Here is a 57671-nt window from a genome sequence, read left to right on the forward strand (position 1 = left end):
CTGGCGACGGCAGAGGGTCGGGCAGCGCTCGAGGCGGCGGTTCGGGAGTCCCACCTGCGCTCCGAGCGGATCGTCGTGGTGGTCAGCACGCGGCAGGACGAGCCACCGGCGCAGCGTGCCGAGGTGGAGCAGGCGCTCGCGGCAGTCGACCGCCAGCTGGAGTCTGACGGCGTGGACCACGAGATCAGGTTGCTGGACGGTGGCGACGTCGCGGACGACCTGATCGGCACGGCGGAGGAGACCGGCGCGCACCTGGTGGTGATCGGCCTGCGTCGCCGGAGCCCGGTAGGCAAGCTGATCCTCGGCGCCAACGCGCAGCGTGTGCTGTTCGACGCGCCGTGCCCCGTCCTGACCGTGAAGCCCGACCCCGCGTAGCCGCCACCCGATCCTCGGCCGTGGCGATCGGGTGGTTCCGGCGGGAATCCTCGGCGGGCTCCGGTCGTTGGAGTCGGAGGCCGCAGGTTCGCCGCCGTCGATCACCGCCATCAGCGCGGTCACCGGGCCGTGCCCGACGACGGTGGTCGGTACAATATCCATCTGTCTCCACGGATCCGTGACTCGCGGCGCTGCCGCTGAAGTCGCCGAAAGGTCGTTCGTGTCGCCCCAGACCCCGCATCCCGCGCTCCCTCGCGAGTTCGAGCACCCTGCCCTGCAGCAGCTGGTGCGTAACGGCCGTACCCATGGAGCCGTGGACGCCGTCGAGCTGCGCACCGCCTGCGAGCAGGCGGACGTGCAGGACGCACGGCGCCTGAAGGTGGTGGTCCGCGCGCTCGGCACCGTCGGCATCGAGGTTCGCCACGAGCCTCCCGCTGCTGCTCGGCGTGCCGTGGCAGCCACGAGCGCCAAGACCCGTCCTGCCACGACCGCGACCGTCGATGCCGACGCACCGAAGCCGGCCCGCTCCCGGGCGGCGGCGACGGCGGGGAAGAAGCCGGCGGCGGCCAAGGCCGCTCGGCCGGTCGCGCCCGTGAAGTCCGCGCCCGCCGACGAGGTGGACGAGGACGAGATCGAGGACACGGACCTCGAGCCGGGCGCCGAGCTCGAGGGCGGTGACGTCGAGGACATCGCGGTCGAGGTGACCGAGGTCGACGCCGACGAGGTGCCGGCGGAGGTCGTCGTGGACGAGGAGGACGACTCCGAGACCGCCGCACCTGCCGCTGCCGCCGAGGAGGAGACCAGCGAGGACAGCGGTTTCGTCTACTCCGACGCGGACGACGACGACGCGCCGGCCCAGCAGGTCGTCACCGCCGGTGCGACCGCCGACCCGGTCAAGGACTACCTGAAGCAGATCGGCAAGGTCGCCCTGCTGAACGCGGAGCAGGAGGTGGAGCTCGCCAAGCGCATCGAGGCGGGTCTGTTCGCCGAGGAACGCCTGAACTCCGGCATCGAGATGGATGCCAAGCTGAAGCGGGACCTGCAGTGGATCGCCCACGACGGCCGCCGCGCCAAGAACCACCTGCTCGAGGCGAACCTGCGTCTCGTCGTCTCGCTCGCCAAGCGCTACACGGGCCGCGGCATGCTCTTCCTCGACCTGATCCAGGAGGGCAACCTCGGTCTGATCCGCGCGGTCGAGAAGTTCGACTACACCAAGGGCTACAAGTTCTCGACGTACGCCACGTGGTGGATCCGGCAGGCGATCACCCGCGCGATGGCAGACCAGGCGCGCACCATCCGCATCCCGGTGCACATGGTCGAGGTGATCAACAAGCTGGCGCGGGTGCAGCGTCAGATGCTCCAGGACCTCGGTCGCGAACCGACCCCGGAGGAGCTCGCCAAGGAGCTCGACATGACGCCCGAGAAGGTCGTCGAGGTCCAGAAGTACGGTCGCGAGCCCATCTCCCTGCACACACCGCTCGGTGAGGACGGCGACAGCGAGTTCGGCGACCTGATCGAGGACTCGGAGGCCGTCGTCCCGGCGGACGCCGTGAGCTTCACGCTCCTGCAGGAGCAGCTGCACCAGGTGCTGGACACGCTGTCCGAGCGCGAGGCGGGCGTGGTGTCGATGCGGTTCGGCCTCACCGACGGCCAGCCCAAGACGCTCGACGAGATCGGCAAGGTCTACGGCGTGACGCGCGAGCGGATCCGCCAGATCGAGTCCAAGACGATGTCGAAGCTGCGGCACCCGTCGCGGTCGCAGGTGCTGCGGGACTACCTCGACTGAGGCGTACGAGCGAGCACGACGAAGGCCCGGAACCGGATGGTCCGGGCCTTCGTCGTGCCGGCCCCCTCCTGAGCCTCCTGGGTGCGGACGGCGTCCGTGCGCAGACATGGCACGAGGCCCGGACCGTGATGGTCCGGGCCTCGTCGTCTGTGGTCGAGAGGCCTGCTCAGGCCGCGGTCAGGCGGTTGCCGCTCCCGCCCCTGCGCCGTGCTCGGCGAGGAGTCGGTCGGTCTCGTCCTGGACGTGCGTCGCCACCGACGCCAGCTTGTCCGCGTGCTCGCGCGCGTGGTGCGCGCAGAACAGCAGCTCGCCGACGGGCAGCAGGACGCGGACGTAGGCCTGGGCACCACACCTGTCGCAGCGGTCGGCTGCGGTCAGCGGGGCGTGCGTCTGGGTCGCGTTCACAAACCCATAGAACCATCCCGAGACAGGATCCATACCGCTGGGGCCGGGTGGTTCGCTCATCGCGTACAGAATCGACCGCGGATGTGACCGAGGCGTGACGTCGCCGTGACGCCGAAGTGACGTGTGCCACATGACGGACTGCGGCGTACCGGACTCCGAGACGGTCGGAGACGGGCGATCCGGACGCTGCGCGTCACGGCGGGCCTGAACGGGGCGGTCGGAGGCCGCAAGTACCATCGCCCCCGTGACGACCGTCTCCTCCCAGTCCGGCTACACAGCCCGGCACCTGTCCGTGCTGGAGGGCCTGGAGGCCGTCCGCAAGCGTCCCGGCATGTACATCGGCACCACGGACAGCCGCGGGCTGATGCACTGCCTCTGGGAGATCATCGACAACGCCGTGGACGAGGCGCTCGGCGGCTTCTGCCGGCACATCGAGGTCGTGCTGCACGCCGACTCCTCGGTGGAGGTGCGCGACGACGGTCGTGGCATCCCGGTGGACGTCGAGCCGAAGACCGGACTGACCGGCGTCGAGGTGGTCTTCACCAAGCTGCACGCCGGCGGCAAGTTCGGTGGTGGGTCCTACGCCGCGTCGGGCGGTCTGCACGGTGTCGGCGCCTCCGTGGTGAACGCCCTGTCGGCGCGGCTCGACGTCGAGGTGGACCGCCACGGTCGAACCCATCTGATGACCTTCCACCGCGGCGAGCCGGGGTTGTTCGACGACTCGGCCGGACGCGGTCCCGAGTCGCCGTTCCAGCCGTTCGTCTCCGGCTCCGACCTGGCGGTGACCGGCAAGGTGGGCAAGGCGGTGACGGGGACGCGGGTCCGGTACTGGGCGGACCCGCAGATCTTCCCGTCCACGGCGGCGTTCTCCTACGACGAGCTCGCGACGCGGGCCCGGCAGACGAGCTTCCTGGTTCCCGGTCTGGAGATCGTGCTCCGCGACGAGCGGGGGCTTGTCGGCACGCCAGCGGAGCACGGCCCGCACACCGAGACCTTCGTGCACACCGGCGGCGTGGTCGACTTCGTCGAGCACCTCGCACCGGACCAGCCGGTGACGGACATCTGGCGCCTGGTGGGCTCGGGAGACTTCGTCGAGACGGTGCCGGTGCTGGACGAGCGTGGGCACATGGTGCCGCGCGAGGTGACCCGCACGTGCGACGTCGAGGTGGCGGTGCGGTGGGGCACCGGGTACGAGACCGACGTGCGCTCGTTCGTCAACATCATCGCCACACCCAAGGGCGGTACCCACGTCGCCGGGTTCGAGCAGGCGCTGCTGAAGACCCTTCGGGAGCAGGTGGCGGCGAACGCCCGACGGCTGAAGGTGTCCAGCAAGGACACCACCGAGCGGCTCGAGAAGGACGACATCATGGCCGGGCTGACGGCGGTGGTCACCGTCCGGCTCGCCGAGCCGCAGTTCGAAGGGCAGACCAAGGAGGTGCTGGGCACCGGTCCGGTGCGGGGGATCGTGGCGAAGGTGGTCGCCGCCGAGCTGGGCGCGACGCTCACGTCGACGCGCAACCCCGCGAAGACGCAGGCCGCGACCCTGCTGGACAAGCTGGTGGGCGAGATGCACGCCCGCCTCTCGGCGCGCAAGCAGAAGGAGATCAGCCGGCGGAAGACGGCGCTGGAGTCGTCGTCGCTGCCGCCGAAGCTGGCCGACTGCCGGATCGACGACGTGGCGCGGTCGGAGCTGTTCATCGTCGAGGGCGACAGCGCGCTCGGCACCGCCAAGCTGGCACGCTCCAGCGACTACCAGGCGCTGCTGCCGATCCGGGGCAAGATCCTCAACGTCCAGAAGGCCTCGGTCTCGGACATGCTGAAGAACGCCGAGTGCGCGGCGATCCTCCAGGTGGTCGGTGCCGGGTCCGGTCGCACGTTCGACCTCGAGGCCGCGCGCTACGGGAAGATCATCCTGATGACGGACGCGGACGTGGACGGCGCCCACATCCGGACGCTGCTGCTCACGCTGTTCTTCCGCTACATGCGGCCGCTGGTGGCGGACGGTCGGGTGTACGCAGCGGTGCCTCCGCTGCACCGGATCGAGCTGCTCGGCGGTCGCCGGGACGATCCCGAGCGGTACGTGTACACGTACTCCGAGGCGGAGCTGGCGACCACGCTGAAGAAGCTGGACCGCGCCGGCAAGCGGTACTCGCCGGACATCCAGCGGTACAAGGGCCTCGGTGAGATGGACGCGCAGCAGCTGGCGGAGACGACGATGGACCCGCGACGGCGGACCCTCCGCCGGGTGACGGTCGCGGCCGCCGAGCGCGCCGAGCAGGTCTTCGAGCTGTTGATGGGATCCGAGGTCGGGCCGCGCAAGGACTTCATCGTCGCCGGCGCCGACGCCCTCGACCGCAACCGGATCGACGCATGACCGCATGCGTCTGCCACGATAGGTGCCCGTGCCCATGACCCCCGTCCTCGACCTGCAGTCCGTGACCATCGTCAGAGGCGCGACCACCATCCTCGACGAGCTGTCGTGGACGGTGCAGGAGGGTGAGCGCTGGGTCGTCCTGGGCCGCAACGGAGCCGGCAAGACGACCCTGCTGCAGGTGGCGTCGGGCCGGATGCACCCGACGCAGGGCTCGGTGGACGTGCTGGGATCGCGGCTCGGGCGCGTCGATGTCTTCGAGCTGCGGCCTCGGATCGGGCTGTCGAGCGCGGCGCTCGCCGAGCAGATCCCGTCCGGCGAGACCGTCCGTGACGTGGTGCTCACCGCTGCCTACGGCATGACCGGCCGGTGGAAGGAGAGCTACGAGGACGTCGACGAGGCCCGTGCTGCCGACCTGCTGACCGTGTTCGGTGTCGACCACCTGGCCAACCGGTGGTTCGGCACCCTGAGCGAGGGTGAGCGCAAGCGCGTCCAGGTCGCCCGCTCGCTGATGGCCGACCCCGAGCTCCTGCTGCTGGACGAGCCCGCCGCCGGCCTCGACCTCGGCGGCCGTGAGGAGCTGGTCGGTGCGCTCGCGGAGCTCGCGCGGGACCGCCGGTCCCCAGTGCTGGTGCTGGTGACGCACCACGTCGAGGAGATCCCGCCCGGCTTCACGCATGCGCTGCTGCTGCGCGCGGGCAAGGCCCTCGCCGCGGGGCCGCTCGCCGAGGTGCTCACCGCGGCGAACCTCTCCGCGGCGTTCGACCTTGATCTGGACCTCGACCACACCGCCGGCCGCTGGAGCGCTCGGGCGCTCGTCGCGGAGGAGCACAACGGCGCGCACTGACGCGCACGTCCGAGCACCGAACCCACCGACGGGTGGGCCCCGGCCGCCTAGGATCGACTGTGCGGCACCCGGCACCGCCGGGCGCTCGTGGGCGCCGAGGGGGTTGCTGTCATGAGCTGGCTGTGGTGGATCGGCATCGCCCTCGTCCTCGGCATCCTCGAGATGGTGTCCGTGGCCCTGGTGCTGGTGATGCTGGCCGGCGGCGCGCTGGCCGGGGCGCTGGCAGCCGCGCTGGGTGGCTCGCTCGGGCTGCAGGTCGTCGTGGCCGGCGTCGTCTCGGCGCTGCTGCTCGCCACCCTGCGGCCGTGGCTGCTGCGGCACTGGCGCAACCGGGTGCCGCTCACCGAGACCAATGCGACCGCGTACGTGGGTCGCGCCGCCCAGGTGGTCTCGCCGGTGACGGACACCGAGGGCCGGATCAAGATCGGCGGGGTGGTCTGGACCGCACGATCCGCCTCCGGCGCCCGTATCGAGCCCGGCGAGGACGCCGTGATCGTCCGCATCGACGGCGCGACAGCGCTCGTCGAACCCGCCGACCGGGCGGCCGGGTCCGGGTCCGACCGCGATCGGCAGACTCCCACCCGCCCGTGACAGCAGCCTCGCTCACCAGCCAGGTCGATCCAGGAGGATCCATGAACGGCACCAACCTCGGCCAGGCCGCACTCATCGCGGTGGCGGCCCTGGTGGCCATCTTCTTCGTCACGGCGCTGTTCCGGGCCGTGCGGATCGTGCCGCAGGCATCGGCGCTCATCATCGAACGGCTGGGTCGCTACTCGCGCACCCTCGAGCCCGGTCTGCACCTGCTGATCCCCTTCGTCGACCGGGTGCGAGCATCCGTCGACCTGCGTGAGCAGGTGGTGACGTTCCCGCCGCAACCGGTGATCACGTCCGACAACCTGGTGGTCGGCATCGACACGGTCATCTACTTCCAGGTCACGTCGCCGAAGGACGCGGTCTACGAGATCTTCGACTACATCCGCGGCATCGAGCAGCTGACCGTCACCACGCTGCGCAACGTGATCGGGTCGATGGACCTCGAGCAGACGCTGACCAGCCGTGACCAGATCAACGGACGGCTCAACGGGGTGCTCGACGAGGCCACCGGTCGGTGGGGCATCAAGGTCAACCGCGTGGAGCTGAAGGCGATCGACCCGCCGGCGTCCGTGCAGGGGTCGATGGAGCAGCAGATGCGCGCCGAGCGCGACCGCCGCGCGACCATCCTCACCGCCGAGGGCGTGAAGCAGTCGAAGATCCTCACGGCGGAGGGTGAGAAGCAGGCGGCGATCCTGCGGGCCGAGGGTGAGGCGCAGGCCACGATCTTGCGCGCCGAGGGCGACGCACGAGCGATCCTGCAGGTGTTCGACGCGGTGCACCGTGGCGACGCGGATCCCAAGCTGCTGGCCTACCAGTACCTGCAGGTGCTGCCGAAGGTGGCGGCGAGCCCCTCGAACACGATGTGGTTCCTCCCCGCCGAGCTGTCGGGCGCGCTGGGTGCGCTGTCGCGGGCCTTCGGCGGCCCGGCCGTCCCGCCCGCCGAGGGGCCCGCGGGCACCGGTCGGCCGCAGGACTACAACTTCGTGCCGTTGAGCGCCGAGCTGCCGCCCGTCTCGCTGCCCGATCCCAAGGAGGCTCTCGCAGAGGCCCGTCGCGAGTCGGCGGCAGCGACCGCGGACGCCACCGGTGCCGGCGTGATGTCCGGCGTGCCGTTCGACCCGGACGCGGAGGCCGGGCAGCGACCCGGTAGCGCTACGCCCCTGCGGACGGCGCCCGGTGCTCCGCTGCCGACCTCGGAGCCCGCCGGCGGCGAACCGGCCGGTGGGGGGACAGAGCTCGGGGTCGAGCGGACCGAGGACGACCCGCGGCCGTAGCCGCCCTGGACCACTCGCGGCCGAGGAGCAGGTGACCTGAGAGGTTGCTGAGTGAGTGCTCACTCACTTAGTGTGCCGGCATGACCTCTGCTGAGCCGCACGCGACCTCGCCGGCCGTCGAGCGGACCCGCCCGCGCCGCGCCGCGCCGCTCCCGCCCGACGAGCGGCGGCAGGCGATCCTGCGAGCCGTGCTACCGGTGGTCCGCGAGCGCGGGGCGGACGTGACCACGCGGGAGCTCGCCGAGGCGGCCGGCGTGGCCGAGGGGACGCTGTTCCGGGTGTTCGACGACAAGGCGAGCCTGGTGCGGGAGGCCGTCGCTGCCGCGGTGGACCCCTCCGACCTCTTCGAGCTCATGGACGGGATGGATCTCGGCACCCCGCTGGAGGACCGGCTCGACGTGCTCGTCTCGTCGTGGCTGCGCCGGATGCAGGACGTCATGCTCTGGATGACCCTGCTGCACCAGCTCCGGAAGGAGGTGGCCGGCCTGCACGGCGACGGGCCGCACGGGCACCAGGAGTGGGCGCGCCGCCAGGGCGAGTTCGCCACGGGCTTCCGCGAGCGCCTGCGCCGGATGCTGGAGCCCGATGCGGACCGGCTCGCTCAGCCGGTGCCGATCGCCGCCGGCCTGCTGGAGGTCGCCCTGATCGGCGCCGCAGCGCGGACCGCCGGCGCCGCCCGCACCGGTCAGCACGTGGACCCGCTGCCCACCGAGGCCCTCGTGGAGTTCGTCCTGAACGGCATCGTCACCTGCCCGGGCCGCGCGCGGCCCGCTCCTCGGCCCTGACCGAGCACCGCACCACCCCGACCCAGCCCGCACGGCACAGCCCATACCCAGGGGGAGTCCTGCATGTTGATCCGACTGCTCCGCGAGCACCTGCGTCCCTACCGGGGCGCGGCCGTCGCGGTGCTGCTGCTCCAGGTGGCCCAGGTGGTCGCCACGCTCTACCTGCCCTCGCTCAACGCCGACATCATCGACAACGGCGTCGCCAAGGGTGACACCCACGAGATCTGGCGGCTCGGCGCGATCATGGTCGCCGTCAGCCTCGCTCAGGTCGTCTGCTCGATCGGCGCCGTGTACTACGGCGCCCGGACCGCGATGGCGCTCGGCCGGGACCTGCGCGGACGGCTGTTCGCGCAGGTGCAGTCCTTCTCGCAGCAGGAGATGGGCAAGTTCGGCGCCCCGACGCTGATCACCCGCACCACCAACGACGTGCAGCAGGTGCAGATGGTGGTGCTGATGTCGTTCACGCTGATGCTGATGGCCCCGATCATGCTGGTCGGCGGCGTGATCATGGCCCTCCGGCAGGACGTGGTGCTGTCCGGGGTGCTGCTCGTGGTGGTGCCCGTGCTCGTCGTCATCGTCGCGCTGATCGTCAGCCGGATGGTGCCGTACTTCCGGCAGATGCAGGGCCGGATCGACGCGATCAACCGCGTGATGCGGGAGCAGCTGACCGGCGTCCGGGTGATCCGGGCGTTCGTCCGCGAGCGCCGCGAGGCGGAGCGGTTCGACGTGGCCAACACGAACCTGTTCGAGGCCTCGCTGCGCACCGGCCTGCTGATGGCGCTGATGTTCCCCGTGGTGATGTTCGTGATGAACGCGACCACCGTGTCGGTGCAGTGGTTCGGCGCCCGGCGGATCGATGCGGGCGACATGCAGATCGGCGCCCTGACCGCCTTCATCACCTACATCATGTTCATCCTGATGGCGGTGATGATGAGCTCGTTCATGTTCGTCATGATCCCCAGGGCGATGGTCTCGGCCGAGCGGATCGCCGAGGTGGTCGACACCCCGACGACCGTGGTGCCGCCCCTCGTGCCGGTCCCGCTCCCCGGCGGGGTCGCCGGACGGCGCCTCGAGCTGCGGGACGTGGAGTTCCGCTACCCGGGCGCGGAGGACGCGGTGCTCCAGGGCGTCGACCTGGTGGCGGAGCCCGGGCAGACGACGGCGATCATCGGGTCGACCGGCTCGGGCAAGACGACGCTGCTCAACCTGGTGCCGCGGCTGTACGACGTCACGGGTGGCCGCGTGCTGATCGGTGGGGTCGACGTGCGCGACCTCGCGGCCGACCAGCTGTGGGGGCAGATCGGCCTCGTGCCGCAGAAGCCCTACCTGTTCTCGGGCACGGTGCGCTCCAACCTGCAGTTCGGCACGCCGGACGCCGACGACGACGCCCTCTGGCACGCCCTCGAGGTGGCCCAGGCGCGCGACTTCGTCGAGGCGCTCGAGGGTGGTCTGGACGCGCCGATCGCGCAGGGCGGCACCAACGTGTCGGGTGGGCAGCGACAACGGCTCGCGATCGCCAGGGCCCTGGTGCGACGACCGGGCATCTACCTGTTCGACGACTCGTTCTCCGCGCTCGACTACGCGACGGACGCGGCGCTGCGGACAGCGCTCGTGCCGGAGACGCAGGATGCCACCGTGCTCGTCGTCGCGCAGCGGGTGGCCACCATCCGCAACGCGGACCGGATCGTCGTCATGGACGAAGGACGGGTCGTGGGCGTCGGGACGCACTCCGAGCTGCTGGAGGGCAACCCGACCTACCAGGAGATCGTGTACTCCCAGCTGAGCGTGGAGGAGGCGGCGTGAGCGGGCAGACGCAGGACCGGGCGCCCGTGGCACCGCCGCGGCGCGGGCCGATGGGCGGGCACGGCCCGATGGGGATGGGCATGCCGGGGGAGAAGTCGAAGGACTTCGGCAGCTCGGCGAAGCGGCTCGCGCGCCGGCTCGGGCCCGAGCGGGTGCGGCTGACCGGCGTGATCGTGCTCGGCGTGCTGTCCGTCGCGGCCGCCGTCGCGGGCCCCAAGCTGCTGGGCCGTGCGACCAACGTGATCTTCGAGGGGCTCGTCGGACGACGTCTGCCCGCCGGGGTGAGCAAGGAGCAGGCCGTCGCCGCCCTGCGTGCGCAAGGGCAGGGCAAGGTCGCGGACATGCTGCAGGCGATGACGCACGTCGTGCCGGGCCAGGGCGTCGACTTCACGAGGCTGGGCAAGATCCTCGTCGTCGTCATGGCGGTCTACGTCGCCTCGTTCCTGTTCGGCTGGGTGCAGGGTCGGCTGACCGCGCGCATCGTGCAGAACACCGTGCTGAGGATGCGCGCCGACGTGGAGTCGAAGCTGTCGCGGCTGCCGCTGTCGTACTTCGACAAGCAGCCGCGCGGCGAGCTGCTGTCGCGGGTGACCAACGACATCGACAACGTCGCGCAGACGATGCAGCAGACGCTCTCGCAGCTGATCACCTCCGTGCTCACGGTGGTCGGCGTGCTGGTGATGATGCTGACCATCTCGTGGCAGCTGACGCTGATCGCGCTGGTCACCATCCCGCTGACCATCGGCATCGCCGGGGCGATCGCGGCGCGGTCGAAGCCGCAGTTCATCCAGCAGTGGCGGTGGACCGGCGAGCTGAACGCCCACATCGAGGAGATGTTCACCGGCCACGCGCTGGTCACGGTGTTCGGTCGGCAGAAGGAGGCGGCCGCGACGTTCGAGGACCGCAACGGCAAGCTGTTCGACTCCTCGTTCCGGGCGCAGTTCATCTCCGGGATCATCCAGCCGGCCCTGGGGTTCGTCGCGAACCTCAACTACCTGCTGGTGGCCGTGGTCGGGGCGCTGCGGATCACGTCGGGCGCGATGACGCTGGGCGACGTCCAGGCGTTCATCCAGTACAGCCGGCAGTTCAGCCAGCCGATCACGCAGATCGCGTCGATGGCGAACCTGCTGCAGTCCGGCGTCGCGTCGGCCGAGCGGGTGTTCGAGCTGCTGGACGCGCCGGAGCAGGGGCCCGACCCGGTCCCCGCAGCGACGCTGCCGACGCCGGTGAGCGGCCGGGTGGCCTTCGAGCACGTGTCCTTCCGGTACGACCCGGAGACGCCGTTGATCGACGACCTGTCCCTGGTGGCGGAGCCGGGTCAGACGATCGCGATCGTCGGCCCGACGGGCGCCGGCAAGACGACGCTGGTCAACCTGCTGATGCGCTTCTACGAGGTGGACGGCGGGCGGATCACGCTCGACGGCGTGGACACCCGGACGCTGACGCGCGACGAGCTGCGCTCGCAGATGGGCATGGTGCTGCAGGACACCTGGCTGTACGAGGGGACGATCGAGGACAACATCGGCTACGGCGTGGACTCCGCGACGCACGAGCAGGTGGTGGAGGCGGCGGCGGCCACGCACGTCGACCGGTTCGTGCGGACCCTGCCCGACGGCTACGCGACGACGATCGACGACGAGGGCGGCACCGTCTCCGCCGGTGAGAAGCAGCTGCTGACCATCGCGCGGGCGTTCCTGTCCGACCCGACGATCCTGATCCTCGACGAGGCGACCAGCTCGGTGGACACCCGCACGGAGGTGCTGGTGCAGCACGCGATGAACGCGCTGCGCGCCGGGCGGACGTCGTTCGTCATCGCGCACCGGCTGTCGACCATCCGCGACGCCGACCTGATCCTGGTGATGGAGCACGGCTCGATCGTCGAGCAGGGCAGCCACGAGGAGCTCCTCGCGGCAGGCGGCGCCTACGCCCGGCTGTACGCCAGCCAGTTCGCGGCGGCGACCAGTCCGGTCGACTGACGCCGTCACCGTGGATGCGAGAGGGGCCCGGTCGGCGGACCGGGTCCCTCTCGCGCGTCCGCCAGGGGATGTGGGCGCCGGCGCGCGGGGCACTAGGCTGCCCGCGTGGCAGTCGCATCGTTTCGACCTGAGGACGGGACGGTCCCTCGCCTGCGTCGCGACCGGCTGACGGTCACGCTCTACGGCTCGTTCGTCACGTGGGGCTGGCTGCTGTACAGCTTCAACCCGAGCGTGCCGCTGCTGGCCCACGAGCGCGGGCTCAGCTCGGCGCAGGCCGGCCTGCACGGCACCGCGATGGCGCTCGGCGGGCTGGTCGCGGCCGTGCTGGCACCGCGCTCGGTCCAGTGGTGGGGGCGGCGCACGGCCGTCGTGGCGGCCGGGGTGACCGTTGCCGTCGGCGTCGTCGGGCTGGTGCTGGGGCCGGCGCTGGTGTGGACGCTGCTGGCGATGCTGGTCCTGGCGACGGGCGGCAACGTGCTGATCGCGTCGAGCCAGGTGGGTCTGGCCCTGCGGCACGGACGGGTGGCGACGGCGGCGATCACCGAGGCGAACGGCGTGGGATCCGGGGTGGGGCTGTTCGGTCCGCTCGCCGTCGGTGCCGCGGTGGCAGTCGGCTGGGGATGGCGGCCGGCCGTGCTGGTCACCGCCGGGATCGCCCTGGTGGGAGCGGTCTTCGTGCTCCGGTTGCCGAGCTCCGCCGCGCTCAGCACGCGCGGCTCGCGGTCCAGGACGCCGTCGTCGGGCGGGCCCGTCCTCCCGCTCACCGCACCGGTGCCGGTGGCGGTCGGAGCGGAGGCCGGGGCGCTGGACGCGGAGACGTTGCTGCTGACCCATGACGAGCCGGCGGTGCTGCCGAGCTCGGCCGTGCTGCCGCCGAGCGCCGTCCCGCACGTGCGCTACCGCCCGGCGGCGGCCGCGCTGCTCTTCATCGTCTCCCTGGTGGCCGCCATCGCCATCGAGAACGCGACGACCTACTGGGCCACCGCCCTGCTGATCGACCGCACCGGCGCCCGTGCCGGCATCGCAACGGCCGCCACCGCCGGGCTGGTCGCGGGCATGACGGCGACGAGGTTCGTCGTCGGTCCCCTGTCGCTGCGGATGCGGCCTGCGGTGCTGCTGACCGGTGCCTTCCTGGTGGCGATCGCCGGCTGGGCCGTGGTGTGGAGCACGACGTCGACCGCGGTCGCGATGGCGGGACTGGTGCTGGCGGGACTCGGGTACGGGGCGCAGTACCCGCTGTCGATCGCGTTGATGCTCGGCGCCTCACCCGGCCACGGCGACCGGGTGCAGGGCTACGCCACCCTCGCGGGGGGCGCCGCGATCGGCGTCGCCCCCTTGCTGCTCGGTGCGCTGGCCGACGCCTTCGGCATGCACACGGCGTTCGTCATCGTCCCGCTGCTGGCCTGCGCCGGTGCGGCCGCCGCGGCGCTGGGCGGCCGTGCGCTGCGCCGGGCCGAGGGCTGACAGGATCACGGTGTGCTGCACCCGGAGCTGCTGACCGTCGACGACCCCGCCGATCCACGGCTGGCCGACTACGTCTCCTTGACCGACGTCGCGCTGCGGTCCCGGCACGAGCCGGCCAAGGGCCTGTACATCGCGGAGAGCTCGACGGTGCTGGCCCGGGCGCTGGCCGCCGGGCACCGACCCCGCTCCGTGCTGGCCGCGCCGCGGTGGGTGCCGGAGGTCGAGCGGATGCTCGCGGGCGCCGCCGGTGCTGCGGATGCCGCGGTGCCGGTGTACGTCGCCGCCGAGCCCGTGCTGGAGGCGATCACCGGGTTCCACGTGCACCGGGGGGCGCTCGCCGCGATGCACCGCCCGCCGTTGCCCACCGTGGACGAGGTGGTGGCGGGTGCGCGCCGGGTGGCGGTGCTCGAGGACATCGTCGACCACACCAACGTCGGTGCGGCGTTCCGCTCGGCCGCCGCGCTGGGGGTCGACGCGGTGCTGGTCACCCCGCGGTGCGCCGACCCGCTGTACCGGCGGTCGGTGCGGGTGTCGATGGGGACGGTGTTCCAGGTGCCGTGGACGCGGGTCGACCCGTGGCCGGACGGTGTCGCCGCGTTGCGGGCCGCCGGCTTCGTCACGGCGGCGCTGGCGCTGGACGACTCCGCGATCAGCCTCGACGAGCTGGTGGCGGACCCACCGGACCGGCTCGCCATGGTGCTCGGTGCCGAGGGAGACGGGCTCAAGGCGCGCACCGTCGCGGCGTGCGACCTCGTGGTGCGGATCCCGATGGCGGACGGGGTGGACTCGTTGAACGTCGCGGCCGCGGCGGCCGTGGCGTTCTGGGCGACGCGCGTCGGACGTCCGGCGTAGCGGCCCCGGCCCGCCCGTCCGGACCCACAGGCCGCTAGGGCGAGCAGGTGCCGGGGTGCCCGTGGGGCCTCAGCCGAGGGCGAGCCCGTCGACCACCTCGACGCCGGGAGCGGACGCCAGCAGCGCGCCCGGGAGCAACAGCTTCGAGCGACGCAGACCGCTGCCGATGATCACCGGCTCCCCGCTGTCGGGGTGCGCCTGCTGCACGGACGCGTCGACGAGCACGCGGTACTCGGGCGGCAGGCCGAGGGGTGTGATGCCGCCGTACTCCATCCCGGAGTCCGCCACCGCCCGGTCCATCGGGAGGAACGAGGCCTTGCGCACGTCGAGCAGCCGCTTCACGGCGTTGTTCACGTCGGCACGGGTGGTGGCGCGCACGGCTGCCGCCGCGATGCGCTCGTCGCCCGCGCGCCGTCCGGCCACGAGCACGCAGTTCACCGACGCGGAGAGCGGCAGGCCGTACGCCTCGGTCATGGCGGCGGTGTCCGCCAGGTCGGGGTCGATCTCGGCGACCCGGACCTCGTCCGCGACCTCGGGACGCGTCGACGCCCAGGACGTGAGGGCCGCGGCCGTCGAGGGCGCGAGCAGGTCGGGTCGGTCCAGGGCGCGCAGCCAGGTGAGCGAGACGGTGACCATGGCGGGAGGGTAGCCGCCCGGTTCAGCGCTGGTAGGTGCCGACCAGGACGGCACGGGCGATCGTGTGGAACACGAGCGCGCAGCTGGCGGCACCGGGTGGGGTGTCGGCCGCGAGGCCGAGGTCGGCGGTGTCCAGCGCGTGCACGACGAAGTAGTAGCGGTGCACCTGGTCACCGGGCGGTGGGGCGGCGCCGACGTACCCGGGGACGCCGTCGTCACCACGCAGCTGGATCGCGCCGGAGGGGAGGCCGTGGCCGTCAGGACGGCCCGCGCCGCGGTCGAGAGACGTGACGTCGGCCGGCACGCCGAGCACGGTCCAGTGCCACCAGCCGGCGACGCCCGGGGCGTCGGGGTCGAAGCAGCTCACGGCGAAGGCGGCGGTCTCGGGTGGGAAGCCGGACCAGCTCAGCTGCGGCGAGACGTTGTCGCCACGAGGGGTGTTGGTCGCGGCGTCGGGCAGTCGGGCGCCGTCGGTGACGTCGTCCGAGCGCAGCGTGAACGCCGGGACCTGCGGGAGGAGGGCGTAGGGATCGGGCGCGACGGGCCGGTTCAGGGAGAGTGCCACGGTCCCATGGTGGCCGGTCGGTGGACGGTCCGCGCGGTGGCGCGGCGTCGGGGCGTCGGGGGTGTCCACAGGGGCTGAGCAGGCGGATTGACACCCAGGTCGGGACGGCGTGTACTGGTGCTGTTCGAACACACGTTCGAACGCATGACCGGCTGCACGCTGCACGCGGTCGGGAGGAGGAATTCTGACATGCCAGTCGCCCAGGATCGCGAGGAGCGGGCGGCTCGGGCCCGCGCCGCGCTGGCGAGGGCGGAGCTGCGCACTGGTGCGCGCAGCGTGCTCGGCATCGGTGGCGGGGTCGCGGCCGACGACGAGGGCCGTCCCGTGCAGCCGACGGCCTCGCTGCTCACCACCGAACGGCCTCCGATGGACGTTCCTGCGGAGCTGGCGCCGGTGCTCCCCGGCGGCCTGCGCCGCGGCGACACCACGGTGGTGACGGGGTCGACCTCCCTGGTGCTGACGATGCTGGCGCACGCCTGCCGGCACGGGGCGTGGGCGGCTGCGGTGGGACGGCCGGACCTGGGGCTGCTCGCTGCCGCGCAGGCGGGGGTGGACCTCGCGCGTCTTGCGATGGTGCCGGACCCGGGAGCACAGGCGGCGACGGTGGTGGCGGCGCTGCTCGACGGGATCGACGTGGTGGTCGTAGGAGCGGCGGCGGTGCTCACCGACACCGAGCGCCGGCAGCTGTCGGCTCGCGCCCGGGAGCGCGGCACCGTGCTGCTGCCCACCTGTGCCTGGCCGGGCGCGAGCACCGTGCTCTCCGTGCGCGAGCTCGGCTGGACGGGTGTCGGGGCCGGCGAGGGTCGTCTGCGCACGCACCGGCTGCGGGTGCAGCGCTCCGGACGTGGTGGGGCCGCGGTGCCGCGCTCGCTGGACGTGGTGCTGCCGCTGGGCGCGCCCGATCCGGACGGGCCGGTGCCGGTGCGCAGCCCGGCCGTGGTTCCTGCGGGTGCCGGCACCGAGGAGCGGACCGACCTGAGGCTGGTCGGATGAGCACCCGGACGACGGTCGTGTGGGTGCCGGACTGGCCGGTGGTGGCAGCTGCCGCGGTCGCGCAGGTGCCCGGGCACGTGCCCGTCGCCGTGCACGACGGGCGGGCGGTGACCGCCGTGTCCGCGCTGGCACGTGCGGAGGGTGTGCGGCGGGGCATGCGCCGCCGCCAGGCGCAGGGATGCTGCCCCGAGCTGGTGCTGCTGCCCGCGGACGACGCGCGTGACGTGCGGCTGTTCGAGCCCGTGGCCGCAGCGGCGCAGACGGTGGTCGCCGGCGTCGAGGTGGCTCGACCGGGACTGCTGCTGCTGCCGGCCGGTGGGGCCAGCCGCTACCACGGCTCGGAGGACGTGCTGGCGGCACGGCTGGTCGACGCCGTGGCGGCCGGCACCGGGTACGAGTGCGGCGTCGGCACCGCCGACGGGCTGCTCGCCGCCGTGCTCGCCGCCCGCACCGGGGCCGTGGTGGAGCCCGGTGCCTCGCCGGTGTTCCTCGCGGCGCACGGGGTGGGTGAGCTGGTGCACGCCGCCGTCACCGACGAGCAGGCGACCGCGGTCGGCGAGCTGGTGGACCTGCTGCACCGGTTGGGGCTGCGCACGCTCGGTGAGCTGGCGGCGCTGCCCGCGGCGGCGGTGCACGCGCGGTTCGGCCGGCTCGGCAGCTGGGCGCACCTGCTGGCACGAGGCTCGGACGAGCGACCGCCGGTGCGGCACCGGCCCGAGCCGGACCTCGAGGTCAGCGCCGAGCTGGACCCCCCGCTGCACCGGGTGGACGCGGCGGCGTTCGCCGGCCGACGGCTGGCGGAGCAGCTGCACGAGGACCTGGTCAGGCGTGGCGTCAGCTGCGGACGGCTGCAGATCGCCGCACGTACCGACGAGGGTGTTGACCTGGTGCGGACCTGGCGCACCGATCTCGGCGGATGGGGCGGGCTGACGTCGGCGCGCATCACCGACCGGGTGCGCTGGCAGCTGGACGGCTGGCTGACCGCCACCGCGGTCGCCACGGCACGTGACCACGCCCGGGACCGGTACCGCGGCCGGGCGGGCACGGTGCCCGACGGCCTCGCGGAGCCCGGCCGCCAGGTGCACGGGCGGTCGTGGTCGGACCGGCGGCGCGACGACGAACCGGCACCGGACCTGCCGGGGACGGACGACGACCGACCCGTGGGCCTGGTCCGGCTGACCCTCACCGCGCTGGACGTCGCCGCCGCCGGCGCCGAGCAGGGGCGGCTGTGGGGTGGTCCGTCCGGCGGCGACCTGCGCGCGCACCGGGCGCTGGACAGGGCGCAGTCCCTGGTGGGCGGCAGCGGGGTGCTCACGGGAGTGCTGCAGGGCGGCCGGGACGTGCGGGAGCAGGTCTACCTGCAGCCCTGGGGCGAGCACACCGTCCCACACCGGGCGGCGGACCTGCCGTGGCCGGGCAGGTTGCCCGAGCCGGCTCCGGCCAGCGTGCCGGCGGAGCCGGTGCCCGTGCGGCTCGCCGACCCTGCCGGTCTGGAGGTGCGGGTGGACGAGCGGGCCCGGATGAGCGGGCCACCCGCCCGGGTGCACTGGCCGACCGACGGCGCCGGGACGGTGGTCGGCTGGGCGGGGCCGTGGATGCTCACCGAGCGATGGTGGCAGCACCCGGACCGTCCTGCGCAGGTGCGCGTCCACCTGCAGGTGACGCTCGACGACGGTCGGGCGCTGCTCCTCGCCGGTGCGGGGGACGGCTGGGTGTGCGAGGCGACGTATGACTGAGCGGTACGCCGAGCTGCACGCCCACTCGGCGTTCAGCTTCCTGGACGGCGCCAGCCAGCCGGAGGAGCTGGCCGCCGAGGCGGCCCGGCTCGGGCTGACCGCGCTGGCGCTCACCGACCACGACGGCCTGTACGGCGTGGTGCGGTTCTCCCAGGCGGCCCGGGCCGTCGGGCTGCCGACCGTGTTCGGCGCCGAGCTGCACCTGCCGGCACCGGACGGTCGCCGCCACCCGCGCGAGCGCACCCGTGCCACCCCCGGTCGACCGGTCCTCGACCCGCCGACCGGTGTGCCGGACCCGCGATCCACCCATCTGCTGGTGCTCGCCCGGGGACCGGACGGCTACCGGGCGCTGTCCCGGGCGATCGCCGAGGCGCACCTGCGCACCGGGCTCAAGGGTGCCGCCGACCACCGGCTCGAGGAGCTGGCGGCCGTGGCGGACGGGCAGTGGCTGGTGCTCACCGGCTGCCGCAAGGGTGCGGTACGGCGGGCCCTGTCCGGAGGAGACCCGTCCGGGGTGACCGGGGTGGCGCCGGGGGGACCGGCGGCAGCCCGTGCCGAGCTCGACCGGCTGGTGGCGCTGTTCGGACGTGACAACGTCGCTGTCGAGGTCACCGCGGCCCACGACGCGTACGACGACGACCGGGCCGACGCCCTGGCCGCGCTCGCGGCCGACGTCGGCCTGCCGCTGGTCGCCACCGGCGGGGTGCACTACGCCGCACCGCGCGACGGCGACCTCGCCGCCGCGCTGGCCGCGGTGCGGGCACGCTCGTCGCTGGACGACCTGGACGGCTGGCTGCCCGGTGCACCCGCCGCGCACCTGCGTTCCGCGGCAGAGATGACCGTGCTGCACCGTCGGCACCCCACCGCGGTGCCGACGGCCGCGGCGCTGGCCGCCGAGTGCGCGTTCGACCTGTCCCTGGTCGCCCCGAAGCTGCCGCCGTACCCGGTGCCGCCCGGTCATACGGAGGCGAGCTGGCTGCGCGAGCTGGTGCGCCGCGGGGCCGCGGAGCTGTACGGGCCGCCCGAGGCGGAGCGGGTGCCGGGCGCCTACGCCCAGCTGGAGCACGAGCTGCGCGTGATCGAGGACCTCGGGTTCCCGGGCTACTTCCTCGTCGTCTACGAGCTGGTCGACTTCTGCCACCGCAACGGGATCCTCGCGCAGGGCCGAGGGTCGGCCGCCAACTCCGCGGTCTGCTACGCGCTGCGGATCACCGCCGTGGACGCGGTGCGGCACGGGCTGCTGTTCGAGCGGTTCCTCGCTCCCGAGCGGGACGGTCCGCCAGACATCGACGTGGACATCGAGTCGGCGCGTCGCGAGGAGGTGATCCAGCACGTCTACGCCATGCACGGGCGCACCCACGCCGCCCAGGTGGCCAACGTCATCTCCTACCGGCCGCGCTCGGCGGTGCGGGACGCGGCCCGGGCGCTGGGGTACGACGTCGGGCAGCAGGACGCCTGGAGCACGTCGATCGAGCGCTGGGGGAGCCTGCGCGGACCGCAGGCTCCGAGCCCGTGGTGGACCCTGTCGCGGTCGCAGCCGGTGGCGGCCGAGGCGGTCCCCGGAACGGTGACGGCGGACGGCCACGATGTGGTCCCGGCGCAGCGGCCACCGTCGGCGGCAGAGCTGGAGGAGATCCCCGACCAGGTGATCGACCTGGCCGAGCGGTTCCTACGACTGCCCCGGCACCTCGGCATCCACTCGGGCGGCATGGTGATGTGCGACCGCCCGGTGATCGAGGTGTGTCCCGTGGAGTGGGCGCGGATGGAGGGGCGCACCGTGCTGCAGTGGGACAAGGAGGACTGTGCGGACGCCGGCCTGGTGAAGTTCGACCTGCTCGGCCTGGGGATGCTGACCGCCCTGCGGCTGGCGTTCACCCAGGTGCAGGTGCACGAGGGGGTCGAGCTCGACCTGCACGGGCTGCCGCACGAGGACCCGGGCGTGTACCGCCTGCTGTCCGCGGCGGACACCGTCGGGGTGTTCCAGGTGGAGTCCCGTGCCCAGATGGCCACGCTGCCGCGGCTGGCGCCGAAGAGCTTCTACGACATCGTCGTCGAGGTCGCCCTGATCCGCCCCGGACCCATCCAGGGCGGATCGGTGCATCCCTACATCGAACGGGCCCGCGGCCGGCAGGAGGTCGACTACCTGCACCCGCTGCTGGAACCGGCGCTGGCCAAGACGTTGGGCGTGCCGCTGTTCCAGGAGCAGCTGATGCAGATGGCCATCGACGCCGCCGGGTTCAGCGCCGCGGAGGCGGACCAGCTGCGGCGCGCGATGGGGTCGAAGCGGTCGATGGAGCGGATGGAGGCGCTGCACGCGCGCCTGCTGGACGGCATGGCCGAACGAGGGATCGACCGCAGGACGGGTGAGCAGATCTTCGACAAGCTCAAGGCCTTCGCCGACTTCGGCTTCCCGGAGTCGCACGCGTACTCGTTCGCCTTCCTGGTGTACGCCAGCGCGTGGCTGAAGATGTACCACCCGGCCGCGTTCTACGCGGGTCTCCTCGCGGCTCAGCCGATGGGGTTCTACTCACCGCAGAGCCTGGTGGCGGACGCTCGCCGGCACGGCCTGCAGGTGCTGCGGCCGGACGTGCAGGCATCGGACGCCCTCGCCGTGGTGGAACGGCTCGGACCCACGCCCGCCGAGGGTGAGCCGCCGCTGGTGCCGCGGCCGAGCGGCACCGACGCGATGGCCCCCGTGGGGGAGCGGATCGGTGCCGACCGCTCGTTGGCCGTCCGCCTCGGCCTGGCGTCCGTGCGGTCGGTCGGTACCGAGGTGGCCGAGGCGCTGGTCGCCGAGCGGTCGGCGAACGGTCCGTTCGCCGACCTGCGCGACCTGGTCCGTCGGGTCCGGCTCAGCACCGCCCAGCTCGAGGCGCTGGCGACCGCGGGCGCCCTCGAGAGTCTGGGGACCACCCGGCGGGAGGGACTCTGGGCGGCCGGCGCGCTGGCCCAGGAGAGCCCGGACACCCTGCCCGGGGTCAGCGTGGGCGTGACGGCCCCGACGCTGCCCGGGCTGGAGGCGGTCGAGGTGGCGACCGCCGACGTGTGGGCCACCGGTGTCTCGGTGGACTCGTACCCGACGCAGTTCGTCCGTGAGGGCCTGGACGCTGCCGGGGTGCTGCGGGTGGAGCAGGTGTACCGCGACCCGGTGCCGACCGGACGCGTGGCGGTCGCCGGCGTGGTGACCCACCGGCAGCGACCGGGTACCGCGGGCGGGGTGACGTTCCTGTCCCTGGAGGACGAGACCGGGCTGCTCAACGTCATCTGCTCGGCGGGGCTGTGGCAACGGTTCCGCCGCGCCGCGAGGACCTCCAAGGCGCTCGTCGTGCGGGGTCGGCTGGAGCGGGCCGACGAGACGACCAACCTGGTGGCGGAGCACCTGAGCCCGTTGTCGCTGCGGGTGCGAACCGCCTCGCGGGACTTCCGGTGAGCCGCCCGCCGGCGGTCCGGTCCGTCCCATCCCCCGGGCTGCAGGACAGCTCCCGACCAGGGCCTTACTGCTCCTTGACCGGTTCGTCGTCGTCGATGTGCTCCGCCTGCTCCACCGGACGCGCCTCGGTCTCCGCCTCCGCCTCGTCGACCATCGGCGGGTCCATGGTGCGCAGCTTGCTGAACACCGCCCAGCTCACCGCCACGAGCGGCACCGCGATCACGGCGCCGAGGATGCCGGCCGACAGCGTGCCGGTCGCAACCGCGATCGCGACGGCCACCGGGTGCAGCGACACCTGCTTGCCCATCACCAGCGGCTGGAGCACGTGGCCCTCGAACTGACCGATGCCGGCGATGCCCAGGCCGACGATGCCGGCCTGGATCGGACCGAGCGCGGCCAGCGCGACGATCATCGCCACGGCCATCGCCGTGGGCGCCCCGATCAGCGGGATGAACGCGCCCATCAGCACCAGCACGGCCAGGGGCGCCGCGAGCGGCACCTGCACCACGGTCAGCAGGATGAAGGCGAGCAGCCCGTCCACCAGGGCGATGATCACGGTGCCCCGGGTGTACCCCGAGAAGGTGTACCAACCGGCCCCGCCGGCAGTCTGCCAGCTCTCGCGCACCCGGGCCGGCAGCTGGTTGAGGAACCAGGTCCACATGTCCGCGCCGCGAGCCAGGAAGAAGATCGAGCAGAAGATCGCCAGCGCCAGCGCGGTGAACACCTCCACCACCGACGTGGCGCTGGCCGCAGCCTGCCCCGCCAGCTGTCCGGCGTGGTCCTGCACCCACTTGACCCCTTGGTCGATCCACGCCGCCGTCTGCGCGTTGGTGACCTGGAACGGCAGCCGGCCGCTTTGCAGGAAGTCGATGATCTGCTGGATGCCCGTGCCGAACTGCTTCGACAGCTGCTGCCACTGGTTGGCGACGGAGTAGACGACGTACGTCAGCATCCCGACGAACACCAGGATGCCCGTCAGCAGCGAGAGCGCCGTCGCCAGACCGCGCGGCATGATGCGCGACATCGCGCTGACCAGCGGCCGCAGCACCGCGGTGAACACGAAGGCCAGGAACAGCGCGATGAACACGAGCTGCACCTTGGAGGTCGCGAAGAACACGACGGCGATGGCCGCGACGAGCACGAGCAGCCGCCACGACACCCCGGCCGCCTTCTGCAGCCAGCGCGGCGCGGTCTCGTCGTCACCGGTGACGTGCGGGTTGTGCCGGCCTCCCGCGACGCGCCGCGCAACGGGGCTGACCTGGGACGGCGCGATCCGCGGCCCCCGGTCGCCGGTGCTCGTGCTGTCCGTCATGAACCCCCCTGGAGGTGCGCCGACGCTCTGCGCGGCCGGCAGCGATGCCGCAAGTCTGCACCGCCCTCCGGATGCGGGGGCGGCAGACGCTCCGTGCTATCTTTACCGCCGCACCCGGGCGCCGAGCGCTCGAGGTGTCCACCTGTCCGGGTGGCGGAATGGCAGACGCGCTAGCTTGAGGTGCTAGTGCCCGTATAGGGCGTGGGGGTTCAAGTCCCCCTCCGGACACTCGTTGAGACAGCGACCATCAAGGGCCTGAACCGCGCCACGTGCCGGTCCAGGCCCTTCGTGGTTCCCGGGAGCACGCCGCCCCGCCTCGCCCCGCCCGGGCCGGCCGCCGCGCCGCCCGTGCGCCCCCAGGTGTTCACCTCCCGCCTGTTCACTTCTCTCCGTTTCGGTGCGACCGTGGGCGGCGTCGTGTGCAGTAACGGCCCCTCTTGCTGGATGAGGAGACACCTGTGACTCGCGTCTCGAAGCATCGGATCGTCTCGGCCGCCATGGCGGCGGCCGCTGGGCTGGCGCTCGTCGCGCCGGTCACCTCGGCGTCGGCGGTGCCGCCCGCCCCGGCCGACGAGCGGCGCCCCGCGGTGGCGTCGGGCTGCGACCTGGGCAACGGCGTCAAGCACGTCGTCAGCCTGGTCTTCGACAACGTGCACCTCGCGCGGGACAACCCGGACGTCCCCTCGGACCTCGAGCAGATGCCGCACCTGATGGCCTTCCTGCAGGGCAACGGCACGCTCATGTCCAACGTGCACACGCCCCTGATCGCCCACACGGCCGACGACTCGTTGTCGATCTACACCGGTCTGTACGGGGACCGTCACGGGCAGCCGGTGACCAACTCGTACCGGACCTACAACCCGGACGGCAGCAGCGACCCGGCGGGTTCCTTCGCCTACTGGACCAGCCCCGTGTACGACACCGCGCCGACACCGTCGCCGGGCCACGACACCACTCCGACGATGGTGTACTCCGACACCCCGGGCTCGACCGGAACGAACCGGCAGACACCCGCCCCGTGGGCGGCGTTCACGAAGGCCGGCTGCTCCGTCGGCGACTTCTCGACGGCGAACATGGTCCTGGAGAACACCAAGCTGGACCTGCCGACGGTCTTTGGCGCCGGATCGCCCGAGGTCGCGCAGTACACCGCGAACCCCGACAGCTACAAGAACCAGGAGACGGCGGACTACGTCGGCGTCGCCCTGCACTGCGCATCGGGTGACCCCCTGTGCGCGGACGCGACGGCCGTGAAGTACGGCCAGACCGCACCGTCCCCGAGCGCCGTCGCCGACTCGCTGCCCACCGAGCCCGGCGGGTACGCCGGCTTCAGCGCGCTGTTCGGGCACAAGTACGTGGCGCCGGTGCTCGGCGCGGGCACGGCGAACCTGACGAGCCACGGCTACCCCGTCACGGACTCGCAGGGCCGTCTGACCGACCTGGACGGCAACGCCCTGATCAACCAGTACTCCCACACGCCGGGTTTCCCCGGCTTCAACCCGACGGCCACCCAGTCGCTGGCCTACATGGCCGACATGCTCGAGGCGGGAGTCCCGGTCACCTACGGCTACATCTCGGACCTGCACGAGCGGAAGCCGGGGACCACCGGCTGCACCACCGCGACCGCGACCGCTGCCGGCAAGCCCGTCGGACCGGGTGACGCCTGCTACGTGGCCAACGCCAAGGCCTACGACGCGGCGTTCGCGACGTTCTTCGACAGGTTGACCAAGGACGGCATCACCAAGGACAACACGCTGTTCCTGATCAGCTCGGAGGAGAACGACCAGTTCGCCGGGGCCAACGTGGGGCGGGCGACGGTCCCGACGCCCACCGGGTGTGACGGCGTCACGGTCCCGTGCACGTACGCCGCCGGTCAGATCGGCGAGCTCCAGACCAACATCAAGGCCTTGCTCTCGACGACCGCCAGCGCCGGCACGCCGTTCCAGATCGAGCCGCAGGGTGCGTCGATCTACGTCGACGGCCGTCCGTCGCCCTCGGCGCCGGCCGTCCGGCAGCTCCAGCGGGACACCGCCGCGATGACGGCGGACAACCCGTACAGCGGCGCTACCGGTCAGAAGATCGTCACGTACCAGGCAGGCGCCGTGGAGCAGCGGATCCTGCACATGCAGACCGCCGACACGCTGCGCACCCCGACCTACTCGCTGTTCCCCGTGCCGGACTACTACTTCTCCACCTCCGGACCGGCGGTCAGCATCAACCCCGGCTACGCCTACGACCACGGCTACTACTCGCCGAACATCGACATCACCTGGGCCGGTCTGGTCGGCCCCGGCGTCGCGGCGAAGGGTCTGGACGGCCCGGCCCCGGCCGACGGCAACCAGGCGCACGACCCGAACTCCACCCGGACGGTGCCGCAGGCGAGCACGGTGGGAACCTGGGTCGAGGAGGTGGACCTGCGCCCCACCCTGATGTACCTCGCCGGCCTGCACGACGCCTACACCAGCGACGGTCGGGTGATCTCCGAGCTGCTGTCGCACCCGAGCACGGCGCTCGTGGCCACGCAGGGGCTGGCGTCCGCCTACCACGCGATCAACTCGTCGGTCGGCCCGCTCGCCACCCTGACGCTGAAGGCGGACTCCGCCGCGCTGGCCAGCGGCTCGGCGACCGACGACGCCCGCTACCAGGCGACGGAGGCGGCCCTCACCCGGATCCTGCGGGAGCGTGACGCACTGGCGACGCAGATGAAGGCGGTGCTGGACGCGGCGGCGCGCGGGGAGGACCGCGCCCGGGGGCCCGAGCCGGCGTTCGGCACGTCGCGAAGCCTCGTGGCCCGGACGGACAACCTCCTGCGGGAGGTGGACCGGCTCGGCTGAGACGGTGCGGGAGGCGCGGCCGGTTCAGGCGGTCGGCTTGAACCCGTTGACCGTCGACCCGAGCCACGTCAGCGCCGTCGGCACCGCATCGGCCCACACGCTGATGCGGTGCCCGGCGCTGAGGTCCACCTGGGACTGGATCGACAGCGGCGCGTGGGCGGCCTTCAGCATCGCGGCGCTGCTCGAGTAGGAGAGGGAGTCCGCCTTGCTCGTCTGCAGCCACAGCGCGACGGGCGGGGGCGCCGTGGTGGCCAGCGACACGAGCTGGTACCGCTTCGCCGCGGGGTCGCTCGAGTGGAACGGCACGTAGCTGTTGCCGAAGATCGGCGCGAAGTACCCGCCGAGGATCACACCGGCGCCGAAGACGTCCGGGTGCAGCATCGAGGTCATCGCGGCGCACCAGCCACCGGAGGAGAAGCCGAGCGTCGCCCAGCCCGTGCGGTCGCGGGACACCCGCAGCAGCGTCGCGAGGTGCTGCGGGACGTCGTCCGCGAGCCACGTCTCGACCTGGGGCTGACCTGTGCCTCCGTTGACGCACTCCGTGTCGGCTCCGGCCGGGAACTCGAGCTGCGGCGCGACGACGATGACGTCCGAGATCTTGTGCTGGCCGGCGAGCGAGTCGAGGGACGGTACGAGGTTGACGCCCTGCATCCACACGTCAGGAGCTCCCGGGTAGCCGTGGAACGCCATGATGACCGGGTACGTCTGGCGGGCGTTCGCCGGGTCCTCGTAGCCGACCGGAAGGCTGACCATCACCCGGCCGCTGAGACCGCTGCGCGATCCGGTGAACGTGAACGTCTGGACGCGCTGCCCGGGCGAGGGGAGCGGTGGGAGGCTCGCGACCGGCACCGGGCTGCCGAGACCGGGCCCCTTGGGCTTGTCCTGCAGCGCGGCCTCCGCACTCGTGCCGCCCGAGCTCTGCCGCACCGTCGACGTCCCGCCGGTCCCGAAGAGGTCGCCCCAGCTCGCGTACCACCCGTTCTGGTTGTTCATCACCACGGCGACGGACAGCAGCACGAGCGCGCTCACCCCCAGCTGGGTGAGCAGGCGGGTCACGACGGTGGCGACGGTGCGTCGGCGCGCGGGCAGGCGCACCGCTCCCCAGACGAGCGCGGCCACGGTCAGCACGAGGACGACCAGGAGGAACGGCAGACCAGTCAACGACATCAGCAAGTCCCGAGCAGGAAGGGCGTGAGGGCACGAGCGGCGCGAGCGACCGTCCGGACGGGCGACCTCCGGAAGGCTACGGGTTCCGAGCCCGTCCCCGACGCTCTTGCCGACGCGTGCCGGGTGAGGACTCGGTGCACGCTCGGTGAAGTGCAGACGCCCAGGTCCGGGCTGCCTCGCACGGCGACGACCGTCGGCGCTGTGCGACGAACGGCCTAGGACCGGCCGCTGACCAGGCACTGCCCGGCGCGAAATCGGTCGGGCTGCAGGGCCGTGCAGCGGCCGGACGACTCAGACCGGACGTACGTCGGCCGATCGACTGGGTGATGCCGCCGCAGGGGAGGCCTCGAGCACCTGCAAGGGAGCACCATGTCGTCCACCGCGTCCGCGTCCGCGTCCCGTCTGCAGGGCGCCGTCCGGTGGTGGACGGACCGTGGCGTCAGCACCCGCATCCTGACCGCCGTGCTGGTCGCGGCACTGGTCGCGCTCGCGGTGGGGCTCGTCGGCATCGTCTCGATGGCGCGCAGCAACGCCGCGACGGCCGAGCTGTTTCGGAACCACGTCCAGGGGGTCGAGCAGGCCTCGACCCTGCGGCGCGCGATGGTGCAGATGCGCCTGGACGTCAGCAACCAGGCTCTGGCGCTGGGGGCGACGGAGAAGAAGGAGGACGAGCGCGCGGTCGCGGACGACGAGAAGGAGGCGACCGACGCCCTCGCGGCTCTGAAGGCCCTGGATCTGTCGAGCACCCAACGTGGGTACGTCGCCGACGTCGAGCAGCAGCTCGCCGCCTACGTCGCCGTCCGGGACGGCAAGCTCCTGCCGGCAGGCCGTGCCAACGACATCGCTACGTGGACCAACACGAGCAACGACCAGGCGACGGCGATCGTGATGGCGATGAACGCCGCGGTCACCAACCTGGTGGCGGACGAGAAGGCGGCGGCGCAGGCGGCGACGGATGCCGTGGCGGCCGAGTACCGGACCAGCCGGCTGCTCATGCTCGGCGCGCTGGCGATCGGCCTGAGCGCTGCCGTCGCCCTGGGGCTGTTCGTCGCCCGCGGCATCGTGCGCGGCCTCGGCCGGGTGAAGGCGGTCTGCACCGCGCTCGAGCGCGCCGACCTCACGGTGACGACCGGCCTGACCTCGCACGACGAGGTCGGGCAGATGGGCCATGCGCTGGACGCCGCGATCGCCACGCTCCGGCTGACCGTGGGGACGATCGACGCGTCCTCCACCTCGCTGGCGAACGCGACGGAGCAGATGGCGGCGTCCGGCGAGCAGATCGGGTCGAGCGCCGAGGAGACGGCTGCGCAGGCCGGCGTGGTGTCCGCCTCGGCGGGCGAGGTGTCGCGCAACGTGCAGGCGGTGGCGGCCGGGTCGGAGCAGATGGGCGCGTCGATCCTGGAGATCGCGCAGAACGCGACGGAGGCGGCGCGGGTGGCCGGCCAGGCGGTCGCGGCTGCTGCTGCGACCACCGAGACGGTGACCCGGTTGGGCGACTCCTCCCGGGAGATCGGCAACGTCGTGAAGCTGATCACCTCGATCGCGGAGCAGACCAACCTGCTGGCTCTGAACGCCACCATCGAGGCGGCCCGTGCCGGTGAGGCCGGCAAGGGGTTCGCGGTGGTCGCCGGGGAGGTCAAGGACCTCGCCCGCGAGACGGCCAAGGCGACGGAGGACATCGCCCGGCGCGTGGAGGCGATCCAGGCCGACACCGACGGGGCGGTGACCGCGATCGAGGAGATCACCGCGGTGATCGGGGCGATCAACGACTACCAGACCACCATCGCCGCCGCCGTGGAGGAGCAGACCGCCACGACCAACGAGATGAACCGGGGCGTCACCAAGGCCGCCACCGGGGCCGAGGCGATCGCCGCCACGATCTCCGGCGTGGCAGACGCGGCCGACCTGACGACCCAGAACGTCACGCAGGCTCAGCAATCGGTGACGGACATCGCCCGCATGTCGGTGGAGCTGCGCGAGCTGGTCGGACGGTTCACCGTCTGACGTGCGAGCCTGACCTCCGCGCCTGACGCCCGGCCGGGTCTCGGGTCAGGCGCCCCCGGTCGGCACGCCGCCCGACGGCAGCTCGCCGGAAGGTGCCTTGCCGGAGGGCAGCTCGTCGCTCGGCGCGTCGTCCGCGTCGACCTCGCCGTCGTCGTCGGCCGCGCGGCCGTCCCCGGACCGGCGCACCAGCAGGAACGCCATCGCACCGAGGAAGACCACCAGGCTGGTCCAGTCGTTCAGGCGCAGACCCAGGAAGTGGTTCGCGTGGTCGACGCGGAGTGCCTCCACCCAGGCGCGTCCGACGGTGTAGGCCGCGACGTACAGGGCGAACAGGCGGCCACGGCGCAGCTGGAACCGTCGGCCGGCCCACACCAGCAGCAGCGCCACGCCGACGTCCCACAGCGACTCGTACAGGAAGGTCGGCTGGTAGGTCGCGATGTCCGGGGTGTCCGCCGGCCGGTGCGCCGGGTCGATCAGCAGGCCCCACGGGAGCGTGGTCGGGCCGCCGAACAGCTCCTGGTTGAAGTAGTTGCCCCATCGGCCGATCGCCTGGGCCAGCACGAGCCCGGGGGCCACCGCATCGGCGAAGTCCGCGAGCCGGACCCCGTGCTTGCGGCACCCGATCCACGCACCGACGGCGCCCAGGGCCACCGCGCCCCAGATGCCGAGCCCGCCGTCCCAGATGTACAGCGCCCGGATCGGCTGCCGCCCTGGCGCGAAGTACAGCTCGGGGTCGGTGATCACGTGGTAGAGCCGGCCGCCGACGATGCCGAACGGCACCGCCCAGAACACGATGTCGAGCACCTGCTCGGGGTCGCGGCCGCGAGCCGCCCAGCGTCGCTGCGTCCACAGCGTCGCGATGACGATGCCGAGCAGGATGCACAGCGCGTAGGCCCTGATCGGCACCGGTCCGAGGTACCAGACGCCCTGTGACGGGCTGGGGATGTACGTCGGTCGCATCGTTCCTCACCACGCTGGGTCCCGACCGCCGGGTCCGCCGGTCACCGGATGCTCGCACATCGACCTGCGAGCCCCGCAACGACGCGGCTCAGGGGAGCAGCGAACGCAGCGTGATGAAGGAGTACCCCCGCTCGCGCAGCCCCTCGATCACCGAGCCGAGAGCCGCAGCGTCGAGCGTGCTGCCGTCGTCCGGGTTGGCGCCGACGTGCATCAGCACGATCTCGCCGGGCTGCGCCGAACCGAGCACCCGTGCCCGGACCGACTCCATCGACTGCCCACCGCTCGTGCCCTTCCAGCCGAGCGTGTCCACCGTCCAGCGGAACGGGACGTAGCCCGCGTCGTTCACCACGTGGATGTCCTCCGCGGTCCGGGCGCCGTACGGGAAGCGGAACAGCGGCTTGGCGGCGTGGCCGGTCGCGGCGCTGATCGACGCCTCCGCGGCGGAGAGCTGACGCTGGATCTCCGCGGTGGTGGTCTGCGTGAAGTCCGGGTGCGAGTCGCTGTGGTTGCCCACGGGGTGACCCGCCGCGCTGATCGCCCGGACGTCGGCCGGGTAGCGCCGGGCGAACTGGCCGGTGACGAAGAACGTGGCCGGCACGTCGTAGCGGGCCAGCGTCGCCAGCACCGAGGCGACCCCGGCGTTCGACGAACCGGCGTCGAACGTCAGCGCCACCACGGCTCGGTCGGTGGCGACCCGACTGACGTCCACGCCGCGCCAGGCGGCAGGGACGCCCGACGGGGGCGCCGGCGGAGCGACGGTGGGCGGTGCGGGGGGCTGCGGCGGCGGAACGGGGGGAGCGGGGGACGGGGACGACGGCGACGGGACCGGTGTCGGGAGCGCCGGTGCCGGGCTGGCGGTCGCTGTCGGCGTGGCGGGTCCGGTGCTCGGGGTGGGGGTCGAGGAGGCGGTCGGCACGGGGGTGCTCGTCGGTGCCTGCGGCGGCGTGGTCGACGTCGTGCAGTCGGCTGCCAGCAGCACCGTCAGCAGCATCCCGACGAGCGGGAGCGCTCTGCCGCGCCGGCGGCCGGGACCGGCGCCGACGACGCCGGAAGACAGGACGACCGTGTCGACGCCCATGACGACCTCCACGTCCAGGGTGTCGCGCCCGGGATGTGCCGTCCAGGGACCTCCGGCCGGTCGCACCTCGTCGGGTCGCCCACCGGGACCCGACGTGGCCACTCAGACCAGGACGGGCACCTCGTGGTGCCGCAGCTCCGCGATCGCCTCGAACAGCGCGCGGTTGAACGCCGCCGGGGCGTGGCTGTTGACGTCGTGCCCGGCGCCGGGCACGACCGTCAGCCGCGTGCCGGGGCGGGCCCGCAGGTAGCGGCGCTCGTCCAGACGCAGGGGGTCGCGGGCGCCGTTGACCAGCCAGACGGGCAGCGTCAGCCGACGCAGGTCCGCCAAAGGGGAGTACCCGGCGACGGCGGCGAGCATGTCCGTCACCACGTGCCAGGACTCGCCGCCGACGCTCAGCAGCCGGTTCGCGTGGTGCGCCAGCCGCCGGTAGACGCCGATGGGCTTGCCGCGCAGCTCCGTCGAGCACCCGGCCAGCAGCACACCGGCGAGCTGGTGCTCGTGGCGGCCGGCGTAGGCGAGGGACGTGTAGCCACCCAGCGAGAGTCCGACCAGGAGCGGCGGGGTGAGGCACGCGGCGACGGCGTCGTCGATCGCCTGGATCGCTCCCTCCAGGGTGAACCGCTCGCCCCGGCGGGTGCCGTGGCCGGGGAGGTCGACGGCGATCGTGTGGTGCCCGCGCGCGCGGAGCGCGGCGACCTGGGGGTCCCAGATGGATGACGACGTGCGGGTGCCGTGCACGAGCACGATGGGGTGCGAGATGACGTCTCCTGCGAGGTCCGGCGCGCCGGGACGGTCCCGGCGGTCACGCTCGGCGCTGAGCGATCAACCGACGGTACGTGCCGAACCTGGGAATCGCCTTGGGACGGTGGTGGGGCTCACAGGTGCGCTTGGTCACAGTCCCGGCACGCACGGCCCCGTGCCGAGGCGCGCCAGGCCGGCCCGGTCGCCGTCGGCGAGGGAGGTGACGTTCACCGCCGCCGTCGGGTTCATCAGCTGGGTCGGGTCGTTCACGTGGCCCAGCCCCACCAGGTGGGCGAGCTCGTGCGTCACGACGCCCTGGGCGAGCGCGGTGCCGTTGGCCGAGCCGAGCAGCTGGGTGATCGCGGGTCCGTCGAGCACCACGATGCCGCTCACGTAGTGCGCCGTCCCGTGCAGCGTCACGGAGGAGGAGCCGGCGCTCCCGGCGACGTCGCCGGCGAGCTCCGGCGTCTCTGCCGGGCTGGACCACGCGATCAGGACGGGTGCCCAGCGGCGCCCGTAGCGTTCCGGCTGGTACACCGGCCGGTGCTCCATGGGCGCCTCGGTGGTGCTGCCGTCGGCGACGAACTGCAGCCCCGTCGCCTCGGAGATGCGTGCCAGTCCCGTTGCGATCAGCACGTCCCCGCCGACAGGAGCGCCGTCCGTGCGGACGACGTAGTGGAGGGGGCGGCACGGGTCGTAGGTGACGGGTGAGACGCCGTCGGACTGCGTCTGCAGGAAGCTGTAGGGACCGGTGGTCGGCGCCCCGAGCGGGGGAGTGCCGAGCGGGACCGCGGACTCCTCACGCCCCGGCGGAGGTGCGTTGCGGGCTGCGGTGGCCGAGCCGAGCCGTCCGCTGAGCCACACGGTCGTCAGGGCCAGCACCAGCACGAGGACCACGGCCAGCCACCCCCGACGCCGGGGTGGACGGCTGCCGAGCGGGACGGCGAGAGCCTCGGTGACCGGCGGAGCGCTCGACGCCCGGGACCAGTCCGACGGTGGGATGTCCCCGGAAGCGGTCCACGCGCGCTGCGCGTCGCGTGGGCGGCGCTCCGGCCACCACGGTGGCTCGCTCATCGCTCCTCCGCCCGGACGAGCCCGCGCAGCTGCTCCACGTAGCCGCCACCGAAGAGCAAGGCGTGCACGCCGACCGGGTAGAGCTGGTGCAGCCCCACGCGGTGCTGCCAGCCGCGACGCAGCGGATGGACGTCCTGGTATCCCGCGAGCACCAGGTCGAGGTGCGGCAGGCCGAACAGCGTAAGCATCGCGAGGTCGGTCTCCCGGTGACCGCCGTGCGCGGCGGGATCGACGAGCGTCGCGCCCGCGGCGGTCCACACGACGTTGCCCGACCACAGGTCGCCGTGCAGGCGGGCCGGGGTGTCGTCGTCGTCCAGCGCACCGCTGCGCAGCCGGTCGGCGAGCCGTGCCAGGCCGTTCAGGGTCGTGGCGTCGACGGTCGACGAGCGGCGCAGCTCGGCCGCGAGCGGGAGGAGGCGGCACTCCGCGAGGAAGGCGCCCCAGGACGGGTACCGGCCGGACGCCATGGGCAGCGGATGCTCGAGCGGACCGAAGAACCCGTCACCCGACCACCCGTCGGGCGGTGCACCGAAGGCGTCGGCGCCGGCGTCGTGCAGGGCGGCGAGGCCGCGCCCCAGGTCACGTGCCGCGCGGGGTGACGCCGGTGCGGGCTCCAGCCGCACGAGGTCGAGGTGGTCCTCCGCGACGTCGAGCACCTCCACCACCGGTACGGCGTCGGCCGCGCGCAACCACCGCAGTCCCGCCGCCTCGCAGGCGAAGAAACCGCGAGGCGCGCCCGCACGTGCCTTGCGGTGCACGCCTAGGGTCATCGGGCGTCCGCCGGAAGGTGCAGGTGCTCGAACACCAGGCTGGTCTGGGTGTGGGCGACCTCCTGGCGCGTGGACAGGTGCTCGACGACGAAGGCGCGCAGGGCCTGCGAGTCGGCCACGGCCACGTGCACGAGCACGTCGTCCGAACCGCCCAGCAGGTACACGTCCTGCACCTCCGGACGTTCGGCCAGGGCACGCGCGAACCGGCCGAGCCGCGCCCGGGCGGCCGCCTGCAGCCGGACGGCGATGATCGCCTGCAGCCCGCGTCCCAGCGCCTGGGGGTCCACCTGCGCGGTGAAGCCGCGCAGCACACCGGACTCGCGCAGGGCCCGGACACGCGCGTGGCACGTGGACGGCGCGATGCCGACGCGGGCGGCGAGGTCCTTGTTGGACTGTCGGCCGTCGCGCTCCAGCTCGTGCAGGATCGCCCTGTCGACGTCGTCGAGGACCGCCGAGGATTCGGTCGACGCAGACCGTCGCGCAGAGCCTGACGACGACGATCCGACTGACATGGCGCGAACCTACCGAAGATCCTGCGGTGGTGACGCGCCGGAAACACGTGAAGTTCACAATCGTGTGTGACGTGAACCACACGGTGCACGTCCGGCCGGGACCGACCGGCCGCAGCCCGGGCGACCAGGAGCACGTCGATGAAGGTGGGCATCCCCCGCGAGGTCAAGAACCGTGAGTACCGCGTCGCCGCCACCCCCGCAGGGGTGCACCGGCTGACCGCCGCGGGCCACCAGGTGCTGGTCGAGGCCGGCGCCGGCCTCGGTTCGGCGATCGACGACGAGCAGTACCGGGCGGCCGGCGCCGTCGTCGTGCCGGACGCCGCCGCGGTGTGGACCGAGGCGGACGTCGTCTGCAAGGTCAAGGAGCCGGTGGAGTCCGAGTACGGGTACCTGCGGGACGACCTCGTCCTGTTCACGTACCTGCACCTGGCCGCCGACCGTCCCGCCACGGACGCGCTGCTCGCCGCGGGGACCACGTCGATCGCGTACGAGACCGTGCGGCTCGCCGACGGCTCGCTCCCGCTGCTCGCGCCGATGAGCGAGGTCGCCGGCCGGCTCGCCACCCAGGTGGGCGCCTACCACCTGATGCGGAACGAGGGCGGCCGCGGGGTGCTGCTCGGAGGCGTACCGGGGGTGGACGGCGCCCGTGTGGTGGTGCTGGGCGGCGGGACCGTCGGCTTCCACGCGGCGACGATCGCGGTCGGCATGCGTGCGCAGGTCACCGTGCTGGACGTGTCGGTGCCCCGGCTGCGGCGCCTCGACGTCGAGCTCGGAGGGGCCGTGCGGACCGTTGCCTCCAGCGCCTGGGCGGTGGAGGAGGCCCTGCTCGAGGCGGACCTGGTGATCGGTGCCGTGCTGGTGCCGGGCGCGCGGGCCCCCCACCTGGTCAGCAACGAGCTGGTGTCCCGGATGCAGCGGGGGTCGGTGCTCGTGGACGTCGCGGTGGACCAGGGCGGGTGCTTCGAGGACACCCGGCCCACCACGCACGACGAGCCGACGTTCCCCGTGCACGGCTCGGTGTTCTACTGCGTCGCCAACATGCCGGGCGCCGTGCCGGTCACGTCGACGCGTGCGCTGACCAACGTGACCATGCCGTACCTCGGCGCCCTGGCGGACGACGGCTGGCGCGCTGCGCTCGCGGCGGACCCGGCGCTCGCCGCTGGCCTGACCACCCACGCCGGTCGGCTGTACAGCGAGCCGGTGGGCTCGGCGCACGGCTACCCGGTGGCCTCGCCCGCCGACGTCCTGCGGAGCACCACGGTCTAGCAGCAGTCGGGGGCGCTGCGTCGACCGCCTGCGACGATGGCGTCGTGACCGACGCCCCCCGCCCGACCGCCGACGACGCCGTGCTCGACCCGAGCAACCCGTTCGCGTCCGGGTCGCGGCTGCCCTACGGCCTGCCGGACTACCGCGCCATCCGCGAGGAGCACTACCGACCGGCCCTCCTGGCGGGCATGGCGCAGCAACGCGCGGAGCTCGAGGCGATCGCGACGGACGCAGAGCCTGCGTCGATCGAGAACACGGTGGTGGCGCTCGAGCGGTCGGGTCAGCTGCTCGACCGGGTGACGGCCGCGTTCGACAACCAGCTCGGTGCCGACTCGACGGAAGCCCTGGAGCAGCTCGAGGAGGAGGTGGCGCCGCTGCTCGCGGCGCACCACGATGCGATGCTCCTCGACCGCCGGCTCTACGACCGGGTCCGGACGTTGGTGCAGGAGGTGGCCGACGGTCGCCTGGCGGTCGAGCCGGACACGGCGTGGCTGCTGCACCGGCTCGACCTCGACTTCCGCCGGTCCGGCGTCGGGCTGGGCCCTGCGGACCAGGAGCGGCTGCGGGCGTTGAACGAGCGGATCACTGCCCTCGACGCCCGTTTCGGCCGCGAGCTGCTCGCCGCCTCCAATGCCGCCGCGGTGCTCGTCACCGACGAGGCCCAGCTGGCCGGTCTCGCGCCGGACGCGGTGGCGGCCGCCGCGGCGGCGGCGGAGCACCGGGGGCACACCGGTGCCTGGCTGCTCGAGCTGGTCCTGCCCACGACGCAGCCGGTGCTGGCGAACCTGCACGACCGGGCGCTGCGGGAACGCGTGCATCGAGCGGCGGTGACGCGTGGGCTCGGCCCCGACCACGACACGCGACCGATCTTGCTGGAGCTGGCCCGCCTCCGCGCCGAGCGCGCGCGGCTGCTTGGCTTCGTGCACCACGCGGACTACGTGGCACAGGACGGGACGGCGACCACGTCGGAGGCGGTCACGGACCTGCTCACCGGCCTGGCGCCCGCCGCCGTGGCGAACGCGCGGCGCGAGGCGGACGACCTCGCGGCCGCCCTGGCGATGGACGTGCCCGGCGCCACCTTCGAGGCGTGGGACTGGCCGTACTACGCGGAGGCCGTCCGGCGCCGCCGTCGGTCGCTGGACGAGTCCCTGCTGCGCCCGTACCTCGAGCTCGACCGCGTGCTGGTCGACGGGGTGTTCTGGGCGGCGAACCAGCTGTACGGGCTCACCTTCACGGAGCGGACCGACCTCGCCGGCTACCACCCCGACGTCCGCGTGTTCGAGGTGCTTTACGCCGACGGCGACGGCATCGGCCTGTTCCTCGCGGACCCGTGGGCCCGGGAGAGCAAGCGCGGCGGCGCCTGGATGAACACCCTCGTCGACCAGTCGCGCCTGCTCGGCCAGCGCTGCGTCGTCGTGAACAACGCCAACATCCCGCGTCCTGCACCCGGTCAGCCGGCCTTGCTGACGTGGGACCACGTGATCACGCTCTTCCACGAGTTCGGCCACGCGCTGCACGCCCTGGTGTCGGACGTGCACTACCCGTCCCAGTCCGGCACGGCCGTGCCGCGCGACTTCGTCGAGTACCCGTCGCAGGTCAACGAGATGTGGGCGTGGGACCCCGCCGTGCTCCGGCGGTTCGCCGTGCACCACGAGACCGGCGAGCCCGTGCCGGCGCAGTGGCTGGACACGCTGGTCGAGGGTCGGCAGGACGGCGAGGGCTTCGCCACCACCGAGTACCTGGCCGCAGCACTGCTCGACCAGGCGTGGCACCGCCTGGCGCCCGACGACGTCCCGGCGGACCCGGCCGACGTCGAGGCGTTCGAGGCCGCCGCGCTCGACGCGGCCGGCGTGGCGCTGCCCACGGTGCCGCCGCGGTACCGCAGCTCCTACTTCAACCACGTGTTCGGGGGCGGCTACGCCGCCGGCTACTACTCCTACCTCTGGTCGGAGGTGCTGGACGCCGACACGGTCGACTGGTTCACCGCGAACGGCGGCCTGCGGCGCGCGAACGGTGATCGCCTCCGGGCGGCCGTGCTGTCGCGCGGCGGGTCCCTCGACCCGATCCAGGCCTTCCGGGAGCTGGTCGGCCACGAGCCGCGGCTGGAACCCCTCCTCGTGCGCCGCGGGCTGAGCCTCTGACGGTCCTGCTCGGCCGTGCCGCACCGGTGACAGGAGGCCGCCGGCGCACCCCTGCGGCGACACTCCGCCTCCCCGGTAGCGTGATCTCATGCCCGAGCCCGTGCCGACCGCCGGCGACGCCCCCACCATCGCCTCCGGCACACCCGCGGAGGCCGAGGTCGCCCGGATCTGCGCGGAGCTGATCCGGATCGACACCTCCAACTACGGCGACTCGAGCGGCCCGGGGGAGCGGCTGGCCGCCGAGTACGTCGTCGGCCTGCTGGAGGAGGTCGGCCTCGAGCCGGAGCTCTTCGAGAGCACGCCCGGCCGAGCCAACGTGGTGGTGCGGCTCGAGGGACGCGACCAGGACCGGCCCGCGCTGGTGCTGCACGGCCACACGGACGTGGTGCCGGCGCAGGCGGCCGACTGGTCCGTCGACCCGTTCGCGGGCGTCGAGGTCGACGGCGTCCTCTGGGGCCGTGGGGCCGTGGACATGAAGGACATGGACGCGATGGTGCTGGCGGTGGTGCGCCAGATGGTCCGCGAGGGTCGGCGGCCGGCCCGTGACGTCGTGCTCGCGATGTTCGCCGACGAGGAGGCGGGCGGGGTGCACGGCGCCCGCTGGGCGGTGGACAACCGGCCCGAGCTGTTCGCCGGTGCCACCGAGGCGATCAGCGAGGTCGGCGGCTTCTCGGTCGAGGTCGGCGGCCACCGCGCGTACCTGCTCCAGACGGCCGAGAAGGGGCTGGCGTGGCTCCAGCTCGTCGCCGAGGGGCGTGCCGGCCACGGCAGCCAGGTCAACCCGGACAACGCGGTGACCCACCTCGCGGCGGCGGTCGCCCGGATCGGCGCCTACCGCTGGCCCTACCAGCTGACCCCGACGGTCCGTCGGCTGCTGGAGGGCGTTGCGGACCTGACCGGCCTGCCCTTCGACCCGGAGGACGAGCGGGCGGCCGACGCCCTGGTCGACGCCCTCGGCCCGGCCTCGCGGTTCGTCGGCGCGACCCTGCGCAGCACCACCAACCCGACGCAGCTCGCCTCGGGCTACAAGGCGAACGTCATCCCGGGTTCGGCACGCGCCACCGTCGACGGTCGGTTCCTGCCCGCGCACGAGGCCGAGTTCGACGCCACGCTGCAGCAGCTGCTCGGTGAGCACGTCCGCATCGAGTCACAGCATCGTGACATCGGCCCGGAGGCGCCCTTCGACACCGACCTCGTCGGTGCGATGACGGCCGCGGTCCAGGCCGAGGACCCGGGTGCGGTGGTCCTGCCGTACATGCTCTCCGCCGGCACCGACAACAAGTCGCTCGCACGCCTGGGCATCCACGGGTACGGGTTCGCACCGCTGCGGCTGCCGGCGGACCTCGACTTCCCGGCGATGTTCCACGGGGTCGACGAGCGCGTGCCGGTGGACGCCCTGCGCTTCGGTACCCGCGTGCTGGACCGCCTGCTGCAGACCTGCTGAGCCCGCGCCCTCGACGGGCGTGGCCGCTCAGTCGAGGTCTGCGCCGAGCGTGCTCTGCACCCGGATGATCTTGCGACGCAGCAGCACGCGACGCTCGCCGCCCACGTACATCCGGGTCCGGGCGAGCTCCCAGCGGCCGTACTCCGCCTCGTACGTCAGCAACCGGCGGGCGTCGTTCCCGTCGGTGGTCCGCGGGATCGTCAGGGTGCGGTACTCGTACTGGCCGCCCCGGGACAGGAAGTCGCCCCGGCCGGCCGTCGTTCGTTCGGCCACCCGCTCACCTCGTCTCTCGTCGCGTGGGTCGTACGGCGGTCCACCCCTGCCGGCGCTGCACCCGCGCAACGACCGGCGCGGTGCCATTGTGCCCTGCGCGGCGATACGGTCTACGGCATGACCGTCGACCCCCGCGCTGCGCTCGACCGGCTGATCGCCGCGCTCGAGGCCCACTACCACGCCGTGGAGAGCCGCCACGGCGAGGACGACCCGGCGGTCGACGACGCGTACGACGTCCTCGCCGACGCCTTCGAGGTCTACGACGACGCCCTCGGCACCGTCTTCGGGGAGGCGACGCCGTTCTACCTCGGTGAGGAGGATGACGAGTCCGAGGAGGACGAGGACGACGATGCCGACGACGAGTCGGACGAGGACTGGTCAGCCGAGGACGAGGACGAGGACGACGAGGCGCCCGTCTCGCGCTGACTCCGGGGCCACGTGGCGGGACGTCAGCCGGCCGGTCGCTCGGGATAGCCGACCGGCGGGGCGCTGACCTCGCTCAACGCCCGCACGATCTCGTCCGGCAGCGTCAGGTCGTCCGCCGCCAGGCACGCGCGCAGCTGCGCCGGCGTCCGCGCGCCCAGCACCGCGCACGCCAGTGCGGGACGCGTGCGCAGCCATGCGAGCGCGACCTCAGCGGGGGAGCGCTGCAACCCCGTCGCCGCGGTCGCGGTCGCCTCGACGACGGCCGACGCCGGACGCGTGAGGTAGGGCTCGACGAAGCCCGCCAGGTGCGCGGACGCCGCGCGCGAGTCGGCGGGCACCGTCCGGCGGTACTTGCCGGTGAGGACGCCGCGCCCCAACGGTGACCAGGCGAGCAGTCCGGCGCCGAGAGCGACGGCGGCCGGCACCACCTCGCGCTCGACGCCGCGCTGCAGCAGCGAGTACTCGGCCTGCAGCACCCCGAGGCCGACGTCGGGCTCGAGCAGCGTCGCCGCGCGCCCCACCTGCCAGCCGGCGTGGTTGGACAGGCCCACGTACCGAGCCCGTCCCGAGCTCACCGCGAGGCGGAGGGCCGAGCACGTCTCCTCGAGCGGGGTCCGGGGGTCGGGGTTCTGCACCAGCCAGACGTCGACGTGGTCCGTGCCGAGCCGCCGCAGCGACGCGTCCAGGCTGTCGAGCAGCGCGCCACGAGAGGCGTCCACCACCGAACCGTCGGGGGTGCGGCGGACACCCGCCTTGGTGCACAGCTGCACCTCGTCACGGGCGACCGCACCGCGCAGCAGGCGGCCGATCAGCTCCTCGGCACCGCCGTCGGCGTAGGACGCGGAGGTGTCCAGGAGGGTGCCACCCGCCTCGACGAACTCCCGCAGCAGCTGCGCCGCGTCGTGCTCGTCGGTGTCCCGGCTCCAGGTCATCGTGCCGAGGCCAAGCCACGACACGTGCAGGCCGGTACGTCCGACCCGGCGCTGCTCCATGACTGGTCACCCTAACCGCGGGGCGTCCGGGGCCCGGCGCGCCGCGCAGGATATGGTGCGCCCCGTGGCGAGCGGCATGGGCGGCGGCGAGGCGATCCTGCTCGGACTGGTGCAGGGTCTGACGGAGTTCCTCCCGGTCTCGTCCAGCGCGCACATCCGGATCATCAGCGAGCTGATCGGCGGCCGGGACGCGGGTGCCGCGTTCACCGCGGTGATCCAGCTCGGCACGGAGTCGGCCGTGCTGCTGTACTTCCGCCGCGACATCGTGCGGATCGTCTCCGCCTGGTGGCGGGCGCTGCGCGGCGACCGCGGCACGGACTGGCGGTCGCGTGCCGGCGTGCCCGAGGGTGCCAGGGCCGACCACGACGCGCTGATGGGGTGGTTCATCGTCATCGGGTCGGTGCCGATCGTCATCCTCGGCGTGCTGTTCCAGCACTCGATCGAGAACGTGCTGCGCAACCTCTGGATCACGGTGCTCACGCTGGTCGGGTTCGCGCTGCTGCTCGGCTGGGCGGACCGGGTGGGCCGCAAGGAGCGACCGCTCGACACGCTGACGCCGCGGCACGCCGTCCAGTTCGGCTTCTGGCAGGCGCTGGCCCTGATCCCCGGCGTCTCCCGCTCGGGTGGGACGATCACCGGCGGTCTGCTGATGGGCTACACCCGCGAGGCCGCCGCCCGGTACTCGTTCCTCCTGGCGATCCCGGCGGTGTTCGGCTCCGGGCTCTACGAGCTGGTGACCAACCTCGACGGGTTCGGGCACGCCGGGGTACCGGGTCTGGGGCTGACGCTGGTCGCGACGATCGTGGCGTTCGTCGTCGGGTACCTCGTGATCATCGTGTTCCTGAAGATCGTCTCGACCTACAGCTACCGACCCTTCGTGCTCTACCGGATCGGGCTGGCAGCCGTCGTCGTGCTGCTGCTCGTCACCGGAGCCCTGGACCCGAGCGTGCCGGTCACGCCCTGACCCGTCACGGCAGAAGGGTCGCGCGCCGGCAGCGGCCGGTCGCTACAGCCAGCCGCTGCGCTTGAACGCGCGGTACAGCCACAGGCAGGCGGCTCCCATGACGACCACCGCGAGCGGGTAGCCGTACGTCCAGCTCAGCTCCGGCATGTGGTGGAAGTTCATGCCGTAGAGCCCGACGATCAGCGTCGGCACGGCGATCATCGCCGCCCACGCGGAGATCTTCCGCATGTCCTCGTTCTGCCGGACCGACACCTGCGACAGGTGCACCTCGAGCATCGCTCCGAGCAGCGAGTCGTGGGCGTCGAGGTGGCGGTCCAGACGGTCGACCGACGCCTGCAGCCGGTGCAGCCACTGGCTGGTGCGCGCCGCGTGGCGGTCCTCGTCGTCCTCCAGCTCGGGGAGCACCGCCATCAGCGGGCTGAGGCTTCGGCGCGCCTCGGCGATCTCGCGTTTCAGGTCGTAGATGCGCTCGACCGGGTCCGAGCTGCCCGAGCTGAACACCAGGCGTTCGGTGTGCCCGACCGCGTCGCCGAGCCCGAGCTCCACCTCGCTGGCGCGCGCCAGGATCGTGAACAGCAGGGCGGCCAGCGCCTCGCGCGCGCCGCGGTCGGGGGTGGGGGCACCCGTGGTCAGCCGTTCGGCCGCGATGTCGTGCACGTGCGCACTGCCCTCCTCGACCGAGAGCAGCAGGTCGTCGCACGCCACGGCGGTCAGGTCGCCGGTGTGCACGTCCCTGGTCGTGTCGTCGTACCACATCGTCGGGATCGACAGCAGGACGTCCCCCGTGCGCGCGTGGTCCACGTGCGCGAACAGCGCGGTGGTCGGGCGCCCGGTCTCCAGTCGCCGGACCCGCTGCTGCGCCAGCGCCACGGTCATCTCGTCGGCACCCCACGCCCGTGCCGCCGGGGCGAGGTCGGCCAGCCGCTCGAGCACCACCCAGGTGGGTGTGCTGCGGCCCCCGGGGCGAACGACGAGCTGGCGATCCCACGGCACCCGGGCCCATGTCCCGTCCCGCTGCTGGTAGACAGCGAGCGGGACGGCCTCGCGTCCCGGGTTGTCGGTGGCGCCCGTCACACCCGCATTCTGACTCGGTCGCCCGGCGGGGGCGCATCGCCGGGCCGGTTAGGCTTCCGGACGTGCTCACCTGGCCTGCCCCGCACGTCCCGCGGCTCCCGGGTGAAGGCCCCGTCGTCCGGGTCCAGGACAGCTCCACCGGCGAGCTGGTGCCGGCGTCGTCCGGACCGACCGCGACGCTGTACGTCTGCGGAATCACGCCGTACGACGCGACGCACCTGGGGCACGCTGCGACCGCCGTCGCGTTCGACGTGCTCAACCGCGCGTGGCGGGACTCCGGTCTGAGCGTCCGGTTCGCGTCGAACGTCACGGACGTCGACGACCCTCTGCTCGAGCGGGCGGCCGCGACCGGCGTCGACTGGCGCTCGCTCGCCGACGACCAGATCGCCCTCTACGCGGAGGACATGACCGCGCTGGGAGTCATCCCGCCCGACGTCTACCGGGGCGTCGTGGAGGTGCTCCCGGACGTGGTGGTGGCGGTCGAGGCGCTGCTCGAGGCAGGGGCGGCCTACCGCGTGCCCACGCCCGACGCGGTGGACGACGGGACCGGCCTGGGCGACGTGTACGCGGACCTCACGGCGGACCGCGACTTCGGGGCCGTCGCCGGCCTCGACCGGGACACGATGCTCGCCCTGTCCGCCGAGCGGGGCGGGGATCCCGAGCGCCACGGGAAGCGCGACCCGCTGGATCCGCTGCTGTGGCGGCGGGAGCGCGCCGGCGAGCCGGCGTGGGACGGCGGGACGCTCGGCCGGGGTCGTCCCGGCTGGCACATCGAGTGCGCGGTGATCGCGCGGGACGGTCTCGGGCTGCCCTTCGACGTCCAGGGTGGTGGGTCCGACCTGCTCTTCCCGCACCACGAGATGAGCACCTCGCACGCGCGGCTGCTGGACGCGGGCCACGGCGCACGGGTCCACGTGCACGCCGGGATGGTAGGCCTGGACGGCGAGAAGATGAGCAAGTCCAGGGGCAACCTGGTGCTCGTCTCCACCCTCCGGAACCAGGGCGAGGACCCGATGGCCATCCGGCTGGCGCTGCTGGCGCACCGGTACCGGCACGACTGGGAGTGGTCGGCGGACCAGCTCGCACAGGCGCGCACGCGGTTGGCGTCCTGGCGGCGTGCGGTCTCGGGCAACGGTGGACCGGACGCGACGGCGACCCTGACCGCCGTGCGTGCGGCGGTGGCGGACGACCTCGACACTCCCACGGCCCTGCAGGCGGTCGACGACTGGGTGGCACGCGCCGTGCGCGGGGCCGACGAGCCGGTGGAGGGTGCACCCGGGGTGGTGGCCCGCGCGGTGGACGCCCTGCTGGGCGTGCGCCTCTAGGGCCTGCAGCGGGGCCTGCAGCCGGACCGGTCGTCCGTCAGCCGCCGTTGCCGGTGTCGCGCCGACGCAGGTAGCGCTCGAACTCCTGCGCGATCGCCTCGCCGCTCGCCTCGGGCAGCTCGGCGGTGTCCTTCGCCTGCTCCAGCTGGCGCACGTAGTCGCCGATCTCGGAGTCCTCGCCCGCCAGCTCGTCGACCCCCGCCTGCCAGGCCGCGGCGTCGTCCGGGAGCTCGCCCAGCGGGATCGACTCCCCGAGAAGCTGCTCGATCCGGTGCAGGATCGCCAGGGACGCCTTAGGCGAGGGAGGGTGCGCGACGTAGTGCGGCACGGCCGCCCACAGCGAGAGGGACTGCATGCCACGCGCGGCCGCCTCGTGCTGGAGCACCCCCACGATCCCGGTGGGGCCTTCGTAGGTGCTGGCCTCCAGGCCGAGGGCGGCGCGGACCACGGCGTCCTCACTGGTGGCGTTCACCGGGATCGGGCGTGTGTGCGGCACGTCCGCGAGCAGCGCGCCGACGGTGACGACGGTCCGGACGCCCAAGCCCGCGGCGATGTCGAGCACCTCGTTGCAGTAGCGCCGCCACCGCATCGAGGGCTCGATGCCGTGCACCAGCACCACCTGGCGTCCCGTGCGCGGGCCCCGTGCAACAGCGACGGAGGTGCTGGGCCAGCTGATCCGGCGGACGCCGTCCTCGTCCACGGCGATCACCGGACGGTTCACCTGGAAGTCGTGGTACTCCTCGGGGTCCAGCTCGTCGATCTGCTCGGCGTCCCAGGCCTGGTGGAGGTGGGTCAGGGCCTCCGTCGCCGCGGAGCCGGCGTCGTTCCAGCCCTCGAACGCCGCCAGCATGACGGTGTCGTCACCGGGCAGGTCCGCCGTCACGTCGCTCACCCCGACAGCCTAGGCGGGGCGGCCCGGGTGCAGGGGCTGCGCGCGCTCCGGTGTGGGCGTCGACGGGAGGAAGCGCGTCGACGGCTCCGTACGATGGGCCGATGCTCGAGCTGCCCGCCGCCGTCCTGTGGGACATGGACGGCACCCTCATCGACACCGAGCCGTACTGGATGGCCGCGGAGACCGAGCTGGTCGAGGCGTACTCCGGGGTCTGGACCGCCGCCGACGCGGTGGACATGATCGGGTCGTCGATGGCGGTGTGCGCCGCTGCCCTCCAGGCGCGGGGGGTGACCCTGACCGCGCTCGAGATCGCCGAGGCGCTGAACTCCCGCGTCGGGGCCGCGGTGGCCGCCGGCATCCCGTGGAAGCCGGGGGCGGTCGAGCTGCTCACGGAGCTGAGCGGTTCCGGTGTGCCGCAGGCCCTGGTCACGTCGTCGCAGGCTGTTCTCGCCGCTCCGTTCGCCGAGGCGGTGGGGCTGTTCGACGTCGTGGTCGCCGGTGACCACGTCGCGAACTCCAAGCCGCACCCGGAGCCGTATCTCACGGCCGCGCGCCTGCTCGGTGTCGAGCCAGGCCTGTGCGTGGCCGTCGAGGACTCACCGTCCGGCGTGGCGGCGGCCCTCGCCGCGGGTGCCCGGGTGGTGGCCCTGGCCTCGCCGTCGACGGTGCCGCCGGCACCCGAGCTCAGCCGGGCCTCCGGGCTGACCGATCTCGATCTGGCCACGCTGGCCCGGGTCGGTGCCGGGCACGTGCTCGACCTGCGCGCCGCCTGACCGTCAGGCGACGGTCGCCCGTTCGGGCCGTACGCCGGTCGCCCGCTCGACCGCGTCGTCCGACACCTCGGGCGTCGTGCCGCCGAAGGCCGGGCAGAGCTGGCGGAACGAGCACCAGTCGCACAGCTTGGAGGTCCGTGGACGCCAGTCGCCGCTGCGCGCCGTCTCCTGCACGCCGGCCCAGATGGACCGCACCCGCGACTCGAGGGTGAGCATCTCGGACTCGGTCGGTTCGTGGCGCAGCACGGTCCCGTCACCGAGGTACTCCAGCTGCAGCAGGCGGGGGAGCGTGCCGCGCGTGCGCCAGACGACGTAGGCGTAGAACCGCATCTGGAACAGGGCGTCGCCCTCGTAGCCGGGGCGCGGAGACCGGCCGGTCTTGTAGTCCACGACCCGCACCCACCCGTTGGGTGCGACGTCGACCCGGTCGATGACGCCACGGAGCTGCGGACCGCCGTCGAGCTCCGCACGCACCTTCAGCTCCCGGGCGCGTGGTTCGAGGCGGCTCGGGTCCTCGAGCGTGAAGTAGGTCGCGAGCAGGCCCTCGGCGGACACGAGCCAGGAGTCGCGCGCCGCGTCGTCCGCGAACAGGCCGGCGTACGCCTCGGACCTCTCGCACAGCGCAGCCCATCGCGGCAGCAGCAGCGCCCGGGCGGCGTCCATGGTCCGTTCGGATGCCGGCAGGTCGAAGAGGTGCTCGAGGACGGAGTGCACCAGCGTCCCGCGAGCGGCCGCCTCGGTGGTGGGCTCGGGAAGGCGGTCGACGACGCGGAGGCGGAACAGCAGCGGGCACTGCAGGAAGTCGTGCGCGCGAGAGGGTGACAGCCCGGGCGGCACGCGAGACGCCGACCGGTCCGAGGTCTCGGCCGCGTCCTCGATGGTCTCCTCGACCGCGACCTCCACGGCGGCGGACGCGACGTCCAGGGGGTCGACCGCGCCGTCGAGCTCCGCGGTCTGCTCGGGAGCCGTCTCGTCCTGGTCGATGCTCACCCGCCGAGGGTAGGCGGCACCACCGACATCCCGACCTCGGTACGCGGCTGCCGCACGGTACGCGCTGCCGGGCCACCTACGCTGAGCCGGTGAGCAGCCCGTCGGACCCGCGCCCGCCCCGCCAGCCCGGCTGGGTGATCGGCCACGTGGCCGGCGCGCCCGTGGTGCTGGCGCCCTCGTCGTTGCTCGCCGTGGTGGTGCTGACGGCGGCCTACGCGCCGTCGGTGCGGAGCGCCACCCGGCTCGGCGCCGGTGCCTACCTCGTCGCCGCGGTGTTCGTCGTGCTGCTCTTCGCCTCCGTGCTGGCGCACGAGCTGGCCCACGGCATCGTGGCCAAGCGGCGCGGGCAGCAGCCGACGGCGTTCGTGCTGACCCTGTGGGGCGGGCACACCTCGTTCGTCGGCGGCAGCGCGTCACCGGCGACGTCGGCGCTGGTCGCCGTCGTCGGCCCGCTGGCGAACCTGCTCCTCGCCGGGGCGTTCGCCGGCCTGAGAGCGGTCGCGCCGGTCGGGTCGCTGGCGGAGTACCTCGCCTGGGCGGGCGCCCTGAGCAACGGCTTCGTCGGCGTCTTCAACCTGCTGCCCGGTCTGCCGCTGGACGGTGGCCGCCTGCTCGAGGCGGCCGTCTGGGCCGGGACCCGTGACCGTTCGCGTGGCACGGAGGTCGCCGGCTGGGTCGGGCGAGCCGTCGCCGCCGGCCTGGTGCTGCTCGCCGTGGTGCTGCCGCTCGCGCAGGGCCTGCCGCCGTCGGTGTTCAACCTGATCTGGGCGCTGCTGATCGCGGCCTTCCTCTGGAACGGCGCGACGGCATCGATCCGCTCCGCGCGGCAGCAGCGGGTGGTGCACGGCCTGACCCTGGCGTCGGTCGCCAGGCCGGCGCTGGCCGTCGCGCCCGAGGAGACCGTCGCCGTGGCCGGTCAGCACGCCGTCGCGGCCGGAGCGAGCGAGGTGGTGCTCGTCGCGCCGGACGGTCGGCCTGCCGCCTACGTCGACGTCGACGCGGCGGGTCGCGTCCCGGCTGACGTCGCGGCGACGACCCCGGTGAGCGCCGTGGCCGTCCCGCTGCCGGTCGGTGCGTGGGTCGACGGACGCCTTGCGGGCGAGGCCTTGCTCGAGGCGCTGTCCCAGGCGTCCCGGCTGTCGCCGGTCGTCGCCGTCCTGGTGGACGGCCGCGTCGCGGGGCTCGTCCGGACGGCCGACGTCGTGGCGATGCTGCGGGTCTAGCACCGGCTCACCGCACCGGACGGCGCTCGCGCCACCCTAGACTCGGGCGCCGTGACCGACCTGCCTGCAGCCAGCGGACCCGCGCCGACGGGCGCCACCCGCCACACCGGACCCTTCCGGTACGGCGACCGCGTGCAGCTGACGGATCCGCGAGGTCATCTGCACACGATCACGCTGACCGAGGGCGGCACCTTCCACACCCACAAGGGCTGGTTCGCGCACGCCGGCCTCGCCGGTCAGCCCGAGGGGTCGGTGGTGCGCTCCTCCGGCGGCGTGGAGTACCTGGCGCTGCGGCCGCTGCTGGCCGACTACGTCGTCGCGATGCCCCGCGGCGCCGCCGTCGTCTACCCCAAGGACGCCGGGCAGGTCGTGGCGATGGCCGACATCTTCCCGGGGGCCCGCGTCGTCGAGGCAGGTGTGGGGTCCGGTGCCCTGACGCTGTTCCTGCTGCGCGCGGTGGGTGACGGCGGCCAGCTGCACTCGATAGAGCGGCGCGAGGACTTCGCCGCGGTGGCACGAGGGAACGTCGAGGGCTTCTTCGGCGGCCCGCACCCGGCGTGGCGTCTCTCGGTCGGGGACCTCGCCGACGTGCTCCCGCAGGTGGCCGAGCGCGGCACGGTCGACCGGGTCGTGCTCGACATGCTCGCCCCCTGGGAGAACATCGAGGTCGTCGCGGACGCACTCGTGCCGGGGGGAGTGCTGGTCTGCTACGTCGCGACGACAACCCAGCTGTCCCGGCTGGCCGAGGACCTGCGCACCGACGGGCGGTTCACCGAGCCCGCCGCCTGGGAGTCGATGGTCCGCACCTGGCACCTCGAGGGTCTGGCCGTGCGTCCGGACCACCGGATGATCGGCCACACCGGCTTCCTCCTGACGGCTCGTCGCCTGGCGGACGGAGTGCAGGCGCCGCTCCGACGCCGCCGCCCCGCCAAGGGCGCCTATCCCGTGGCGGCCGACGGGGCGCCTGTTGCCGACGCCGAGCTGTGGACCGCCGAGGAGCTCGGCGAGCAGCCGGTGTCGGACAAGAAGGTCCGGCGTGCGCGTCGGGAGGTCGGTCAGCCGCCGGAGACGCCCGCGGCGCCCTGACGGTCACGTCCGGTCCGGCTGTTGAGACGGACCGGCCTGTGCGACGCGTCACAGGTGCGGTGTCCGGCCGGGTGGTTACTGTTGCCGGACCAGCAGGCACAGCGCCGTGCAGGATGGCTCCGAGCCAGACCAGCGACGTGCGAACGGAGGCCGACATGAGCGACCCGGTTGCTCCTGGACGTGACCTGCCCCGCGAGGTGGCGGTCCTCGCCGCGAAGAACGAGCGGCTGACCGAGGCTCTCGTCGCGGCACGGGAGCAGATCGTCGAGCTCAAGCGGCAGGTGGACGAGCTGGCAAAGCCGCCCGGCACCTACGCGGTGTTCCTCGGCGCCCGCGACGACGGGACCGTGGACATCATCTCCGCCGGCCGCAAGATGCACGTCGGGGCCAGCCCGTCGCTGGACGTCGGTCAGCTGCAGCCCGGCCAGGAGGTCATGCTCAACGAGGCCCTCACCGTCGTCGAGGCGGGTGGGTACGAGAAGGTCGGCGAGCTCGTCACCATCAAGGAGATGCTCGGCGAGGGGCGTGCGCTCGTCGTCGGGCGCGGCGACGAGGAGCGGGTCGTCCGCTTCGCCGGCCAGGTGGCGTCGAGCGGCGTGCGGGTGGGCGACGCGCTGACGATCGACTCGCGCAGCGGGTTCGTCTTCGAGGTGATCCCGCGGGCCGAGGTCGAGGAGCTGGTCCTCGAGGAGGTCCCGGACATCGACTACTCGGACATCGGTGGCCTCGGCGCGCAGATCGAGGCGATCCGCGACGCGGTCGAGCTCCCCTTCCTGCACCCGGAGCTGTTTCGCGAGCACGGGCTCAAGCCGCCCAAGGGTGTGCTGCTCTACGGCCCTCCCGGCTGCGGCAAGACGCTGATCGCGAAGGCGGTGGCCCACTCGCTGGCGGCCACGGCGGCGTCGGCGCGCGGTGACGACCCCAACGCCGCCCGGTCGTACTTCCTCAACGTCAAGGGCCCCGAGCTGCTGAACAAGTACGTGGGGGAGACGGAGCGGCACATCCGGCTGATCTTCGCCCGCGCCCGGGAGAAGGCGTCGCAGGGGCATCCGGTCGTCGTGTTCTTCGACGAGATGGAGTCGCTGTTCCGCACCCGCGGCACCGGGGTGTCGTCCGACGTCGAGACGACGATCGTGCCCCAGCTCCTCGCCGAGATCGACGGCGTGGAGCGGCTCGAGAACGTCATCGTCATCGGGGCGTCCAACCGCGAGGACATGATCGACCCGGCGATCCTGCGCCCGGGTCGACTGGACGTGAAGATCAAGATCGAGCGCCCCGACGCCGAGGGCGCCCGCGAGATCTTCGCCAAGTACCTGACCCCCGACCTGCCGATCCACGCGGACGACATCGCCGAGCACGGCGGGTCCGAGGTCGCCGCCGTGGAGGCGATGATCGCGCGGGTCGTCGAGCGGATGTACTCCGAGAGCGACGAGAACCGGTTCCTGGAGGTCACCTACGCGAGCGGCGACAAGGAGGTCCTGTACTTCAAGGACTTCAACTCCGGCGCGATGATCCAGAACATCGTCGACCGGGCGAAGAAGTCGGCGATCAAGGACTTCCTGTCGACGGGTCACCGCGGCATCCGGGTCGACCACCTGCTGGCGTCCTGCGTCGAGGAGTTCCGCGAGAACGAGGACCTGCCCAACACGACGAACCCCGACGACTGGGCGCGCATCTCCGGCAAGAAGGGGGAGCGCATCGTCTTCATCCGGACGATCGTGCAGGGCAAGAAGGGTGTCGACACCTCGCGCACCATCGAGACGGTCACCAGCACGGGTCAGTACCTCTGAGCCGAGCGGCACCGCACCGGTGGCATCCGGTCGCCCACGTTCGGCGCCCTAGGGTGAGGACGTGACCGTCCGGCGCATCATGGGGATCGAGACCGAGTACGGCGTGCTCCAGCCCGGGCACCCGCTCGCCAACCCGATGCTGCTGTCGAGCCACGTCGTCGCAGTGCACGCCGTCGCCCGCGAGGGTGCCCGGGCGAAGGCGCGCTGGGACTACGACGACGAGGACCCGCTGCACGACGCTCGCGGCTTCCGGCTGCAGCGCGCCTCGGCGCACCCGTCGCTGCTGACGGACGACCCGGCCGCTCCGGCGCCGTCGGGCGACGGGCCCCACCCGATGCCGCGCTCGACCGTCGAGGAGTACGAGGACCCCGGCGCCGCGAACGTGATCCTGACCAACGGGGCACGCCTCTACGTCGACCACGCGCACCCCGAGTACTCCAGCCCCGAGGTGACCAACCCGCTCGACGCCGTGCGCTGGGACCGGGCCGGGGAGCTGGTGATGCTCGCCTCCGTCCGCGCCCTCGCCTCCGTGCCCGCGTTGCCGGACGTCGTCCTGTACAAGAACAACGTCGACGGCAAGGGCGCGACGTACGGGACGCACGAGAACTACCTGGTCGAACGGTCAGTCCCGTTCGCCGATCTCGTCCACCGCCTGACGCCGTTCCTGGTGACGCGGCAGGTGTTCACCGGGGCGGGGCGGGTGGGGATCGGGCAGCGCGGCGAGCTTCCCGGCTTCCAGCTCTCGCAGCGGGCCGACTACATCGAGGCCGAGGTTGGGCTCGAGACCACGCTGCGGCGTCCGATCGTCAACACGCGGGACGAGCCGCACGCCGACCCGGCGCGCTGGCGTCGCCTGCACGTGATCATCGGCGACGCCACGATGCTGGAGCCGGCCACCTACCTCCGCCTGGGCACGACCTCCCTGGTCCTGTGGCTGATCGAGAAGGCGTTGGTGGACGGCGGCCCGGCTGCACTCGCGGCGGTCGACCAGCTCGCGCTCGCCGACCCGGTCGGTGCCGTGCACCTGGTCAGTCACGACCTCACCCTCACCGAGCGGTTGGATCTCGCGGACGGTCGGCGGTTGACCGCCTTGGAGATCCAGCGGGTCTACCTCGACTCGGTGCTCGGCGCCCTGGAACCGACGGGCCGGATCGACCCGCAGACCCGTGACGTGCTGGATCGGTGGACGTCGCTGCTCGACCGGCTCGGCACAGACCCTGCGTCGTGCGCCCGCGAGGTGGAGTGGCTGGCAAAGCTGCGGCTGCTCGAGGGGATGCGTCGGCGCGACCAGCTCGGGTGGGACCACCCTCGTCTGGCAGCCGTGGACCTGCAGTGGTCGGACGTGCGGCCGGAGCGGGGCCTGTATCACCGGCTCGCCGCCGCCGGCGCGGTCGAGCTCCTCGTGCCCGACGACGACGTCGTGCAGGCGGTGCGGCACGCACCCGAGGACACACGCGCGTACTTCCGCGGCGAGGCGGTGGCGCGGTACCCCGGCCAGGTGTCGGCGGCGTCATGGGACTCCGTCGTCTTCGACGTCCCAGGATCGCACTCCCTGCAGCGGGTGCCGATGCGGGACCCCGCACGAGGGACGCGGGCCCACGTCGGCGACCTGCTGGACCGCAGTCCGGATGCCGCGACCCTGCTGGCGGCGCTGGGAGCCTGACCTCGCCGTCGGCGGCCGCCGACCGACCGGTCAGCGCATCGTCGCCACGAACCGCACCGCCTCACGGGCCTGCGCGAGCCGGCGCTCGTAGCGCAGGCCCAGTGCGAGCAGCAGCGTGCCGCAGAGGCCCAGGAGCACCCAGCCCTGCGTCTGCACGAGCACCCGGCCTGCCCACGGCCCGACCTGCAGCGCCGTGACCAGGACCAGCGTCGCCGCGCCGACCACGAAGGGCGCCTGCCATCGCAGCGCGGCACCCAGCACGGTCGCGGCGACCGCGAGGACGACCACGACGACCGGCCGCCAGGCCGCGCCGTCCGCCGCGCTGACGAGCGCCGGGAGGACGACCGCCAGGAGGAGGCCAGGACCGAGCGTCGGCCACGTACCGGCGGACGCCTCCTGCGTCGTGCGGAGGAGCCCGAGCGCCGCGAGGAGCAGGCCGAACGCGATGATCGGCACGTCCCACGACCACGGACCGACCGCCGCCGCGACGAACGCTGCGGCGCCGGCGACCGCTGTCCCGACGCCGACCCCCCAGCGTGCGTCCTGCACCACGGCAGCGCGCGACGCTCCAGAGCGCCGCAGCTGGGTGACGACGGCCAGCGCACCTCCGACGGTCAGGACCGCCACGAGCCGCACGGTCCCGGCCGCCGTCGCGTCGGACACCAGCAAGGTGGGCAGCGCCGCGAGGCCGAGCGCCGGCGTGACGAGGGTCAGCCGGGACGGGATCCCGTCCCGCCGCGGCCAGCCCAGCAGGCTCGCGGCCAGCACCAGCGCAGCCGCTGGGAGGGCCCAGCGCTCGGGCGGGTTGCTCGTCGGCCCCACCGAGTCCAGCCGGGGCGCGACGACGTACCACCACGGCCCGGCCGTCGCGAGCGCGGATGCGAGCGCCGCGACGTACCGCACCGTCGTGCCGCGCCGCTGCTGCGCCCGGACCAGCCATCCGGCGGTCAGGAGCACCGCTGCGACTCCCGTCCAGGCGGCCGGCCGCCATGCCTCCGACCTCGACAGCAGGCTCGGGACCAGCAGCAGAGCGCTGGACAGCGTCCGGGCGAGGTCGGCCGGCACGGACCAGCCGGGTGACCGTAGGAAGAGCGTCGTGACCAGCAGCAGGCCGAGCGCCGCCGGCACGACACCGCCGGGCACCATGGGGAGGGTTCGCACCGCGACCAGAGCGCCCGCGGAGGAGACGAGGATGCCGACCCCCATCAGGTGACGGCCCCACGGGTCGTTCGCCCGGGCCGGCACCGCTGAACCTGCGACCGCAAGACCCGCACCGACCACCGCGAGGACGCACAGCCGGAGGCGGCCGGCCGGATCCGGTTCGGCCGCGAGCACGCTCGGCAGAACCGCGGCGGTCGTGACCAGCCAGGGCTCCGCCGCCCGCACCGGGCCTTGCACGGAGCGGGGAGCATCGGTGCCGACCGCGCGGCAGGCAGTGAGCAGCAGGACGGCGGCGAGGGTCCCGAGCAGCTCGGGCAGCACGCCGCTGCCCTTCGTACCGGCAGCGTCGACAGCCGCGCGCGCCGGGCCCAGGACGCTCAGGCAGAGGCCGAGACCGGCGAGCACCGTCGTCACCCCGGCCGGGCGTCGAGCGGAGCGATGTGCCGCGAGGAGGACCAGGACGACGGCGGCTGCGGTGGTGAGCACCTGACGGTCGGCGTGCAGCTGTGTGGTCAACGGAACGGCGCCGCCCAGGACCGCTGTCGGGAGCAGGCTCAGGGTCAGACCGGCCGCCAGGAGCGTGACGCCGTCCGAGCGGCCCCGCCGTGCACGCCGGGCGCCCACCACGGCGACGACGACCGCAGTGGGCGCGGTGAACAGCTCCGGGGTGCCCTGCCCACTCGCGTCCAGCAGGGTCCACGACGCTGCGGTCGCCAGCGCGAGCGCTCCCCAGCGCAGCTCGGGGCGCCGGCCGCGGACACCCGTGACGAGCGCCGCGACCGCGGCGACGAGCAGCACCGTGGCGGCGACCTGCGCAGACTGCTGGACTGCCGCGAGAAGCGCCGCCGCGAGCGTCGTCCAGCCCCCCGCCGCTGCGGCGCGACCGGCGCGGGCGCCGCGGCGGTCCTGCGCGACGACCGAGAGCATGACCGCGGCCGCACCGCCGCTCGCGGCGACGAGGGCGACCCCCGTCGCGGCGTGGGTCGGACGGAGCACGGCGGCCGTGGACAAGGCTGCGAGAGCCAGGACCAGAGGGGCCGCACCCGCGCCGAGAACGGCACCCCACTCTCCGACGCGGTCGGCGCCCAGGACGAGTGCGAGCACGACGAGCCCGCACGCCGCCACGACGACGAGGAGGACCGAGCGGTCCCACCACCCCGGCACGACGGCGAGCAGCGACCAGCCGATCCCGGCCGAGCATGCCGCCGCCGTGAGGGCGACCTGGCGTTCGTCGCGGGGCCGGTCGGGTGCGACCACGACGAACGACAGGAGCGCGGCACCGCACGTCGCGGCGATCGCGACGGCATCCCTGGTGCCCGCACCCGCGGCGTGCGCCGCGACGCCGATCGCCGCGACGGTCCAGGGCGCCGCTGCAGCGGTCGACCGTGCGGCCCAGGATCGAAGGACGCCCCAGGTGCGCGCCCACACCGCGACGACGGCGCACGCGGCGAGCCCGAGGGCGCTCGCCCAGCTCCCGCCGTGCGCTGCCACCAGCGCGACCAACGGGCTGCCGACCACCGCGATGCGGGCGGCCACGGCACGAGCACCGACGCCGAGGGCGTCGCCCGACCGGCGGTCGACGAGTGCGGCCGCCACGGTGAGCAGCAGGAGGAGGACGACCCCGAAGGCGGCGCCGGGAACGAGCGCCCCGGCGCCGACCGAGATCAGCAAGGCGCCGGCGGGCAGCAGCGTCACAGCGGGTCGACCGAGGATCGCGGCGGTGCCCCCCGCCCGGTCCGGCCCGGTTCCGACCGCCTGATCGATGCGGCTGTCCGGGGACATGGCCGCGACCAGGCCGGAGACGCAGCCGGCCGCGACGAGAGCCAGTGCGGCCCCGGTCGCAGGTCGCGCCAGAGCGGCGCCCGCGACGACGTCCACGAAGGCTGCGCCGACGAACGCGCACTGCCAGACGATCGCCATCGACTCCTCGTGCGGAGCGGGAGCCGTCGCGCACAGCCAGGCCTGCAGGGCGGCGGCCACGGCCGCTGCACTGAGCAGCACGAGACCGTCCTCGGGCGTTGTGCCGAGCGATGCCAGCGCGATCAGTGCCGCGACCGCCCACGCGAGAGCCGTCCCGCCGGAGAGGAGCAGGCTCGCGGTCGCCCCTGCGTGGTCGTCCCTGCTCCGGGCGCGGAGCGGCGGGACGTGCCGGACCCACCCCATCAGAACGCTGGTCAGCAGTGCCCAGACCCAGCTCCGGGCCGATGGTGCCAGGGTCGCCAACGGCAGCGGAGCGACGAACCACAGCACTGCGGCCCCGACCGTTCCGACCCGCAGGCGCGCCGCCCGGCCCCATCCCGCCAGCAGGACGGCGCAGACGAGCGAAGCCACGCTGGCATAAACGCCCGGCGCACCCGACCCGACGATCCCGGTGCTCCGCAGCGCCCAGGCGTCGAGGAGCAGCAGCACCGCCGCCACCGCCCCCACGGCTTCGGCGCCCTGCTTCAGACCCCGCCGTGCGAGCACCTGGGCTGCGCCGAAGACCACGACGGTCCCGAGGGCCACGATCGCCGCACGCGCCTGAAGGTTCAGGACGCCCCACGAGAAGATGAGGAAGACGATCCCGGCCGCCGACAGGAGGCCCGCGCCGAGCGCCTGGAGCACCGACTGCACCCGCCATCGCGGGGTGCTGGCGGTGCGGCGCTCGTGCGGGGAAGGACCCCAGGCGGGAGCGGGTCGCGGGGCTCGTGGTGCGGAGCCCGCGGTGCCACCGCTCGGTGCCGCGACACGTCCGTCCGCGGAGGGCGGCGGACGGAGCGGCGAGCGCGGTGTCCCGGCCTCGACGGGCGTGGCGGCGCGCCTCGGCGGCTGGCTGAAGCGCGCGTCTCGCTCCGCGTAGAGCGCCCGGACTCCGACCTCGCGGTTGGCGATGGACTCCGCGGCCGCGAGCGAGAGCCGCAGGACCGCCTGCGCGGCAGGGCCGTCCAGCGGGACGCCGCACCACAGGCAACGCGGGCCGGACAGAGGCGCGCCGCAGGCCGGGCACAGCGAACGGTCGAGCAGGCTGGCACGCACGGCGTCGAACCGGCCGGTCGTCGGAGCGGTCATGCGGGGATCTTCACAGGTCAGGCAGCCCGCCGCGGTCTTTGTGCACACCGGTGAGGGGTGTGTCCGCGCCGCACGGTGGACGCGCGGCCGTCACCCGGCGCTGTCGGCGCCAGGGCCTAGGGTGGGCACGAGCAGGCCACAGCAGGAGTCCACCCCCGGGAGGTCACCATGGCGGGAACCGAGCACGTCAACCGGCACCAGGACGACGTACCGGGCGACGAGCCCGAGGCCCCCACGCCCGCGGCGCCGTCGGCCCAGGCGCGGGACGCGGAGGTCGACGCGCTGCTGGAGGAGATCGACGACGTCCTCGAGTCCAACGCCGAGCAGTTCGTCCGCGGGTTCGTGCAGAAGGGTGGTCAGTGAGCACCGACGCCCATCCGGCCGGGCGCCTGCCGGCAGCCTTCACCACGCCGGGGACCTCGTCCTTCGTCGAGTTCCTCGGCGGGTACGCCCCGCAGCTGCTGCCTGCCTCCCGAGCGGTCGAGGCGGGCGCTCCCGCGGCCGTCCTGAACGCACCGCACGGCACCACCATCGTCGCCCTGGTCTTCGACGGCGGGGTCGTGCTCGCGGGCGACCGGCGAGCGACCATGGGATCGATGATCGCCAGCCGGCACATCGAGAAGGTCTTCCCGGCAGACGACTACTCCGCGGTAGGCATCGCCGGCACGGCGGGCCTGGCGGTCGAGCTGGTGCGGCTGTTCCAGCTGGAGCTCGAGCACTACGAGAAGATCGAGGGCTCGCTCCTGTCGCTGGACGGCAAGGCGAACCGGCTCGCCACGATCATCCGGGGACAGCT

Annotated in this window: 46 protein-coding genes and 1 tRNA gene (2 of these 47 running past the window's edge); 30 read left to right on the plus strand and 17 right to left on the minus strand. The window is 73.3% G+C overall.

All coding sequences use genetic code 11. The features are described from left to right. Both QMF98_RS07365 and QMF98_RS07370 read left to right on the plus strand, forming a co-directional pair. Positions 1-375, plus strand: partial view of a universal stress protein gene (locus tag QMF98_RS07365; protein ID WP_337975338.1) — the 3' portion only. 21 nt of this gene lie to the left of the window's left edge; only the last 375 of its 396 coding nucleotides appear in the window; its start codon lies off the left edge, out of view; the stop codon is at positions 373-375. Between the two features lie 220 nt (positions 376-595). Beyond that, on the plus strand, positions 596-2161 hold the full coding sequence (locus QMF98_RS07370; RefSeq protein ID WP_337975339.1) for an RNA polymerase sigma factor: 1566 nt from the start codon (positions 596-598) through the stop codon (positions 2159-2161). 177 nt (positions 2162-2338) lie between these two features. Here the strand turns inward: QMF98_RS07370 and QMF98_RS07375 are convergent, their stop codons facing one another. Beyond that, positions 2339-2599, minus strand: coding sequence for a DUF7455 domain-containing protein (locus QMF98_RS07375; protein WP_337975569.1), 261 nt, complete (start codon positions 2597-2599; stop codon positions 2339-2341). 211 nt (positions 2600-2810) lie between these two features. Here QMF98_RS07375 and QMF98_RS07380 point away from each other — a divergent pair, with 211 nt between their 5' ends. The 9 genes from QMF98_RS07380 (at position 2811) to QMF98_RS07420 (ending at position 14532) form a co-directional block, all read left to right on the plus strand. Then, positions 2811-4940: a DNA gyrase/topoisomerase IV subunit B gene (locus tag QMF98_RS07380; RefSeq protein ID WP_337975340.1), complete on the plus strand. Its 2130-nt coding sequence runs from the start codon at positions 2811-2813 to the stop codon at positions 4938-4940. Positions 4941-4974: 34 nt separating this feature from the next. Then, the gene (locus QMF98_RS07385; RefSeq protein WP_337975570.1) at positions 4975-5784 is read left to right on the plus strand and encodes an ABC transporter ATP-binding protein; all 810 of its coding nucleotides are present in this window, start codon (positions 4975-4977) and stop codon (positions 5782-5784) included. Between the two features lie 111 nt (positions 5785-5895). Further along, complete coding sequence (locus tag QMF98_RS07390; RefSeq protein ID WP_337975341.1) at positions 5896-6375, plus strand: NfeD family protein; 480 nt, start codon at positions 5896-5898, stop codon at positions 6373-6375. A gap of 41 nt (positions 6376-6416) precedes the next feature. Continuing rightward, positions 6417-7652, plus strand: a complete 1236-nt coding sequence (locus tag QMF98_RS07395; protein WP_337975342.1) for an SPFH domain-containing protein — start codon at positions 6417-6419, stop codon at positions 7650-7652. Positions 7653-7732: 80 nt separating this feature from the next. Continuing rightward, positions 7733-8437: a TetR/AcrR family transcriptional regulator gene (locus QMF98_RS07400; RefSeq protein WP_337975343.1), complete on the plus strand. Its 705-nt coding sequence runs from the start codon at positions 7733-7735 to the stop codon at positions 8435-8437. A gap of 63 nt (positions 8438-8500) precedes the next feature. Continuing rightward, entirely contained in the window at positions 8501-10240 is a 1740-nt protein-coding gene (locus tag QMF98_RS07405; RefSeq protein WP_337975344.1) for an ABC transporter ATP-binding protein, read from the plus strand. Positions 10241-10290: 50 nt separating this feature from the next. Further along, on the plus strand, positions 10291-12216 hold the full coding sequence (locus QMF98_RS07410; RefSeq protein ID WP_337975571.1) for an ABC transporter ATP-binding protein: 1926 nt from the start codon (positions 10291-10293) through the stop codon (positions 12214-12216). 105 nt (positions 12217-12321) lie between these two features. After that, the gene (locus QMF98_RS07415) at positions 12322-13680 is read left to right on the plus strand and encodes an MFS transporter (protein ID WP_337975345.1); all 1359 of its coding nucleotides are present in this window, start codon (positions 12322-12324) and stop codon (positions 13678-13680) included. 12 nt (positions 13681-13692) lie between these two features. Beyond that, on the plus strand, positions 13693-14532 hold the full coding sequence (locus tag QMF98_RS07420; protein ID WP_337975346.1) for a TrmH family RNA methyltransferase: 840 nt from the start codon (positions 13693-13695) through the stop codon (positions 14530-14532). 69 nt (positions 14533-14601) lie between these two features. On the opposite strand, the gene QMF98_RS07425 is transcribed toward QMF98_RS07420, so the two are convergent. Together QMF98_RS07425 and QMF98_RS07430 are read right to left on the minus strand one after the other, a co-directional pair. Beyond that, on the minus strand, positions 14602-15168 hold the full coding sequence (locus tag QMF98_RS07425; protein ID WP_337975347.1) for a YbaK/EbsC family protein: 567 nt from the start codon (positions 15166-15168) through the stop codon (positions 14602-14604). A 22-nt stretch (positions 15169-15190) separates the two neighbouring features. Continuing rightward, positions 15191-15733 (minus strand): YbhB/YbcL family Raf kinase inhibitor-like protein, encoded by a 543-nt coding sequence (locus QMF98_RS07430; protein ID WP_291762579.1) that lies wholly within the window; start codon positions 15731-15733, stop codon positions 15191-15193. 189 nt (positions 15734-15922) lie between these two features. Here QMF98_RS07430 and imuA' point away from each other — a divergent pair, with 189 nt between their 5' ends. The 3 genes from imuA' to dnaE are packed head-to-tail and all read left to right on the plus strand — an operon-like array spanning position 15923 to position 21892. Further along, a complete protein-coding gene (imuA', locus tag QMF98_RS07435; RefSeq protein WP_337975348.1) occupies positions 15923-16726 on the plus strand; it encodes a DnaE2-dependent mutagenesis accessory factor ImuA' in 804 nt (267 codons plus the stop codon). Further along, positions 16723-18462 (plus strand): DNA polymerase Y family protein, encoded by a 1740-nt coding sequence (locus QMF98_RS07440; RefSeq protein ID WP_337975349.1) that lies wholly within the window; start codon positions 16723-16725, stop codon positions 18460-18462. The genes imuA' and QMF98_RS07440 overlap by 4 nt, the downstream gene beginning before the upstream one ends. Next, on the plus strand, positions 18455-21892 hold the full coding sequence (gene dnaE / locus QMF98_RS07445; protein ID WP_337975350.1) for a DNA polymerase III subunit alpha: 3438 nt from the start codon (positions 18455-18457) through the stop codon (positions 21890-21892). The genes QMF98_RS07440 and dnaE overlap by 8 nt, the downstream gene beginning before the upstream one ends. 64 nt (positions 21893-21956) lie before the next feature. Here the strand turns inward: dnaE and QMF98_RS07450 are convergent, their stop codons facing one another. Continuing rightward, positions 21957-23204, minus strand: a complete 1248-nt coding sequence (locus QMF98_RS07450; protein WP_337975351.1) for an AI-2E family transporter — start codon at positions 23202-23204, stop codon at positions 21957-21959. Between the two features lie 144 nt (positions 23205-23348). On the opposite strand from QMF98_RS07450, the gene QMF98_RS07455 reads away from it, so the two are divergent. Both QMF98_RS07455 and QMF98_RS07460 read left to right on the plus strand, forming a co-directional pair. After that, positions 23349-23432, plus strand: a tRNA-Leu gene (locus tag QMF98_RS07455). A 230-nt stretch (positions 23433-23662) separates the two neighbouring features. Then, a complete protein-coding gene (locus QMF98_RS07460; RefSeq protein ID WP_337975352.1) occupies positions 23663-26035 on the plus strand; it encodes an alkaline phosphatase family protein in 2373 nt (790 codons plus the stop codon). A 24-nt stretch (positions 26036-26059) separates the two neighbouring features. Here the strand turns inward: QMF98_RS07460 and QMF98_RS07465 are convergent, their stop codons facing one another. Next, positions 26060-27202: an alpha/beta hydrolase gene (locus tag QMF98_RS07465; protein ID WP_337975353.1), complete on the minus strand. Its 1143-nt coding sequence runs from the start codon at positions 27200-27202 to the stop codon at positions 26060-26062. A gap of 369 nt (positions 27203-27571) precedes the next feature. On the opposite strand from QMF98_RS07465, the gene QMF98_RS07470 reads away from it, so the two are divergent. Beyond that, entirely contained in the window at positions 27572-29206 is a 1635-nt protein-coding gene (locus tag QMF98_RS07470) for a methyl-accepting chemotaxis protein (protein WP_337975354.1), read from the plus strand. 45 nt (positions 29207-29251) lie between these two features. On the opposite strand, the gene lgt is transcribed toward QMF98_RS07470, so the two are convergent. The 6 genes from lgt to QMF98_RS07500 form a co-directional block, all read right to left on the minus strand. After that, entirely contained in the window at positions 29252-30166 is a 915-nt protein-coding gene (lgt, locus tag QMF98_RS07475) for a prolipoprotein diacylglyceryl transferase (RefSeq protein WP_337975355.1), read from the minus strand. 88 nt (positions 30167-30254) lie between these two features. After that, entirely contained in the window at positions 30255-31244 is a 990-nt protein-coding gene (locus QMF98_RS07480; RefSeq protein WP_337975356.1) for a polysaccharide deacetylase family protein, read from the minus strand. Between the two features lie 102 nt (positions 31245-31346). Beyond that, positions 31347-31985, minus strand: coding sequence for an alpha/beta fold hydrolase (locus tag QMF98_RS07485; RefSeq protein ID WP_337975357.1), 639 nt, complete (start codon positions 31983-31985; stop codon positions 31347-31349). Positions 31986-32138: 153 nt separating this feature from the next. Continuing rightward, positions 32139-33062 (minus strand): matrixin family metalloprotease, encoded by a 924-nt coding sequence (locus QMF98_RS07490; protein ID WP_337975358.1) that lies wholly within the window; start codon positions 33060-33062, stop codon positions 32139-32141. Beyond that, positions 33059-33832: a fructosamine kinase family protein gene (locus QMF98_RS07495; protein ID WP_337975359.1), complete on the minus strand. Its 774-nt coding sequence runs from the start codon at positions 33830-33832 to the stop codon at positions 33059-33061. The genes QMF98_RS07490 and QMF98_RS07495 overlap by 4 nt, the downstream gene beginning before the upstream one ends. Further along, positions 33829-34344, minus strand: coding sequence for an Lrp/AsnC family transcriptional regulator (locus QMF98_RS07500; RefSeq protein ID WP_291762612.1), 516 nt, complete (start codon positions 34342-34344; stop codon positions 33829-33831). Before QMF98_RS07500 ends, QMF98_RS07495 begins: the two co-directional genes overlap by 4 nt. Positions 34345-34482: 138 nt before the next feature. Between QMF98_RS07500 and ald the strand changes: the two genes are divergently transcribed. The 3 genes from ald (at position 34483) to QMF98_RS07515 (ending at position 39195) form a co-directional block, all read left to right on the plus strand. Beyond that, complete coding sequence (gene ald, locus QMF98_RS07505; protein WP_337975360.1) at positions 34483-35610, plus strand: alanine dehydrogenase; 1128 nt, start codon at positions 34483-34485, stop codon at positions 35608-35610. A 44-nt stretch (positions 35611-35654) separates the two neighbouring features. Beyond that, a complete protein-coding gene (locus QMF98_RS07510) occupies positions 35655-37751 on the plus strand; it encodes a M3 family metallopeptidase (protein ID WP_337975361.1) in 2097 nt (698 codons plus the stop codon). An 88-nt stretch (positions 37752-37839) separates the two neighbouring features. Further along, the gene (locus QMF98_RS07515; RefSeq protein ID WP_337975362.1) at positions 37840-39195 is read left to right on the plus strand and encodes a M20/M25/M40 family metallo-hydrolase; all 1356 of its coding nucleotides are present in this window, start codon (positions 37840-37842) and stop codon (positions 39193-39195) included. A gap of 27 nt (positions 39196-39222) precedes the next feature. On the opposite strand, the gene QMF98_RS07520 is transcribed toward QMF98_RS07515, so the two are convergent. Then, positions 39223-39468, minus strand: coding sequence for a DUF5703 family protein (locus QMF98_RS07520; RefSeq protein ID WP_291762622.1), 246 nt, complete (start codon positions 39466-39468; stop codon positions 39223-39225). A gap of 117 nt (positions 39469-39585) precedes the next feature. On the opposite strand from QMF98_RS07520, the gene QMF98_RS07525 reads away from it, so the two are divergent. Further along, positions 39586-39894 carry a primosomal protein gene (locus QMF98_RS07525; protein WP_337975363.1) on the plus strand — a complete coding sequence of 103 codons (309 nt, stop codon included), beginning with the start codon at positions 39586-39588 and terminating at the stop codon, positions 39892-39894. A 23-nt stretch (positions 39895-39917) separates the two neighbouring features. On the opposite strand, the gene QMF98_RS07530 is transcribed toward QMF98_RS07525, so the two are convergent. Next, the gene (locus QMF98_RS07530; RefSeq protein ID WP_337975364.1) at positions 39918-40886 is read right to left on the minus strand and encodes an aldo/keto reductase; all 969 of its coding nucleotides are present in this window, start codon (positions 40884-40886) and stop codon (positions 39918-39920) included. A 76-nt stretch (positions 40887-40962) separates the two neighbouring features. Between QMF98_RS07530 and QMF98_RS07535 the strand changes: the two genes are divergently transcribed. Beyond that, the gene (locus tag QMF98_RS07535; RefSeq protein WP_337975572.1) at positions 40963-41850 is read left to right on the plus strand and encodes an undecaprenyl-diphosphate phosphatase; all 888 of its coding nucleotides are present in this window, start codon (positions 40963-40965) and stop codon (positions 41848-41850) included. A 42-nt stretch (positions 41851-41892) separates the two neighbouring features. Here the strand turns inward: QMF98_RS07535 and QMF98_RS07540 are convergent, their stop codons facing one another. After that, positions 41893-42924 (minus strand): magnesium and cobalt transport protein CorA, encoded by a 1032-nt coding sequence (locus tag QMF98_RS07540; protein ID WP_337975365.1) that lies wholly within the window; start codon positions 42922-42924, stop codon positions 41893-41895. 62 nt (positions 42925-42986) lie between these two features. Here QMF98_RS07540 and mshC point away from each other — a divergent pair, with 62 nt between their 5' ends. Further along, positions 42987-44249, plus strand: a complete 1263-nt coding sequence (mshC, locus tag QMF98_RS07545) for a cysteine--1-D-myo-inosityl 2-amino-2-deoxy-alpha-D-glucopyranoside ligase (protein WP_337975366.1) — start codon at positions 42987-42989, stop codon at positions 44247-44249. A gap of 37 nt (positions 44250-44286) precedes the next feature. On the opposite strand, the gene QMF98_RS07550 is transcribed toward mshC, so the two are convergent. Beyond that, positions 44287-45099, minus strand: a complete 813-nt coding sequence (locus QMF98_RS07550) for a PAC2 family protein (RefSeq protein WP_337975573.1) — start codon at positions 45097-45099, stop codon at positions 44287-44289. A 143-nt stretch (positions 45100-45242) separates the two neighbouring features. On the opposite strand from QMF98_RS07550, the gene QMF98_RS07555 reads away from it, so the two are divergent. Next, positions 45243-45914, plus strand: coding sequence for an HAD family hydrolase (locus tag QMF98_RS07555; RefSeq protein ID WP_337975367.1), 672 nt, complete (start codon positions 45243-45245; stop codon positions 45912-45914). Between the two features lie 3 nt (positions 45915-45917). On the opposite strand, the gene QMF98_RS07560 is transcribed toward QMF98_RS07555, so the two are convergent. After that, entirely contained in the window at positions 45918-46793 is an 876-nt protein-coding gene (locus QMF98_RS07560; protein WP_337975574.1) for a RecB family exonuclease, read from the minus strand. 200 nt (positions 46794-46993) lie between these two features. On the opposite strand from QMF98_RS07560, the gene QMF98_RS07565 reads away from it, so the two are divergent. The 4 genes from QMF98_RS07565 (at position 46994) to dop (ending at position 52666) form a co-directional block, all read left to right on the plus strand. Beyond that, positions 46994-48127, plus strand: coding sequence for a site-2 protease family protein (locus tag QMF98_RS07565; protein WP_337975368.1), 1134 nt, complete (start codon positions 46994-46996; stop codon positions 48125-48127). A 51-nt stretch (positions 48128-48178) separates the two neighbouring features. Next, complete coding sequence (locus QMF98_RS07570; protein ID WP_337975369.1) at positions 48179-49213, plus strand: tRNA (adenine-N1)-methyltransferase; 1035 nt, start codon at positions 48179-48181, stop codon at positions 49211-49213. A 155-nt stretch (positions 49214-49368) separates the two neighbouring features. Then, the gene (gene arc, locus QMF98_RS07575; protein ID WP_263730396.1) at positions 49369-51003 is read left to right on the plus strand and encodes a proteasome ATPase; all 1635 of its coding nucleotides are present in this window, start codon (positions 49369-49371) and stop codon (positions 51001-51003) included. 61 nt (positions 51004-51064) lie between these two features. Continuing rightward, positions 51065-52666 carry a depupylase/deamidase Dop gene (dop, locus tag QMF98_RS07580; protein WP_337975370.1) on the plus strand — a complete coding sequence of 534 codons (1602 nt, stop codon included), beginning with the start codon at positions 51065-51067 and terminating at the stop codon, positions 52664-52666. A 30-nt stretch (positions 52667-52696) separates the two neighbouring features. On the opposite strand, the gene QMF98_RS07585 is transcribed toward dop, so the two are convergent. Next, complete coding sequence (locus QMF98_RS07585) at positions 52697-56875, minus strand: SCO7613 C-terminal domain-containing membrane protein (RefSeq protein ID WP_337975371.1); 4179 nt, start codon at positions 56873-56875, stop codon at positions 52697-52699. Positions 56876-57043: 168 nt separating this feature from the next. On the opposite strand from QMF98_RS07585, the gene QMF98_RS07590 reads away from it, so the two are divergent. Further along, positions 57044-57238 carry a ubiquitin-like protein Pup gene (locus tag QMF98_RS07590; protein WP_263730398.1) on the plus strand — a complete coding sequence of 65 codons (195 nt, stop codon included), beginning with the start codon at positions 57044-57046 and terminating at the stop codon, positions 57236-57238. After that, positions 57235-57671, plus strand: partial view of a proteasome subunit beta gene (gene prcB / locus QMF98_RS07595; protein ID WP_337975372.1) — the 5' portion only. It continues 406 nt past the right edge of the window; 437 of the gene's 843 nt are visible here — the first part of the coding sequence; the start codon lies at positions 57235-57237; its stop codon lies off the right edge, out of view. Before QMF98_RS07590 ends, prcB begins: the two co-directional genes overlap by 4 nt.

The organism is Cellulomonas sp. NTE-D12 (genome assembly GCF_027923705.1).
Taxonomy (GTDB): Bacteria; Actinomycetota; Actinomycetes; order Actinomycetales; family Cellulomonadaceae; genus Cellulomonas.

Coding starts and splice junctions, on each gene's coding strand:
- QMF98_RS07375 (WP_337975569.1), bottom strand. CDS start 2,599: ATGGATCCTGTCTCGGGATGGTTCTATGGGTTTGTGAACGCGACCCAG.
- QMF98_RS07385 (WP_337975570.1), top strand. CDS start 4,975: ATGACCCCCGTCCTCGACCTGCAGTCCGTGACCATCGTCAGAGGCGCG.
- QMF98_RS07390 (WP_337975341.1), top strand. CDS start 5,896: ATGAGCTGGCTGTGGTGGATCGGCATCGCCCTCGTCCTCGGCATCCTC.
- QMF98_RS07395 (WP_337975342.1), top strand. CDS start 6,417: ATGAACGGCACCAACCTCGGCCAGGCCGCACTCATCGCGGTGGCGGCC.
- QMF98_RS07400 (WP_337975343.1), top strand. CDS start 7,733: ATGACCTCTGCTGAGCCGCACGCGACCTCGCCGGCCGTCGAGCGGACC.
- QMF98_RS07405 (WP_337975344.1), top strand. CDS start 8,501: ATGTTGATCCGACTGCTCCGCGAGCACCTGCGTCCCTACCGGGGCGCG.
- QMF98_RS07410 (WP_337975571.1), top strand. CDS start 10,291: ATGGGCGGGCACGGCCCGATGGGGATGGGCATGCCGGGGGAGAAGTCG.
- QMF98_RS07425 (WP_337975347.1), bottom strand. CDS start 15,168: ATGGTCACCGTCTCGCTCACCTGGCTGCGCGCCCTGGACCGACCCGAC.
- imuA' (WP_337975348.1), top strand. CDS start 15,923: ATGCCAGTCGCCCAGGATCGCGAGGAGCGGGCGGCTCGGGCCCGCGCC.
- QMF98_RS07440 (WP_337975349.1), top strand. CDS start 16,723: ATGAGCACCCGGACGACGGTCGTGTGGGTGCCGGACTGGCCGGTGGTG.
- dnaE (WP_337975350.1), top strand. CDS start 18,455: ATGACTGAGCGGTACGCCGAGCTGCACGCCCACTCGGCGTTCAGCTTC.
- QMF98_RS07450 (WP_337975351.1), bottom strand. CDS start 23,204: ATGACGGACAGCACGAGCACCGGCGACCGGGGGCCGCGGATCGCGCCG.
- QMF98_RS07465 (WP_337975353.1), bottom strand. CDS start 27,202: ATGTCGTTGACTGGTCTGCCGTTCCTCCTGGTCGTCCTCGTGCTGACC.
- QMF98_RS07470 (WP_337975354.1), top strand. CDS start 27,572: ATGTCGTCCACCGCGTCCGCGTCCGCGTCCCGTCTGCAGGGCGCCGTC.
- lgt (WP_337975355.1), bottom strand. CDS start 30,166: ATGCGACCGACGTACATCCCCAGCCCGTCACAGGGCGTCTGGTACCTC.
- QMF98_RS07480 (WP_337975356.1), bottom strand. CDS start 31,244: ATGGGCGTCGACACGGTCGTCCTGTCTTCCGGCGTCGTCGGCGCCGGT.
- QMF98_RS07490 (WP_337975358.1), bottom strand. CDS start 33,062: ATGAGCGAGCCACCGTGGTGGCCGGAGCGCCGCCCACGCGACGCGCAG.
- QMF98_RS07495 (WP_337975359.1), bottom strand. CDS start 33,832: ATGACCCTAGGCGTGCACCGCAAGGCACGTGCGGGCGCGCCTCGCGGT.
- QMF98_RS07500 (WP_291762612.1), bottom strand. CDS start 34,344: ATGTCAGTCGGATCGTCGTCGTCAGGCTCTGCGCGACGGTCTGCGTCG.
- ald (WP_337975360.1), top strand. CDS start 34,483: ATGAAGGTGGGCATCCCCCGCGAGGTCAAGAACCGTGAGTACCGCGTC.
- QMF98_RS07515 (WP_337975362.1), top strand. CDS start 37,840: ATGCCCGAGCCCGTGCCGACCGCCGGCGACGCCCCCACCATCGCCTCC.
- QMF98_RS07525 (WP_337975363.1), top strand. CDS start 39,586: ATGACCGTCGACCCCCGCGCTGCGCTCGACCGGCTGATCGCCGCGCTC.
- QMF98_RS07530 (WP_337975364.1), bottom strand. CDS start 40,886: ATGGAGCAGCGCCGGGTCGGACGTACCGGCCTGCACGTGTCGTGGCTT.
- QMF98_RS07535 (WP_337975572.1), top strand. CDS start 40,963: ATGGGCGGCGGCGAGGCGATCCTGCTCGGACTGGTGCAGGGTCTGACG.
- QMF98_RS07550 (WP_337975573.1), bottom strand. CDS start 45,099: ATGCTGGCGGCGTTCGAGGGCTGGAACGACGCCGGCTCCGCGGCGACG.
- QMF98_RS07555 (WP_337975367.1), top strand. CDS start 45,243: ATGCTCGAGCTGCCCGCCGCCGTCCTGTGGGACATGGACGGCACCCTC.
- arc (WP_263730396.1), top strand. CDS start 49,369: ATGAGCGACCCGGTTGCTCCTGGACGTGACCTGCCCCGCGAGGTGGCG.
- QMF98_RS07585 (WP_337975371.1), bottom strand. CDS start 56,875: ATGACCGCTCCGACGACCGGCCGGTTCGACGCCGTGCGTGCCAGCCTG.
- QMF98_RS07590 (WP_263730398.1), top strand. CDS start 57,044: ATGGCGGGAACCGAGCACGTCAACCGGCACCAGGACGACGTACCGGGC.